Origin of the sequence: Rhizobium mayense, from assembly GCF_030272705.1 — a bacterium.
Taxonomy (GTDB): domain Bacteria; phylum Pseudomonadota; class Alphaproteobacteria; order Rhizobiales; family Rhizobiaceae; genus Rhizobium; species Rhizobium mayense.
This window is the reverse complement of sequence record NZ_JARFYM010000017.1, coordinates 1-54,788: the sequence shown is the minus strand read 5'-3', so window position 1 is coordinate 54,788 and position 54,788 is coordinate 1. Positions and strand designations below refer to the sequence as shown.

The 54,788-nt window shown below is 60.4% G+C and carries 58 protein-coding genes, 1 other RNA gene and 1 pseudogene; 25 read left to right on the top strand and 35 right to left on the bottom strand.

Annotation, left to right across the window (positions count from 1 at the left end):
* Nucleotides 1-287 precede the first annotated feature (287 nt).
* A complete protein-coding gene (gene ybgC, locus PY649_RS20125) occupies nt 288-740 on the bottom strand; it encodes a tol-pal system-associated acyl-CoA thioesterase (protein ID WP_285870403.1) in 453 nt (150 codons plus the stop codon).
* Between the two features lie 137 nt (nt 741-877).
* Here ybgC and PY649_RS20120 point away from each other — a divergent pair, with 137 nt between their 5' ends.
* Genes PY649_RS20120 through PY649_RS20110 form a run of 3 tightly spaced genes read left to right on the top strand, consistent with a single transcriptional unit; the run spans nt 878 to nt 3,890 of the window.
* Nucleotides 878-2,098, top strand: a complete 1,221-nt coding sequence (locus PY649_RS20120; protein ID WP_285870402.1) for an NAD-dependent epimerase/dehydratase family protein — start codon at nt 878-880, stop codon at nt 2,096-2,098.
* A complete protein-coding gene (locus PY649_RS20115) occupies nt 2,098-2,961 on the top strand; it encodes a glycosyltransferase (protein ID WP_432761383.1) in 864 nt (287 codons plus the stop codon). The genes PY649_RS20120 and PY649_RS20115 overlap by 1 nt, the downstream gene beginning before the upstream one ends.
* Complete coding sequence (locus PY649_RS20110; RefSeq protein ID WP_285870400.1) at nt 2,958-3,890, top strand: NAD-dependent epimerase/dehydratase family protein; 933 nt, start codon at nt 2,958-2,960, stop codon at nt 3,888-3,890. Before PY649_RS20115 ends, PY649_RS20110 begins: the two co-directional genes overlap by 4 nt.
* Here PY649_RS20110 and PY649_RS20105 read toward each other — a convergent pair.
* The 8 genes from PY649_RS20105 to ruvC form a co-directional block, all read right to left on the bottom strand.
* The gene (locus tag PY649_RS20105) at nt 3,859-4,422 is read right to left on the bottom strand and encodes a DinB family protein (RefSeq protein WP_285870399.1); all 564 of its coding nucleotides are present in this window, start codon (nt 4,420-4,422) and stop codon (nt 3,859-3,861) included. The genes PY649_RS20110 and PY649_RS20105 overlap by 32 nt on opposite strands.
* Nucleotides 4,423-4,516: 94 nt before the next feature.
* Nucleotides 4,517-5,419, bottom strand: coding sequence for a metallophosphoesterase (locus PY649_RS20100; protein ID WP_285870398.1), 903 nt, complete (start codon nt 5,417-5,419; stop codon nt 4,517-4,519).
* A complete protein-coding gene (ruvB, locus tag PY649_RS20095) occupies nt 5,416-6,459 on the bottom strand; it encodes a Holliday junction branch migration DNA helicase RuvB (RefSeq protein ID WP_120705298.1) in 1,044 nt (347 codons plus the stop codon). The genes PY649_RS20100 and ruvB overlap by 4 nt, the downstream gene beginning before the upstream one ends.
* The gene (locus PY649_RS20090; protein ID WP_285870397.1) at nt 6,456-6,632 is read right to left on the bottom strand and encodes a hypothetical protein; all 177 of its coding nucleotides are present in this window, start codon (nt 6,630-6,632) and stop codon (nt 6,456-6,458) included. Before PY649_RS20090 ends, ruvB begins: the two co-directional genes overlap by 4 nt.
* The gene (gene ruvA, locus PY649_RS20085) at nt 6,629-7,243 is read right to left on the bottom strand and encodes a Holliday junction branch migration protein RuvA (RefSeq protein ID WP_285870396.1); all 615 of its coding nucleotides are present in this window, start codon (nt 7,241-7,243) and stop codon (nt 6,629-6,631) included. The genes PY649_RS20090 and ruvA overlap by 4 nt, the downstream gene beginning before the upstream one ends.
* A gap of 12 nt (nt 7,244-7,255) precedes the next feature.
* Complete coding sequence (locus PY649_RS20080) at nt 7,256-7,675, bottom strand: type II toxin-antitoxin system VapC family toxin (protein ID WP_285870395.1); 420 nt, start codon at nt 7,673-7,675, stop codon at nt 7,256-7,258.
* Entirely contained in the window at nt 7,653-7,916 is a 264-nt protein-coding gene (locus tag PY649_RS20075; protein ID WP_285870394.1) for an AbrB/MazE/SpoVT family DNA-binding domain-containing protein, read from the bottom strand. Before PY649_RS20075 ends, PY649_RS20080 begins: the two co-directional genes overlap by 23 nt.
* 55 nt (nt 7,917-7,971) lie before the next feature.
* Nucleotides 7,972-8,484, bottom strand: coding sequence for a crossover junction endodeoxyribonuclease RuvC (gene ruvC / locus PY649_RS20070; RefSeq protein WP_120705302.1), 513 nt, complete (start codon nt 8,482-8,484; stop codon nt 7,972-7,974).
* Between the two features lie 183 nt (nt 8,485-8,667).
* Here ruvC and PY649_RS20065 point away from each other — a divergent pair, with 183 nt between their 5' ends.
* Nucleotides 8,668-9,666, top strand: a complete 999-nt coding sequence (locus PY649_RS20065; protein WP_285870393.1) for an LLM class flavin-dependent oxidoreductase — start codon at nt 8,668-8,670, stop codon at nt 9,664-9,666.
* Nucleotides 9,667-9,733: 67 nt separating this feature from the next.
* Here the strand turns inward: PY649_RS20065 and PY649_RS20060 are convergent, their stop codons facing one another.
* From PY649_RS20060 to PY649_RS20030, 7 genes are all read right to left on the bottom strand, one after another.
* On the bottom strand, nt 9,734-10,480 hold the full coding sequence (locus PY649_RS20060; RefSeq protein ID WP_285870392.1) for a YebC/PmpR family DNA-binding transcriptional regulator: 747 nt from the start codon (nt 10,478-10,480) through the stop codon (nt 9,734-9,736).
* A 172-nt stretch (nt 10,481-10,652) separates the two neighbouring features.
* A complete protein-coding gene (locus PY649_RS20055) occupies nt 10,653-11,495 on the bottom strand; it encodes an MBL fold metallo-hydrolase (RefSeq protein WP_285870391.1) in 843 nt (280 codons plus the stop codon).
* A gap of 125 nt (nt 11,496-11,620) precedes the next feature.
* A complete protein-coding gene (locus PY649_RS20050) occupies nt 11,621-12,445 on the bottom strand; it encodes a TIGR00282 family metallophosphoesterase (protein ID WP_285870390.1) in 825 nt (274 codons plus the stop codon).
* 3 nt (nt 12,446-12,448) lie between these two features.
* Nucleotides 12,449-13,036, bottom strand: coding sequence for a 5-formyltetrahydrofolate cyclo-ligase (locus PY649_RS20045; protein WP_285870389.1), 588 nt, complete (start codon nt 13,034-13,036; stop codon nt 12,449-12,451).
* Between the two features lie 105 nt (nt 13,037-13,141).
* Nucleotides 13,142-13,819: an HAD-IA family hydrolase gene (locus tag PY649_RS20040; RefSeq protein WP_285870388.1), complete on the bottom strand. Its 678-nt coding sequence runs from the start codon at nt 13,817-13,819 to the stop codon at nt 13,142-13,144.
* A 130-nt stretch (nt 13,820-13,949) separates the two neighbouring features.
* Nucleotides 13,950-14,327: a VOC family protein gene (locus PY649_RS20035; protein ID WP_285870387.1), complete on the bottom strand. Its 378-nt coding sequence runs from the start codon at nt 14,325-14,327 to the stop codon at nt 13,950-13,952.
* An 8-nt stretch (nt 14,328-14,335) separates the two neighbouring features.
* Nucleotides 14,336-15,049, bottom strand: a complete 714-nt coding sequence (locus PY649_RS20030; RefSeq protein ID WP_285870386.1) for an SDR family oxidoreductase — start codon at nt 15,047-15,049, stop codon at nt 14,336-14,338.
* A 173-nt stretch (nt 15,050-15,222) separates the two neighbouring features.
* On the opposite strand from PY649_RS20030, the gene PY649_RS20025 reads away from it, so the two are divergent.
* Entirely contained in the window at nt 15,223-16,125 is a 903-nt protein-coding gene (locus PY649_RS20025; RefSeq protein ID WP_285870385.1) for a LysR family transcriptional regulator, read from the top strand.
* Between the two features lie 47 nt (nt 16,126-16,172).
* On the opposite strand, the gene PY649_RS20020 is transcribed toward PY649_RS20025, so the two are convergent.
* The 3 genes from PY649_RS20020 to PY649_RS20010 all read right to left on the bottom strand — a co-directional run bounded on the left by PY649_RS20020 (nt 16,173) and on the right by PY649_RS20010 (nt 20,910).
* Nucleotides 16,173-17,570, bottom strand: a complete 1,398-nt coding sequence (locus tag PY649_RS20020; protein ID WP_285870384.1) for a virulence factor — start codon at nt 17,568-17,570, stop codon at nt 16,173-16,175.
* Nucleotides 17,567-20,176: a bifunctional lysylphosphatidylglycerol flippase/synthetase MprF gene (mprF, locus tag PY649_RS20015; protein ID WP_285870383.1), complete on the bottom strand. Its 2,610-nt coding sequence runs from the start codon at nt 20,174-20,176 to the stop codon at nt 17,567-17,569. Before mprF ends, PY649_RS20020 begins: the two co-directional genes overlap by 4 nt.
* Before the next feature lie 257 nt (nt 20,177-20,433).
* Complete coding sequence (locus PY649_RS20010; protein WP_285870382.1) at nt 20,434-20,910, bottom strand: winged helix-turn-helix transcriptional regulator; 477 nt, start codon at nt 20,908-20,910, stop codon at nt 20,434-20,436.
* 129 nt (nt 20,911-21,039) lie between these two features.
* Between PY649_RS20010 and PY649_RS20005 the strand changes: the two genes are divergently transcribed.
* Nucleotides 21,040-22,266: an MFS transporter gene (locus tag PY649_RS20005; RefSeq protein WP_285870500.1), complete on the top strand. Its 1,227-nt coding sequence runs from the start codon at nt 21,040-21,042 to the stop codon at nt 22,264-22,266.
* 15 nt (nt 22,267-22,281) lie between these two features.
* Here PY649_RS20005 and PY649_RS20000 read toward each other — a convergent pair whose 3' ends face one another.
* On the bottom strand, nt 22,282-22,764 hold the full coding sequence (locus tag PY649_RS20000; RefSeq protein ID WP_285870381.1) for an SRPBCC domain-containing protein: 483 nt from the start codon (nt 22,762-22,764) through the stop codon (nt 22,282-22,284).
* A 73-nt stretch (nt 22,765-22,837) separates the two neighbouring features.
* Between PY649_RS20000 and PY649_RS19995 the strand changes: the two genes are divergently transcribed.
* A complete protein-coding gene (locus PY649_RS19995) occupies nt 22,838-23,161 on the top strand; it encodes an ArsR/SmtB family transcription factor (RefSeq protein ID WP_107109117.1) in 324 nt (107 codons plus the stop codon).
* A 30-nt stretch (nt 23,162-23,191) separates the two neighbouring features.
* Here PY649_RS19995 and PY649_RS19990 read toward each other — a convergent pair whose 3' ends face one another.
* The gene (locus tag PY649_RS19990; protein WP_285870380.1) at nt 23,192-24,055 is read right to left on the bottom strand and encodes a helix-turn-helix transcriptional regulator; all 864 of its coding nucleotides are present in this window, start codon (nt 24,053-24,055) and stop codon (nt 23,192-23,194) included.
* 101 nt (nt 24,056-24,156) lie between these two features.
* Here PY649_RS19990 and PY649_RS19985 point away from each other — a divergent pair, with 101 nt between their 5' ends.
* Both PY649_RS19985 and PY649_RS19980 read left to right on the top strand, forming a co-directional pair.
* On the top strand, nt 24,157-24,975 hold the full coding sequence (locus tag PY649_RS19985; protein WP_285870379.1) for an SDR family NAD(P)-dependent oxidoreductase: 819 nt from the start codon (nt 24,157-24,159) through the stop codon (nt 24,973-24,975).
* Nucleotides 24,976-25,026: 51 nt separating this feature from the next.
* Nucleotides 25,027-25,743 (top strand): SDR family oxidoreductase, encoded by a 717-nt coding sequence (locus PY649_RS19980; RefSeq protein WP_285870377.1) that lies wholly within the window; start codon nt 25,027-25,029, stop codon nt 25,741-25,743.
* Nucleotides 25,744-25,783: 40 nt separating this feature from the next.
* Here PY649_RS19980 and PY649_RS19975 read toward each other — a convergent pair whose 3' ends face one another.
* A complete protein-coding gene (locus PY649_RS19975) occupies nt 25,784-26,221 on the bottom strand; it encodes a MarR family winged helix-turn-helix transcriptional regulator (RefSeq protein WP_432761382.1) in 438 nt (145 codons plus the stop codon).
* A gap of 130 nt (nt 26,222-26,351) precedes the next feature.
* Here PY649_RS19975 and PY649_RS19970 point away from each other — a divergent pair, with 130 nt between their 5' ends.
* Complete coding sequence (locus tag PY649_RS19970; protein ID WP_285870375.1) at nt 26,352-28,151, top strand: chloride channel protein; 1,800 nt, start codon at nt 26,352-26,354, stop codon at nt 28,149-28,151.
* Nucleotides 28,152-28,226: 75 nt separating this feature from the next.
* On the opposite strand, the gene ssrS is transcribed toward PY649_RS19970, so the two are convergent.
* The 3 genes from ssrS to PY649_RS19955 all read right to left on the bottom strand — a co-directional run bounded on the left by ssrS (nt 28,227) and on the right by PY649_RS19955 (nt 29,160).
* A non-coding RNA gene (gene ssrS / locus PY649_RS19965) (6S RNA) lies at nt 28,227-28,385 on the bottom strand.
* 72 nt (nt 28,386-28,457) lie between these two features.
* Nucleotides 28,458-28,835, bottom strand: coding sequence for a cell division protein ZapA (locus PY649_RS19960; RefSeq protein WP_285870374.1), 378 nt, complete (start codon nt 28,833-28,835; stop codon nt 28,458-28,460).
* Between the two features lie 49 nt (nt 28,836-28,884).
* Nucleotides 28,885-29,160: a DUF4164 domain-containing protein gene (locus PY649_RS19955; RefSeq protein ID WP_285870372.1), complete on the bottom strand. Its 276-nt coding sequence runs from the start codon at nt 29,158-29,160 to the stop codon at nt 28,885-28,887.
* A gap of 400 nt (nt 29,161-29,560) precedes the next feature.
* Between PY649_RS19955 and tkt the strand changes: the two genes are divergently transcribed.
* From tkt to PY649_RS19930, 5 genes are all read left to right on the top strand, one after another.
* Nucleotides 29,561-31,543 carry a transketolase gene (gene tkt, locus PY649_RS19950; RefSeq protein ID WP_285870370.1) on the top strand — a complete coding sequence of 661 codons (1,983 nt, stop codon included), beginning with the start codon at nt 29,561-29,563 and terminating at the stop codon, nt 31,541-31,543.
* Between the two features lie 63 nt (nt 31,544-31,606).
* Nucleotides 31,607-32,617, top strand: coding sequence for a type I glyceraldehyde-3-phosphate dehydrogenase (gene gap / locus PY649_RS19945; RefSeq protein WP_285870368.1), 1,011 nt, complete (start codon nt 31,607-31,609; stop codon nt 32,615-32,617).
* 605 nt (nt 32,618-33,222) lie between these two features.
* On the top strand, nt 33,223-35,073 hold the full coding sequence (locus tag PY649_RS19940; RefSeq protein ID WP_285870366.1) for a potassium/proton antiporter: 1,851 nt from the start codon (nt 33,223-33,225) through the stop codon (nt 35,071-35,073).
* Between the two features lie 72 nt (nt 35,074-35,145).
* Nucleotides 35,146-36,348 carry a phosphoglycerate kinase gene (locus PY649_RS19935; protein ID WP_285870365.1) on the top strand — a complete coding sequence of 401 codons (1,203 nt, stop codon included), beginning with the start codon at nt 35,146-35,148 and terminating at the stop codon, nt 36,346-36,348.
* 204 nt (nt 36,349-36,552) lie between these two features.
* Nucleotides 36,553-37,575 carry a class I fructose-bisphosphate aldolase gene (locus PY649_RS19930; protein ID WP_285870364.1) on the top strand — a complete coding sequence of 341 codons (1,023 nt, stop codon included), beginning with the start codon at nt 36,553-36,555 and terminating at the stop codon, nt 37,573-37,575.
* Between the two features lie 241 nt (nt 37,576-37,816).
* Here PY649_RS19930 and PY649_RS19925 read toward each other — a convergent pair whose 3' ends face one another.
* Nucleotides 37,817-38,449, bottom strand: coding sequence for a CatB-related O-acetyltransferase (locus PY649_RS19925; RefSeq protein WP_285870362.1), 633 nt, complete (start codon nt 38,447-38,449; stop codon nt 37,817-37,819).
* Between the two features lie 256 nt (nt 38,450-38,705).
* On the opposite strand from PY649_RS19925, the gene PY649_RS19920 reads away from it, so the two are divergent.
* Nucleotides 38,706-39,623, top strand: coding sequence for a PhzF family phenazine biosynthesis protein (locus tag PY649_RS19920; RefSeq protein ID WP_285870361.1), 918 nt, complete (start codon nt 38,706-38,708; stop codon nt 39,621-39,623).
* Between the two features lie 48 nt (nt 39,624-39,671).
* On the opposite strand, the gene PY649_RS19915 is transcribed toward PY649_RS19920, so the two are convergent.
* Nucleotides 39,672-39,833: a hypothetical protein gene (locus PY649_RS19915; RefSeq protein ID WP_285870360.1), complete on the bottom strand. Its 162-nt coding sequence runs from the start codon at nt 39,831-39,833 to the stop codon at nt 39,672-39,674.
* 226 nt (nt 39,834-40,059) lie between these two features.
* Here PY649_RS19915 and PY649_RS19910 point away from each other — a divergent pair, with 226 nt between their 5' ends.
* The 3 genes from PY649_RS19910 (at nt 40,060) to rcdA (ending at nt 42,453) form a co-directional block, all read left to right on the top strand.
* Nucleotides 40,060-41,325 (top strand): MFS transporter, encoded by a 1,266-nt coding sequence (locus tag PY649_RS19910; RefSeq protein ID WP_285870359.1) that lies wholly within the window; start codon nt 40,060-40,062, stop codon nt 41,323-41,325.
* 52 nt (nt 41,326-41,377) lie between these two features.
* Nucleotides 41,378-41,569: a DUF1192 domain-containing protein gene (locus PY649_RS19905; RefSeq protein ID WP_285870358.1), complete on the top strand. Its 192-nt coding sequence runs from the start codon at nt 41,378-41,380 to the stop codon at nt 41,567-41,569.
* 368 nt (nt 41,570-41,937) lie between these two features.
* Nucleotides 41,938-42,453 (top strand): protease adaptor protein RcdA, encoded by a 516-nt coding sequence (gene rcdA / locus PY649_RS19900; protein WP_285870357.1) that lies wholly within the window; start codon nt 41,938-41,940, stop codon nt 42,451-42,453.
* Between the two features lie 171 nt (nt 42,454-42,624).
* On the opposite strand, the gene rpmE is transcribed toward rcdA, so the two are convergent.
* Entirely contained in the window at nt 42,625-42,846 is a 222-nt protein-coding gene (gene rpmE, locus PY649_RS19895; RefSeq protein ID WP_104824196.1) for a 50S ribosomal protein L31, read from the bottom strand.
* A gap of 175 nt (nt 42,847-43,021) precedes the next feature.
* Here rpmE and PY649_RS19890 point away from each other — a divergent pair, with 175 nt between their 5' ends.
* The 4 genes from PY649_RS19890 to PY649_RS19875 all read left to right on the top strand — a co-directional run bounded on the left by PY649_RS19890 (nt 43,022) and on the right by PY649_RS19875 (nt 46,983).
* A complete protein-coding gene (locus PY649_RS19890; RefSeq protein ID WP_432761381.1) occupies nt 43,022-44,842 on the top strand; it encodes an ABC transporter transmembrane domain-containing protein in 1,821 nt (606 codons plus the stop codon).
* A gap of 108 nt (nt 44,843-44,950) precedes the next feature.
* Nucleotides 44,951-45,139: a YegP family protein gene (locus PY649_RS19885; protein WP_285870355.1), complete on the top strand. Its 189-nt coding sequence runs from the start codon at nt 44,951-44,953 to the stop codon at nt 45,137-45,139.
* Nucleotides 45,140-45,389: 250 nt separating this feature from the next.
* Nucleotides 45,390-45,728: a YciI family protein gene (locus PY649_RS19880; protein ID WP_285870354.1), complete on the top strand. Its 339-nt coding sequence runs from the start codon at nt 45,390-45,392 to the stop codon at nt 45,726-45,728.
* A gap of 7 nt (nt 45,729-45,735) precedes the next feature.
* A complete protein-coding gene (locus tag PY649_RS19875) occupies nt 45,736-46,983 on the top strand; it encodes an RNA polymerase sigma factor (protein ID WP_285870353.1) in 1,248 nt (415 codons plus the stop codon).
* Between the two features lie 3 nt (nt 46,984-46,986).
* On the opposite strand, the gene PY649_RS19870 is transcribed toward PY649_RS19875, so the two are convergent.
* The 3 genes from PY649_RS19870 to PY649_RS19860 all read right to left on the bottom strand — a co-directional run bounded on the left by PY649_RS19870 (nt 46,987) and on the right by PY649_RS19860 (nt 50,003).
* Entirely contained in the window at nt 46,987-48,018 is a 1,032-nt protein-coding gene (locus PY649_RS19870; protein WP_285870352.1) for a peptidoglycan -binding protein, read from the bottom strand.
* 3 nt (nt 48,019-48,021) lie between these two features.
* Nucleotides 48,022-49,068, bottom strand: a complete 1,047-nt coding sequence (locus PY649_RS19865; RefSeq protein ID WP_285870351.1) for a flagellar motor protein MotA — start codon at nt 49,066-49,068, stop codon at nt 48,022-48,024.
* Nucleotides 49,069-49,202: 134 nt separating this feature from the next.
* Nucleotides 49,203-50,003 (bottom strand): inositol monophosphatase family protein, encoded by an 801-nt coding sequence (locus tag PY649_RS19860; RefSeq protein ID WP_285870350.1) that lies wholly within the window; start codon nt 50,001-50,003, stop codon nt 49,203-49,205.
* A 420-nt stretch (nt 50,004-50,423) separates the two neighbouring features.
* Between PY649_RS19860 and PY649_RS19855 the strand changes: the two genes are divergently transcribed.
* Nucleotides 50,424-51,002, top strand: coding sequence for a TetR/AcrR family transcriptional regulator (locus PY649_RS19855; RefSeq protein WP_285870349.1), 579 nt, complete (start codon nt 50,424-50,426; stop codon nt 51,000-51,002).
* Between the two features lie 74 nt (nt 51,003-51,076).
* A complete protein-coding gene (locus PY649_RS19850; protein ID WP_285870348.1) occupies nt 51,077-51,811 on the top strand; it encodes a 3-oxoacyl-ACP reductase family protein in 735 nt (244 codons plus the stop codon).
* On the opposite strand, the gene PY649_RS19845 is transcribed toward PY649_RS19850, so the two are convergent.
* The 4 genes and pseudogenes from PY649_RS19845 to PY649_RS19830 all read right to left on the bottom strand — a co-directional run.
* A complete protein-coding gene (locus tag PY649_RS19845) occupies nt 51,808-52,899 on the bottom strand; it encodes a protein-glutamate methylesterase/protein-glutamine glutaminase (RefSeq protein WP_285870347.1) in 1,092 nt (363 codons plus the stop codon). The genes PY649_RS19850 and PY649_RS19845 overlap by 4 nt on opposite strands.
* 11 nt (nt 52,900-52,910) lie before the next feature.
* On the bottom strand, nt 52,911-53,765 hold the full coding sequence (locus PY649_RS19840) for a CheR family methyltransferase (protein ID WP_285870346.1): 855 nt from the start codon (nt 53,763-53,765) through the stop codon (nt 52,911-52,913).
* Between the two features lie 21 nt (nt 53,766-53,786).
* A complete protein-coding gene (locus tag PY649_RS19835; RefSeq protein WP_285870345.1) occupies nt 53,787-54,284 on the bottom strand; it encodes a chemotaxis protein CheW in 498 nt (165 codons plus the stop codon).
* Nucleotides 54,281-54,788 (bottom strand): annotated as a pseudogene (locus PY649_RS19830) (methyl-accepting chemotaxis protein); the annotation flags it as partial. The gene PY649_RS19835 and the pseudogene PY649_RS19830, both read right to left, overlap by 4 nt.

The window sequence follows — 54,788 nt, the reverse complement described above, 5'->3', positions numbered from 1 at the left end:
AAGACACTATTATGGTTAAAAGAATGTTAGTGCCAGAGCATAAGAGATTTGACAGTGAGGAAACCTATTCTGTCTCCCGGGAAGAATTGGCCGGACAAAACCGGCGGCGGGCACAAAACGAATCTTGCGCGTAAATTCCTTCTCACAAAACTCAAGTTTTAGCAAGCAGGCTTTTGTGCGGGCGAAACATCGTCTCCCAGGACCGCAAGCAATCACGAACGCGAGATGGGATATCTTACCTTCAGGCCGAGCCACAGCAGCGGATAAGACGCCGCAAATTCGCAGAACTAGGGCGCTGTCGACGCCACCAACATCTGGGCTGCCAATTTCTCCGGCAACCGCCGCGGTTTTCCCTTGGCATTGATCACGGCAATGATGACCTTGGCCGCGATCAGCAGCGTGTCGTCGCGCCTGATTTCCTGGGAAAGCACCATCTTGGCGCCGCCGGCCTTCTCGGTCGTCGTACGAATCGTCAGCACGTCGTCCATCCGCGCCGGTCCCTTGAAATCGATCTCCATGCGGTGAACGACAAAGACCAGCCCTTCCTCGTCGGCATTCAGCAGTTCGCGCTGTTCCACACCGAGGCAACGCAGATAGTCCGTACGACCGCGTTCGAGGAAGTGGAGGTAGCGCGCATGATAGACGAGGCCGGAAAAATCCGTATCCTCGTAATAGACTCGCTGCACCAGCCGGTGGCCACCGGCTTCCAGTTCCCCGGCAATCAGAAAGGGACTGTTCATCTTCGCCGCATCTCCAAAAAATCTGGGGACCTCTTTGGCCGAAGTTCCGCCATCAAGCAAGCTTTTGAACAATTGTCATAAATACTGACTATCCGGAATGGTGCCGGATAGCGATCGACGCAGAAGGATTTGATTTCATGAAAATAGCGGTTATGGGCGGCGACGGTTTCATTGGTTGGCCAACCTCGCTGCATCTCTCCGATGCCGGTCATGAGGTCCATATCCTCGACAATCTCTCACGCCGATGGATCGACACCGAACTCGGCGTGCAATCGCTGACACCGATGGATTCGATCCAGGAACGCACGCGCATCTGGCACGCCGAAACCGGTCGCCGCATCCATTTCAACCTCATCGATCTCGCAAAAGACTATGAGCTTCTGAAGAAGTGGCTCGCCGAGCATCGCCCGGACGCCATCGTACACTTCGCCGAACAGCGCGCCGCCCCCTATTCGATGAAGAGCGACCGTCACAAGAACTACACGGTCAACAACAACGTCAGCGCCACGCATAATCTCCTGAACGCGCTGGTTGAGCTCAATCTCGATGCTCATCTCGTGCATCTCGGCACCATGGGTGTCTATGGCTATTCGACCGTCGGCGCGGCCATTCCGGAAGGCTATCTGGCTGTCGGCATCGAGACCGCCGACGGGCAAACCGTCAGCCAGGATATCCTCTATCCGGCCAATCCGGGCTCGATCTACCATATGACCAAGTGCCTGGATCAGCTTCTCTTCCAGTTCTACGCCAAGAACGACGGCCTCAGGATCACCGACCTGCACCAGGGCATCGTCTGGGGCACGCATACCGAACAGACCCGCCGTCACGAACAATTGATCAACCGTTTCGACTATGACGGCGATTACGGCACCGTGCTCAACCGCTTCCTCATCCAGGCGGCGATCGGCTATCCCCTGACCGTGCACGGCACCGGCGGCCAGACCCGCGCCTTCATTCACATCCAGGATTCGGTGCGCTGCATCGAGTTGGCCTTGAAGAACCCTCCGCCGCGCAATGCTCGTGTCGAGATCTTCAACCAGATGACCGAGACGCATCGTATCCGCGATCTTGCCGAGATGATCGCCAAGTTGAGTGGTGCGGAAATCGTTCGGCTGCCCAACCCGCGCAAGGAAGCGCCGGAAAACGACCTGATCGTCAAGAACGACAAGTTCCTCAATCTCGGCCTGGAGCCGATCACGCTCCAAGCGGGTCTCCTGAGCGAAATCGTCGATGTCGCCAAGAAATATGCCTACCGCGTCGACCGCTCGCGCGTCCCGGCCATTTCCGCTTGGACCAAGGATCTCGCAGCGACGGTGAATCATGATCCGGAAGGCAAGCGATTGAAGTCGGTCTCATGATGTTCGGAAGCGAAATTCTGCAGGGGGTGCGACCGCGCTCCAGCCCGCGGGCGCGGCAAGCCTTTGTCACGCTGGTCACCAACGCCGACTACGCCATGGGCGCGGTGGCGTTGGCGCGTTCGATTTCGCGCAGCGGCACCAAGGCGGATACGGTCGTGCTGCATACCGCAGGCGTTGACGAAAGCGATCTTGTACCGCTGGAAGCGCTCGGTTGCCGGCTGGTGGCCGTGGAGCATCTGACCCTTTCCGATGAATTCAACGAGCGGCATGCGCGCGGCAATCTCCACGCCAACGCTCCCTTCACCAAAGGCCGCAAGCCGTCCTTTCACTCGCCGCTCGACAATTTCTGCAAGCTCAGGCTCTGGCAGCTCATCGACTACGAAACCTGCGTGTTCATCGATGCCGATGCCCTGGTGCTGAGGAATGTCGACAAGCTATTCGACTATCCGGAATTTTCCGCCGCACCCAACGTCTACGAAAGTCTGGCGGATTTTCATCGAATGAATTCGGGTGTCTTCGTTGCCCACCCGTCACTTGCGACCTTCAAGGACATGTTGAAGCGGCTAGATCGTCCGGGCGTTTTCTGGCGGCGCACCGACCAGACCTTTCTCGAGACATTCTTCCCGGATTGGCACGGCCTGCCCGTCTATATGAATATGCTGCAATATGTATGGTTCACGATGCCCGAGCTTTGGGACTGGAACAGCATTTCGATCCTGCATTACCAATACGAAAAGCCTTGGGAGAAGAATCATCCCAAGGCCAGCGAACTGAAACCGCTGATCGATCTGTGGCACCGTTTCCACGATGGGCGTGACGTGCCTGAGATTGCCGCGTTCGCCAATCCGAAAGTGGCAGCATGAAAGTCCTGGTATCGGGCGGTACGGGTCTCGTCGGCCGCTATATCGTCGAGGAACTGCTGTCTGCCGGATATCAAGTTGCCGTCGGCGGTCGCAACGCACCGCTGCCCGGCCTCTTCTCGCAACCTATCACTTTCGTGCCATGTCGCCTCGACCCCTCCGAAGACCAGAGCGACGCCTTCGACGACGCCTATTTCTTCGTGCACGCGGCTTTCGCGCATATCCCCGGAAAATATCGCGGCGGCGAAGGCGATGATCCTCAGAGCTTTCGCCGGCTCAATGTGGATGGCACCGTAAAGCTGTTCGAGACTGCGAAACGTGCCGGCATCCGCCGCTGCATCTTTCTCTCGTCGCGCGCCGTCTATGGCGACCGGCTGGCCGGCGAGACGCTGACGGAAAAGACGACGCCGACGCCGAATACGCTCTATGGCGAGGTGAAGCGCGATGCCGAACACGCCCTCTTCTCCCTTTCCGCGCCCGGTTTCGCAACGGCGAGCCTACGAGCTACTGGCGTCTACGGCGATCTCTGTCCGAACAAATGGGAAGAAGTTTTCGCGGATTACCTTGCCGGCAAGCCGGTTCTCGCGCGCGCCGGAACCGAGGTCCATGGCCGCGACGTCGGCCGCGCCGTCCGGCTGATTCTGGAGACCGAGACAAGCCGCATCAGCGGCGAGGCGTTCAATCTCTCCGATGTGCTCACCGACACCCATGATATCCTTGAGCACCTGCAGCGGGTAACCGGCTGCCCACATCCCCTGCCCTCACCCGTCCCGCAAGGCATGGTCAGCGCGATGGATACGTCGAAAATTCGTGCTCTCGGTTGGCACGGCGGCGGCGCGGTGTTGTTGGAAGAGACTATCGTGAGATTGGCGAAAACGATGCCGAAGCCGCCTGCAGCCTTCAGCGCATCAGCATCGTCTCGTCCCAACTGAGCGCCGCCAATTCCTCGCCTCGGAACCGGGCATCGTCGGCAACGATGAATTCGTCCAGCTGCGGCGGCGCAACGCTGCTGCCGGAGAGCATGGCATGCACCTGCCCCCGATGATGGGTCTGGTGCTGGAAAAGATGGCTTAACACATCCTCCGCCCGTTCCCTCTGGATGCGATTGCCGCGGTGAAGATCGATCACCCGCACCAGGGCCTCAGGATTCAAGTTTTCACATAGGGTTACGAGCCGTCGATCGACTTTGTTTTGCTCCACCGACAATGCATCCAGCGCGTCGAACGGCTCCTCGATGTCGAAAGCCTTGAGACCGAGCGCACCGCCTTCCAGCGCGTCGACGTAGAACCAGTCGACGGTCAGGATATGATTGAGCGTCGATTTGATCGACGGAAAGAAACACACGCGCCTAGCCTCGAACTCGCCGGGCTCTAATGCCGCACAGGCCCGATGCAATCGGGTATTCGCCAAGGCGTTATTGTAAGCGAGCTTGCGAAACACGCGGATTGGATCAAAAGCGGACATGTCGCATTCCCCTCCTCTAGGCTTTATCGAAATCGCCGTCCCGCCAAACCAGATGGCGCGCTGTAGCCGCAGGCTTTCGACCTTCGGCATCGCCTTACCCCAGATCGATTACCACGATTTCCGGCGGTACACCGACACGAACGGGAGCGACCGAACAGCCGAGGCCACCGGAGACTATGATATGACGATCCTCTTCAATGATATGGCCATACACATACCGGTCGCCATAGCGCGAGGGCAGATAGGGCGACCAGCCGAGGACTCTGATCTGCCCGCCATGCGTATGACCGGACAATGTTAGCGACACACGCGACGGCACGGTAGGAAAGATATCGGGCTCATGGGCAAGCAGGATGATTGGCGCATCGTCATTCACCTGCGCCAGTGTACCCTCGAGATCATCGAGGCCCTCCGCGAACTGACGCTTCCAACGGATGCTGCTGCGCAAAGCGAGCTGATCCTCGACGCCCGCCAGCCAAAAGCCGTGTCCATCCTTTTCCAGGCGAGACGATCGGTTCGAATAAACCGGAATTCCGACATCGGCCAATGCCTTATGACTGAATGTCGGACCGCGGCCGCTCTTTTGTGCAGCCGCATCGTGCCACCAGTCATGATTACCGATGATCGCGTGGACACCGAGCGGCGCCTTCAGGGCTGCAAGTTCCGCCGCCCACACTCGATGGTCGACAAGACCGGTCACGTAATCCGTTCCCGACGTGTAGTCGCCGAGCAGAACGATGATATCGCCACCAAGATCGTTGGCACGGGTGCAGATGGATGCGATCCGATCGGCCGTCATCCACGGCCTGCACGCATGAAAATCGGCAAGCGCGACGATCCTCAGCTTCAACCCCGGCGTCCAGCCCGGGGGTGTCAACCGGTAACGGGCTATCCTCAATCGCATGACCGGCTCGTACCCAAAGGCATAGCCGCCGAGTGCCATCAACCCGACGATGCTACTGCCGAAAAGCTTCAGCAAACCGCGACGGCCGATCACTCATCTTCCTCCTGGAACAGCCTGAACTGTGCTGCCTCCAGGTCCTTCGGCGGCTGCATTCCAAGATGCCTCCAGGCCGTGGCCGTCAGCACGCGGCCGCGCGGCGTGCGCTGGATGAAACCCTGCTGGATCATATAGGGCTCGATAATATCCTCGATCGCGTCGCGCGGTTCGGAGAGACCTGCAGCGATGGTTTCGATACCAACCGGGCCGCCGCCAAAATTGACGGCAATCATGTTGAGATAGCGCTTGTCGAGTTGATCGAAACCGACATTGTCCACCAGCAGCCGCGTCAATGCCTCGTCGGCGATCTCGCGGGTTACCGCTTCGGCCTTTGCGACCTCTGCAAAATCGCGCACTCGGCGCAGCAGGCGGCCGGCGATGCGCGGCGTGCCGCGGGCGCGCCTGGCAATCTCGCGTGCGCCCTCTTCGGTTATACCAAGCCCCATCAGCCGCGCGCCGCGCCGGACGATCAGCTCCAATTCCTCGACCGTATAGAAGCTCAGGCGAACCGGAATACCGAAACGGTCGCGCAGCGGCGTCGTCAACAGGCCGAGACGGGTGGTGGCGGCAACAAGCGTAAATTTGGCGAGGTCGATCTTCACCGAACGCGCCGCCGGGCCTTCGCCGATGATCAGATCGAGCTGAAAATCCTCCATGGCCGGATAGAGGATTTCTTCCACGGCCGGATTGAGGCGATGGATTTCGTCGATGAAGAGCACATCGCGCTCTTCAAGATTGGTGAGCAGCGCGGCGAGATCGCCGGCCTTGGCAATGACCGGGCCAGACGTCGAGCGGAAGTTGACGCCGAGCTCCTTCGCCATGATCTGTGCCAGCGTCGTCTTGCCAAGACCAGGCGGACCGACGAACAGCACGTGGTCGAGCGCCTCCCCTCGCCCCTTCGCGGCTTCGATAAACACTTTGAGATTGGCGCGTGCCTCCGCCTGGCCAGTGAACTCGTCCAGTGACTGCGGCCGAAGCGTCACATCCAGGTCTTCGCCCCGCTTTTCCGGCGATATCAGGCGTGCAGCCTCGCTCATGTCAGAAGTTCCATTCTCGGTATGCGTTTCGCGGTTTTTTCATTGAGGGTTACGGTATCGACGCCGCCATTACGAGCTGCAACATGGGCCACAACATGATCCGACAGGTCGAAATTCAACGGCGCATCTTCCGCTATTAGCTCATCAAAGCAAGGAAGAAAGACAGGGATCACCGCGCTAGCTCCTTCAAGCCCAGTCGGATCAGCTTGGCGCTATCAGCCCCATCTCCGGCCGATTTCATCGCAGCTGCAACCGCGTTTGCAGCCTGGTCGCGGGAATAGCCGAGATTTGTGAGCGCGGAAACGGCATCCGCGACCGGAGCGGAGGCGACGCCCTCGCCCAATTCCTGCTTTAGGCCGATATTGATCGCCTCGCCCGCAAAAGCCGGCGCCTTGTTCTTCAACTCGGTGACAATGCGCATCGCCACCTTCGGCCCGACGCCCGGCGCTCGCGACACCGCGCTGCGATCCTGTAGCGCGATCGCGTTGGCAAGCTCGGCCGGCGTTAATGTCGACAACAGCGCCAGCGCCACCTTCGCGCCGACACCCTGCACGGTCTGCAGAAGATTGAACCATTCCCGCTCAAGCACCGTCGTAAAGCCGAAAAGGCGGATCTGGTCCTCACGGACATAGGTTTCGATGAAGAGAATACAGGCTTCGCCGACGGAGCCGAGCTTCGACAGCGTGCGCGCCGAGCAATAGGCGACATAACAGACACCATGCACATCCACGAGCGCATAGTCCTCGCCGATCTCTTCGATAGTGCCTTTTAACTTGCCGATCATAGCTGATGTCCGTCAGGGATGGGTTTCGGGGGAGATGAGGTCAAGTGAAGGAAAGTAGGAGCGATAGCGAGATGCATCCCGTGTCAGCAATCTGTGCCTCCTCCATTCGGCATGGGCACCGATCAGAAAATCCGGAAGCGTCCTTTCCCGCTGACCACCGGCAAGCCGATACAGGCGGTGGGCTTTGCCGGCTCGAAACGCAGCCTCAAACGGTATGGCTTCGCGCTTCATGTCGAGCCAGGAAAGAGCGACCGTCAATTCTTCTTCGCCTAAGGGCGAAGCAGCGAGTTCCGACCAGACCACCGGGCTTATGACGAGATCGCCTTCGCCGATACATTGCTTCAGAGATTTTGCGGACCATTGCCGATGGGCCGAAGCCGGACCGAGGATATCGATGAAGATGTTGGTGTCAATGAGGGTCGACGTCGTCACGTGGACCTCTCAAAAACTCCATAAATTCGTCGGTTGTCATGCCGCCGAGGTCCATCGTGCCCCTGACGCGCTCCAGCCAGTCATCGAAATCGCGAATGGCCGGATCCGACGCCTCGGCGATCTTGACCAGCATCGCACCCCTGCCGGAGGCGATGAAATCGACCTCCGAACCGGGGCCGATGCCCAGCCTGTCGCGAATTTCCTTCGGGATGGTCACCTGACCTTTTTCCGTCACACGCATGGTAATACCTCTTCAGTAATACTTAGCGACGGAACCAGAACAAGTCAAGAACAAACTATCCCGCCAGCGCCGCCTGACGCATACGGCTGGCGCCTCGGTTATGGGCATGGCAAATGGCGATAGCGAGCGCGTCGGCGGCGTCGTTGCCTTTGAACTCCACCTTCGGCATCAGGATCTTCAGCATCATGTGGATCTGCTGCTTTTCGCCGTGACCCACCCCAATCACAGCCTTCTTGACAGCGTTTGGCGCATATTCGGCAACCTGCAGCCCGGCGCGCGCCGGAACCAGCATGGCAATGCCGCGCGCCTGGCCGAGTTTCAGTGTCGCGACCGCATCCTTGTTGACGAAAGTCTGTTCGACCGCCGCTTCGTCCGGCTGGTAGCTGTGGACGATATCGGCAAGCCCATCATGGAGCTGGCAGAGACGCGATGCGAGATCCATCTCACCGTCCGATGTCACCGTTCCCGAGGCGACGAAACGCAGGGAGTTGCCTGACGTTTCGATGATGCCCCAGCCGGTGCGGCGCAGGCCCGGATCGATGCCGATGATGCGAATCGTGTTTTGCATGGGTCAACCTATCTTTCGCGCCGCAGATGTGCCAGCAAAATGTGAACAAAACAAAAACAGGTCGCCCTTTGTGCCGTCGCGAAATCGCGATGAGGAATTTACCGGAACGGGTTTGGAATAGTGCATCCGCGCTCCTACATGGGGAGGATTGCTCCTCCCTCTTCACCACGCAGGTCTCTTGCCATGGTCCCTTTTTCCATCCTCGATCTTTCGCCCGTTGCCGAGGGCAGCACCGTCAGCCAATCCTTTGAAGGTTCCAAGCGCATGGCGCAGAAGGCGGAGGAGCTCGGCTATACGAGATTCTGGCTGGCGGAGCATCACGGCATGCCTGGCGTCGCCAGCGCTGCGACTGCGGTCGTGATCGGCCATGTCGGAGCGGCGACCTCGCGCATCCGCATCGGCTCGGGCGGCGTCATGCTGCCGAACCATTCGCCTCTGGTGATCGCCGAGCAGTTCGGCACGCTCGAGGCCCTGTTTCCCGGCCGCGTCGACCTCGGCCTCGGCCGTGCGCCCGGCACAGATATGCGCACCGCCCAGGCACTGCGCCGTAACCTTGATGCCGGCGCCCAGAGCTTTCCCAATGATATCGTCGAGCTGCAACACCTGTTTAGCCCGGCCGATGCGAACCAATCGATCCTTGCCGTGCCCGGCAACGGCGCCAAGGTGCCGATCTGGCTGCTCGGTTCAAGCCTCTACAGCGCCCATCTCGCCGCCATGCTCGGCCTGCCCTATGCTTTCGCCTCGCACTTCGCTCCGGAAGCTCTGCTCGATGCGATCGCCATCTATCGTGATCGGTTCACGGCGTCGGCAACGCTCGACAAGCCCTATGTCATGGTCGGCGTCATGGGCTCGATGGCGGATACGGACGAAGAAGCGCAATATCACTTCACCTCGGCACAGCAGCAATTCGTCAATCTGCGCCGCAATGTCCGCGGTCCCTTCCCGCGCCCCTTAAAGGACATGGACGATTTCTGGACGCCGATGGAAAAGCTGAACGTCGAACACACGCTGCGTTACGCGGTCGTCGGCTCGCCCGCGACCGCAGAGGCCAAGCTTTCGCAGTTCATCAAGGACACGGACGCCGACGAAGTGATCATTTCGATGCCAATCCACGACATCGTGGCGCGGCTGAGATCCGTGGAGCTATTTGCCCAATTGCCGTCGTTCAAGAAAGCGGCCTGATAACAGAAAACCCCATCCTCCCTTCGGCAAGCCTTGGGAAAATGGGGTTTATTTTTAGAGGAAAGAATCAGGCCGAAAGCTTGGCCAGGATCTCTTCCGAAACCTCGAAGTTCGAGTAGACGTTCTGCACGTCGTCGTCATCTTCCAGGCTGTCGATGAGCTTCATCAGCGACTGGGCCTTTTCTTCATCGACCGGCACATTGTTCTGGGCTCGCCAGATCGCCTTGACGGTCTCGGCTTCGCCAAGGGTTGCTTCCAGCGCCTTGGCGACTTCGTTCATCGCTTCGAAACCGCAGATGATGATATGGCCCTCTTCGTCGCTCTCGACATCGTCGGCGCCGGCTTCGATCGCAGCTTCCATCACCTTGTCGGCATCGCCAACCTCAGGCTTGTAGGTGATTTCGCCGACATGGTCGAAGGAGAAGGAGACGGAGCCGGTTTCGCCAAGCGCGCCGCCGGCCTTCGTGAAGATCGAACGCACGTTCGATGCGGTGCGGTTGCGGTTATCGGTCAGCGCCTCGACGATGATCGCCGTGCCGCCAGGACCGTAGCCTTCGTAGCGGACCGCATCGTAATTCTCGGTATCAGCGCCGGAAGCCTTCTTGATGGCGCGATCGATATTGTCCTTCGGCATCGACTGCGCCTTGGCGTTCTGAATCGCCAGACGCAGGCTCGCGTTCATGCTTGGGTCGGGCAGACCCACCTTGGCGGCAACGGTGATTTCGCGCGCCAACTTGGAGAACATTTTCGAACGCACCGAGTCCTGACGACCCTTGCGGTGCATGATGTTTTTAAACTGTGAATGGCCAGCCATGGCACCCCTGTTCACGTCTTTTGTTGGGAATGGGCCGCCTTATAAGAGCGAAGTGGCTTTCATTCAAGCAAAAAGCCCGTAAAGAGGCCTGCGGCGAGACGCCCGGCGGCAATTCCCTCAAGGGGGTGCCCGGGCGGAGGGAGAGGGCCGCCCGGGCATCGTACTGAACGGCTCAAAGCCCCTTCAGCACGTATATCAGCGGCTTCCGCGGCAGGGTTTTCAGCGAAACCGTAGTGCTCGCGGTCGGCGCATAGGCGACGTCGAAATCCGGGCCGAACATCGCCAGGAATTGCTGTATCGGCGGTCCCCAGCGGTGCATGGGCAGAATGAGCGATGAACGCAGCCGCTTCACCACCCGGCTCATGCTGTCCGCGCCCATGGTCAGGCCGCCATCGACCGGTACCATGACGACATCCAGCCGGCCGATCTCGGCATATTGCTTGTCGTTGAGCTCGAAATGCAGGTGACCAAGATGGCCGATGCAGAGGCCCGCCACCTCGAAGATGAAGATCGAATTGCCGTTGGCCTCGATGCCGCCACCCCAGGCGCGAATATCGGTTACGACATTGCGGATCAACGTATCGCCGACAGTCAAATGAATTTTCGCCGGCTCGCCGGGCGTATCGCTCCAGCCATGCAACACATATTTGATCGCCGGGTCCGGCGTCAGCGTATAGTGGCTCGGGTGCGCCTTATTCATCGTAACGACGGTCGGCGTATAAGGCGGTGGAAAGGCGCCGCTGAAATCAGTCGCGATCGACACGCCGGCGGGCGTCTCGATGAACAAGGTAGCATGACCGAGGAAGGTGATTTTCACGTCACCGCCGACGGGATCGTTGGCAAGTGTCGGGCCGGAACCGGAAAAGCTGGCGAACGTCGCCTTCGGAAGTGATTGGGCGATGGCCTGACATTGGCTCACCTGCGGTCGGGAAGGCATCTCCTGAGCATCTGCGACATCCCACCCTGCCAAGGCCAGCAGGAAGATCACAGCGAAGACGGGAAATCGCAGCATCATGCCATCCCTTCAGCTCCACAGAGGGCTAAAAGATGCGGCATGGCCTGAGGTACGTCCAGCGACAATCCGATCGGATTGCTCACAATCACGTCATCGCAGACGAGTGATTAACAGCTGGGCAAAATCTAGCGCCAGAATTCCGGAATGGTTTCGGCGAGCCGCGGTCCGATGCGGAGCGGGGCGATCTTTTCGGCAAGCCCCGTGGCATCCGATATCTCGACGCCGACGCCGCAGATGGTGGCCGGACCGGAGGCAGCCTCGAAACGGCCCTTCGGCATCTTCGAGATGAAACGGTTGAGCGGCTCTTCCTTGTCCATCCCGAGCGACGAATCGTAGTCGCCGCACATGCCGGCATCGGACATGTAGGCGGTGCCGCCGTTCAGGATCTGCGCGTCGGCGGTCGGCACATGCGTGTGCGTGCCGACGACGAAGCTGGCGCGGCCGTCGACGAAATGGCCGAAACACTGCTTTTCGCTGGTCGCCTCCGCGTGGAAATCGAAGACGATGGCGTCCGCCTGCTCCTTCAGCGGGCAGGCATCGAGGATGGCTTCCGCTGCTTTAAACGGATCGTCCAGCTCCGGATGCATGAAGACCCGGCCCATAATGTTGGCGACAAGCACGCGGGCGCCGTTACGGGCATAGTAGATGCTGGAACCGCGACCGGGGGTGCCGGCAGGATAATTGGCCGGGCGCAGGAACTGATCGTGGCGCTCGCAAAACACCACCGCTTCCTTCTGGTCCCAGACGTGATTGCCCGTCGTCACCACATCGGCGCCGGCATTGATCGTTTCCAGAAAAATATCCTCGGTAATGCCGAAGCCGCCGGCGGCGTTTTCACCGTTGACGATGACGAAATCGAGCTTCAGATCGGAAATGAGGCCCGGCAGGCGATCCCATACCGCAACCCGCCCGGTCTTACCGACCATGTCACCCAAGAAAAGCAGCCGCATTCCCTATCCAATCACTTCCGAAACGAAATTGAGTCCGCTCTCGGTCAAAATCGCGTCAAGACGGACATCATGCGGCTCTGCCGGTACTGATGGCACTTCTTGGCAATCGAATGCAATGCCGATCAGCCGCGGATTCAGCCCTTTTTGCTGCAACCGCTCGATGGCGCGGTCATAATAGCCGGCGCCGTAGCCGATACGATGGCCGGTGCTATCGAAAGCCGAAAGCGGGACCAGCATAATCTGCGGGTCCAACACGGTGGCCTCGGGCCCCGGCCCCGCCGTCCCGAAACCGCTGGAAACCAGCGCCGCGCCGGGAACGAGTTCGCGAAAGACGATGGTACTTTTGTCGAGAATGACGGGCACGCAGAGCCGCGCGCCCCGCTCGCGCAGCCGCGCCATCAGCGGCCTTATATCCACTTCGGAGCGGATCGGCAGGAAGCCGGACACGATCTCCCCCGGCTGAAGATCGATCGCATCGCCGGCATGTGCAAGCATCGCCAGTGCCTTTTCGATACGCTCATCGGGGCGAATGGCGTCGCGCGCCGCCAGGCGTTCGTTGCGATATTGGGCTTTCAGCTTTTTGGGGGTCATCAGGCTTTCGTGGATTTCGACAAATATCACGAAAAGATAATGAGCCGGCGGCCTATTGCAATGCGTGAAAGCGACATGCGGTGATTGTATGTTGGCCGACAGCCGTCAGCCAGCCTTGCGTACCACCGAAATCAGCCCGTCCCCATCGATGTGCGCCCGAACATTCTTATAGTTCCCGAGCGTGGAATGACCCGTCTCGATCGGATGGGAATGCGTCGCCGTAATCACCATGACGTCGGCGCCGGCGGCTTCGCCGGCCTTGATGCCGGCCATCACGTCTTCGAAAACCAGACAATCGGATGGCCGCATGCCGAGACGCTCGGCGCCGAGGATGTAGCATTGCGGATCGGGCTTTCCGATCTTGACGTCCTCGGCGGTGACGATAAAGCGAGGGACCGGAATGCCGGCGGCCGCTAGGCGCGCCTGGGCAAGCCGGTACGGCGAGGAGGTTACGATCGCCCAACGCTCCGGCGGCAGAGAGGCCAGGAATTCGATGGCGCCCGGGAGCGGCACCACGCCTTCCACATCGGCGATTTCCGCTTCCGTGATCATCAGCGATTCCGCTACCGGATCGACACCCGGCAGGTTCAGCCGGCCGATCGTATCGACGCCGCGCGAACCGTGCATGGTCGGCATGAAAGCCGCGACATCCAGTCCCTTGCTGCGCGCCCAATCACCCCAGACGCGCTCGGCGGCAGCGATCGAGTTGATGATCGTGCCATCCATGTCGAACAGGAATCCGGAATAGTTTTTATCGAAGGCGGAAGACGATGCGACGGACAAGGTACAGTCCCTTTCGGTTGACGGGATCAGTCGGCGCGAGCCGAGGCTGACTCGCAATATCTTCCCCCCACTACCGATTGAGACGGCAAGAAGCAAATGAATGCTGGACGGCAGGCAAGGAAGAACGCCGTTATGCCCCGCCGAAGTTCTCCCCTTCCCGGAACACCAGCTCCAGCAAAATGCCGGTCGGCGTATGCAGAAAGAGCCGCCGCTCGCCGAGTTCCGGCAGATCCATCGTCGTATAGGGAATGCCCAGCGCATCGAGCTTACGCCGATGTCCCTGATAGTCGGCCAGCCGGAAACCGGCATGGTCAATGGTTTCACCATGACGGTCGACGGGGCCGGCATGGCCGGGAATGAGATGCACGATCGGCTCCTTGCCGGCATAGAGCCAATATCCGGGAAAACCGAACGCGGGTCTGTAACCCGGCTTAAGATCGAGAACGGTCTCGAAAAAGGCGCGCGTCCCCTCCAGATCGGCTGTTCTCAGTGTCACATGGTCCAACATAGCCGGCCTCACGCGATCGCGCCGCCGCCATCGACGCGCACGGTCGATCCGGTGGCAAAAGGTGTCGTCATCAAGAACAGCGCCGCATTGGCGATATCTTCCGGCGTCCCGACCATACGGGCCGGCAGGTTTGCCGCAGCGCGGGTAAACATCCCCTGGCGGGTCTCTTCAGCCATCTTCGACCAAAGCGGTGTATCGATCAGGCCGGGCGAGACTGCGTTGACACGTACCGGCGCCAATTCCAGCGCAAGGCCGCGCGACAAAGCCTCCAAGGCCGCATTGATGGCTCCTTGCAGCACCGATGTTGCGGAAGGCCGCACCGCGAGATAACCGGTGATAAAAGTCAACGTCGCCCGCTCGTTGAATTTGGCGGCACGCGCGATACGGTAGGCGCCCCAGAACTTGCTTTCCATCGCCTGCTTGGCGTCAGGCAACGGCAGGGAGCGGACCGGCCCGCTCGCCGTCTGCGCGGCGGAGATGACGATATGATCCCAAGGCGCTTCCCCGGCAAAGAACCGATCGATCGCCGCTTCATCGCCAGTGTCGAGCACCACGGTCCGCGCCGTGGCGGCGAGGCCCTTCAGCGCTTCATCGAGTTTTGCCTGCGAACGGGACGCGATCGTGACCCTGGCGCCGGCCTCCGCTGCCGCCTTCGCCGTTGCAAGCCCGATACCCGAGCTGCCGCCGAGCACTAGAACGCGTTGATCTATCAAAGATGTCATGGGGCATACTCCTCTTGTGAAAACCGCTTGACATCGAGCAAGGGTCGGCGTCACGCCGCCATCAATGCTCTGTTCCAGACTGCAGCGCGACTGTTGTAAAAAGGTGTAGACCTTCTTGACGTTTGCAAGAATAGACTTTGCCGGAGATGGTTCCTTGCTATATCAGCAAGAATATGGCCGATAACCTCTTTGACATGCTGGTGTTCGTACGCGTTGTCGAGGCAGGCAGCCTCTCCGGCGCAGCACGCGATTTACGCCTATCGCTTGCCGTCGTCAGCCGCAAATTGGCGCGGCTGGAAGAACGCCTCGGCGTCCGCCTGGTCAACCGCACAACGCGGACCTTGGCGTTGACCGAGGAAGGCACGACCTTCCACGCGCGCTGCGTCCGCATTCTCTCTGAAATCGATGAAGCCGAGTTGGAGGTGACGCGTGGTCGCGACGTCGCAACTGGCGTTTTGAGGGTCACGTCGACCTATGCTTTCGGCCGCCGGCGGCTCGCGCCGCTGCTCAGCGAATTCCGGTCCCATCATCCGGGATTGCATATCCAGCTCGATACGTCTGATTCCATCGCCAACATCGTCGAAGGCGGCTACGATCTCGCGGTGCGCTTCGGCGCTCTGGCAGATTCCAGCCTGATTGCTCGACAACTCGCGCCCAATATTCGCGTCATCTGCGGCGCACCGGCCTATCTCGACCGGCATGGGCGGCCCGAGAAACCAGAAGACCTACTGGGCCATGATTGCATCGTGTTCGGCCATCCGCCGCTGGACGACTGGGTCTTTGCCGACGGCACGACCGTGCATGTCCGCGGGTCGCTCGCGACCAATGACGGCGAACTGGCGCATGCCTGGGCTCTCGGCGGCGTCGGCCTCATCATGAAATCGATATGGGACGTCCGAGACGATATCGATTCCGGACGGCTGGAGGTCGTGCTCGCGAAGCAGCGGCTGCCGGCCGCGCCGATCCACGCGGTCTATCCGCACAATCGTCACACTGCTGCAAAGGTGCGCCTCTGCGTCGATTTCCTGGCGGACAGGCTGAAACGCCAATCAGCGTCCATGTTGCCGGCCATCTGACTGCCGGAATAGCCGCGGCAGAGCAAACCGCCGCGGGTGCCGGCCCATTACTCGCCGAGCCGGCCCTTCAACCCGTTGATGACATGATTGGCCAGCGCTTCATAATCGTCGTCGAAATGGTGACCGCCATCCATGGCAATGACTTCGGCACCGGTGTCTTTCAGCGCCGGGCAGGCGACATCCTCATCGTCATCCTTGCCGTAGATGCATTGCACCATCTTCGGGTTGATCGACTTGAGGTCATTGATGGGATCGCCGCCTTTGCCTTCGCTTTTGGCGCCGAGCCAACCCATGACGGAGATCACATAGTCGACCTTGCGCGACAGCGACAGCAGCGACATCTGCACGATCTTGTCCTTGTCCGGCTGCTTCAGCCGGTTGTAGCTTGCCGGCAGCACATCGGCGCCGAAGGAATAGCCGATCAGCACCACGTGCTTCACCTTGAAGCGCTTGGTATAGTACTGGATGATACGAGCGAGATCGTCGGCGGTCTGCTGCGGATCGCGCTCCGACCAGAAGTAATGCAGGGAGTCGACACCGACGACGGGAATACCCTGGTCCTGCAGAAAGCTGCCGACTTCCTTGTCGATATCGCGCCAACCGCCATCACCGGAATAGACGATCGCCAGCGTGTCTTGCGTCGGTTTCGTGCTCATGACGTCGAGCGGCAGGCCCAGCGGCGACTTTTCGCTATCGATCGTCTTCATCAGACCCACGAGCCCATCGCTTAGTGCGACATAGGTGTCATCGCCGTCGGCATCGGTAACCTGAACATCGGGATGTTCCTTCTGGATCTCCACGACGTGATCGCGTCCATCCTTGGGGGCCTTGGAAGTGAAGGTCGCGACGATCGGGTTCGGCAGCGCGCCGTCCTGGAGACCGAAGGACACCATATCGCCATCGGTCTTCTTTTCGGCGGGCGTGCAAAGCTCCTGCTTCAGCGCGATGCCGAAAGTCGGATCGATTGCGAGCGTGCCGGCAACGGTGGCGTCAGGGGTCTGCGCGGCGATGGTCAGCGCCATTGCGCCGCCGGCACCGACGCCGGCAATGATGGGCAGTTGATAGGTACTGTCGGCGAAGGAGCGCTGCACCTGCTGGCTCAGCGACTCCAGGTCCGAGACCATGTAGATGCAACCATCATTCTGGCTGACGTCATACTTGTTGAGCGACGCCAGAAAGGACGGGTAATCGATGCCGATGACCAGAGTGCCCTTGGCGACGAGCTTGTCGGCAACGCCTTTTTCCTTGTCGCTCCAGCCGGCCGCGTCGGAGATCAGAACGACCTCGCTCGTCACCTTGCCCTGTGGACGCATGATGTGCGGCGGCGAGATCATGCCGAGATCGTATTTGGTACCGTCCTCGTCCGCTCTCGCCGCGCCGGATACCAACAGACCCGTAGCCAATATGAATGCGGACGCCCATGACACTGCGTATTTCAAGATCATTTCCTCACGACCCCTTTAAGTCCGCCCCCGATGAGGAATGTGGCATCCATCAACGCGATCATTGGACTGACACCTCCCGAGACAGCCAGGTATCGCGGCTGCCATTCGGGATGAAACTTGGATTTGAAGGCACGAAGCCCTTTGAAGTTGTAGTAGCGCTCGCCGTGTTCGAAGACAGTTCCGCCGACCCTGTCCCAAACCGGCGCCGATTCCCGTCTCGACATGCCCGACAGCGGCGCCATGCCAAGATTGAAGCGCTGGAAACCCTGCTCTTTCAGATGCACCAGAATCTGCACGAATAGAAAATCCATCGATCCCTTCGGCGCGTCAGGCGAAAAGCGCATCAGATCGACGGAACCCTCTTCCTTGGTCTCCGTCATCAGGATGTTAGCGAAAGCAACGATCTTGCCATCCTTTTTCAACACGCCCACGGGCTGCGAAACCACATAATCGGGATCGAAGGCGCCCAGCGAAAAACCCTTTTCCTTGGCGTTGTGATCGGCAAGCCATGAGTCTGAAACCTGAGCGAGCTGATCGATTACTTCGGGCACAAGATGGGGTTCGATAACGGCAAATTCTAGTCCGTCGCGTACGGCACGGCTCGCGGTCTGGCGAAGATTGGCCCATTTCCCGCCCTTCAGCTCGAAATTGGCGAGATTGACGACCGCCAGCTCGCCGAGTTTGAAGGCACGCAGACCAGCGTCGGCGCAATAGGACAGAAGCGCCGGCGATATCTGGTAGAAGACAGAACGGCAGCCGGCCGAGCGGGCAGCTTCGACAAATCGCCAGACAAGGTCCGGCAGCGCCTGTCGCGGTCCGATCGGATCGAAGAGCGCAATCCAGGAACGACCCTGCTTGCCATACATGATGAAGGCATCGCCCTTTTCGGAAAACATGATGCTTTTATCGCCCATTCGCACGAGATTGGCGTCGGCAACCCCTTGCTTGCGTACGATTTCGACGGCCCGCTCCACCGCATGGTCGGAAACCGGCTCAAGCCGCGCCGTTGCCGGCCGCAGCAGGCTGAAGATCGCGATCGCCGACGAGACAATGGAAATGCCGAGCACGGCGCGAAGCCCGCGTGGCGCTTCCTCGGTAAATTCGAACTGCCACCAGAGTTGGTTACTGTATTCGACGTCACGATAGACGAAAAACAGGATGACGACGGCGCCGATGCAGATGACCGCGATTGCCGTCAACCACCCCCCCGTCAGGGTTTGATTGAGCAGCGATGCCGGGCGAGTGAACAGTCGGCGGCTAACGACGAGGCCGAAAACGTGGAAGCCGAGCAGCGCGGCCTCGACAATGGCGATGGCCTTCAGCAGCGAGAACAGCAACGCGAAAATCGCCGAGGCAATCGAAACCCACCAGGCGCCATCCAGACGTTGGCCGAGTCCACGGGCAGCAACGATCATCGCCAGGCCGAGAAGACTGGAGAGAAAATGCGCCCCTTCGATGAGGGGCAGAGGCAGATAGTCGGACAGGAATTCGAGGTTCCTGTCCGGCGTCGGCGTCACACTCGAGAACACCAGCATCATGCCAAGCAGCAGCGCGAAGGTCGACAGCAACTGTGGCATCAGACGACCGCCGATACGCCGCATGCTGGAGGCGGCCGGATGGTCGACGAAACGACGCAGCTCCGCCACCGAGATCGCGAGGATCGCGATCGCCAGCGGGATGACGTTATAGATGACACGGTAAAGAACCAGCGAACCGAGAACCGCGTCGGCATTCACCGAGCTACCGAGCCACGCGATGATGATCGTCTCGAAGACGCCGAAACCGGCCGGCACGTGGCTGAGCACGCCGAGACCGACAGCGATGGCGTAGATGGCGAAGAAGCCCGGCCAGCCGATGGCCGAATCCGGCAGCAGCACATAGAGTACCGATGCCGAGGCGGCGATGTCGAGCGCGGTTACCAGGAATTGCCGCGACCATGTGCGCGAATCCGGCAGGCGAATGGCGATCGGCCCGATCCGGACCTCGCGGCCGTTGCGGCCGATGACAATTACGATGGCCAGGGCCGCGAGAATGGCGCCCGCTACCAGACGCAGCCACAGGCCGTCGACCTCGATCAGCGGGCCGATCTCATCGGCAATGATCATCAGCGCAATGGAGCCGACGGCGGCAAGGCCAAGACCGAAAGCAAGCGTTACGAAGGCGATGACGCGGGTAATGTCGTCCGGCGACAAGCCGAGTCGGGTATAGGCGCGATAGCGGATGGCGCCGGCACTGAGCGCGCCAAAGCCGGCCGTATTGCCGACCGCATAGGCGCTGAAGGAGGTCAACGCCACATGCGGAAACGGTACGCGCTTGCCGATATATTCCAGCGCGTTCTGATCGTAGAAGATCAGTGAGAAGAAGCTGAGACCCGTGAAAAACAGGGCGAGCAGGATTGACGAGATTTTCGTCGTCGCCAGCGCGTGCACGACATCGTCATAGCGCACTTCGTTCGTCAGATCGAAGATCGCATAGGCGGCGATACAGAAGACCGCGACGGTGAGGATAGCGACGATCAGCGTGCGATTGCGGTTCAGGAAACCGCTTATACCGCCGCGCGCCTCCAGGTCCTCATCGGCTTTTTTCAGATCGATTGGAGTCGACATGCTCTACCTGTTTTGAATTGGCTTTCGCCGGTCCCGTTAAGTCGGATGTGCAGTAACGCGAATCTTGCATCTCTGTGTTACCGCCAGCACTTCTTTCGACGGGCTCTTTTCTCGAGCGCTCCCATCATTCTGAATTTGGGCAATTTTGGCGCAGGACTCGTTCCGCCAGCAATGAATCTGTTATTATTTAAAGGAATTTGTCATTCATCCCGAATTTGAGCTTATCCACACAGAAAAGTGAACAGTGTGGCCTGCCATCAACGCAGTTCTCCGTCAGGATGTACCTTTTGAACGATCGTATCTTCCCAAGCGAGTAAACGTCCCTTTCCCGAACGCAGTTCGAGTTTTTCGACAGGTTCCCGATTGTCGATGTCCACCAGTTCCGAGTGGGCTTCTTCGAGCGAAAACAGGTGTGCCTCCCCCCATTGCCGTAGCCCCACCACGACATGAAAAAGGCCGCGCCCTTTCTCGGTCAACCGGTATTCCTGATAGGCACTTCCGTCCGACGCCGGAACGAGTTCCAGCACGCCGACATCCACCAAACTATGCAGGCGGGCCGACAAGATGCCCTTGGCCACGCCCAGGCTCTTCTGAAACTCCCCGAAACGCCGCATGCCGTCGAGGGCGTCACGGACAATCAGAAGCGACCACCAGTCGCCGATCGCATCCAACGCCCGCGCAACCGGACAATCCGCCGCCTTCAAACTGGTCCGTTTGACCAAGGGTTCCTCCATCTCGCTTCCGATCCACTTCTAGTTCGAACATAGGACTAGACAAGCGCCTCCGCAACTGGTCCTATTGTAGAACCAGAATAGGTGATGGGGCGCCGCATGGGCGAAAATGGCAGCACTAACAAGGACAGGATGGTCCCGGAGACGGAGATCAACACAAGCACCGAAAAGGGGCTGACACCGGCCATCACACTGCTTTTTTCCATCGCCTGCGGTCTCAGCGTCGCGAGCGTCTACGTCGCTCAGCCATTGCTGGATGCCATGGCCAGCGATTTCGGTGTCGATGCCGGATCGATCGGTATCGTCGTGACGGTGACGCAGATCGGCTATGCACTCGGCCTCATTTTCCTTGTTCCGCTGGGCGACAGCATCGATCGCCGCCGTCTGATCCTTGGTCAGTCAGCGCTCTCTGCAATAGCCTTGGCAATCGTTGCATCTGCGTCAGACTTTGTAGTCCTGCTCATGGGGATGGCGGCTGTCGGCCTGCTGGCCGTCGTCGTGCAAAGTCTGGTCGCCCTGACCGCGACGCTGGCTGATCCCGCCCACCGCGGAAGGACCGTGGGCACCGTGACGAGCGGCGTAGTGATCGGCATCTTGCTCGCGCGCTTCGTTTCTGGTGTGCTTGCCGATATCGGCGGCTGGCGGCTGGTCTATTTGACCTTGGCAGCTTTGACGCTATCGATGACGGCATTGCTTGCCTGGTCGCTGCCGCGACATTCCCGCGAGGAGGCGCCGCATTCCTATGCAAAGCTGTTATGGTCGATACCGCTGCTGTTTGTCCGCGAGCCGCTTCTTCGCGTACGCGCTGTTCTGGCGCTCTTGATCTTCATGACTTTCAGCATCTTCTGGACCGCCATGGTTCTGCCGTTGAGCGCCGCGCCTCTTTCTCTCAGTCACACGGAAATCGGGCTTTTCGGCCTTGCAGGCATGGCCGGGGCTATCGCGGCAAGCGGCGCGGGGCGGCTCGCCGACCGCGGGCTTGGCGAGCGCATCAGCGGCCTGGCCCTTGCTTTGATGCTGGTCGCGTGGCTGCCGATCGCCCTAATGCAGTGGTCGATCTGGCCGGCGATCATCGGCATCGTGGCTTTGGATCTGGCAATCCAGGCGGTTCACGTCACCAATCAGAGCATGATTTTTGCGCAGCGCCCGGAAGCGCGCAGCCGGCTCGTCGCGGGCTACATGGTGTTCTATTCGGCCGGAAGTGCGACAGGCGCAATCGCCTCGACGACCGTCTATGGTTATGCAGGATGGCCCGGCGTCTGCATGCTCGGCGCCGGCGTCAGCGCGCTGGCATTGATCTTCTGGGCGGCAACGCGCCGCCGAGAAGAATGTCCGACCGTCGTGACCGGCGGCGCATGAGCACAGCCTGTCCTGTCACTGGTCCGGTGCTTCCGCGGGCACGCCGCGCATTTCGCTAAGGTAGAATCCCTCGCGCAAATTGATGCCGTATTCGACGAATGCCTTCATGCAGCAGAGCATCTGCATCCAGCCCTCGCAATTGAGATAGGTGCCGCGGCGGCCGGCCGCGTCCTCGCGCCAGCCGGTTTCCTCGATCGTCACCATGGTGCCGCCGTCGTCCAGCGCTTCAAACGTCATCTCCACCTTCGTCCTGTAGCGCGTACCGTCTTCGCCGGTGCCTCCGTCCCAATGAAAGACGATGCGCCGGTCGGTTTCCACCTCATTGACCTCGACTGGCGCATTCTTCCACCAGGTCACGGTCGTCCCCGCCACCAGCGGCGCGCTGGCGCCGCCGACGGTGGTGAAATAGCTCGATAGCTTCTTCGGATTGACGACGGCGTCGAAGACCTCAGCCACCTTGCGGCCGATGCGTCCCGAAATGCGAACATTCAACGTCATGACTACTCCTCCGCTTTCCGATTGCGGTTGCATTTCCATTGCGACCGAAAGAATTATGTTATAAAAACATAACATGTCAAGCGAATCGGATAGCGACCTCATTTTCAAAGCCCTGGCGCATCGCCGCCGGCGCGAAATCCTCGACATGCTCAAGGAAGCCCCGAGAACGACCGGCATGCTCTGCGAGACCTTTGCGGATATGGACCGTTGCACGGTGATGCAGCATCTGAAGGTGCTGGAGGAGGCCGACCTGGTGATCGCCAAGAAAGAAGGCCGGGAGCGCTGGAACCATCTCAACAGCCTGCCGATCAAGCAGATTCACGACCGCTGGATCAGCGCATACGCCGGCCATGCATTGTCGATCCTTGACCGACTGAAGAGCGATCTCGAAGGCTGAAGTTGCAGGAGCAGTCCGATGACCGCGCGACTAGCTTTTCGCGCTCTGGCTCAACAGTGCTTTCAGTTTCTCGCCGGTTCCGTCCTCCTCCAGGGGCGTATAGACGACCAGCTTCATATCCGGCCGGTCGATGACCGCAAGCGCGGTATATTCGAACGTCATCAGACCGCCTTGGGGATGGCGCAAGCGCTTGTAGCCGGCGAGCGGCCGCAGCACTTCCTGTCTCGGCCACCAGGCCCGAAATTCCGGACTTGCCTGCGTCAACGTCGCGATCAGCCGCTCGAAATCGGGATCGCCGGCATAGCGGGCGCTATCGGCACGGAACATGGCGAGCGAATTCGCCGCCACGATCTCCCAATCGACCAATAACTCGCGATGAGCGGGATCGGTGAAGACCCGATGGACGGTGTTGCGCGCATCGCCCTGGAGCAAGCCGTAATCGCCGAAAAGAGCCACCGCCGCCGAATTCCAGGCAAGCACATCCCAGCGCCGGCCGAGCACATAGGCGGGTTGGCCGGTGAGGCTCGCAAGCATCCGTCTGAGCGATTCCGGCACCTCTTCCGGCCCGCGCGACGGGATTTCCGTCGATGGCCGATCGCTCAGGGTGAAGAGATGCCGTCGTTCGGCGGGATCGAGCCGCAACGCGTCCGCCAGCGCCGACAGCACCTCCGCCGAAGCACGCACATCCCGCCCCTGCTCGAGCCAGGTGTACCAGGTAGCCCCGACACCAGCGAGAAGTGCCACTTCCTCGCGCCGCAAGCCGGGCGTCCGCCGCCGAAATCCTTCCGGCAGTCCCACGCTTGCCGGCGTCAGCTTCTCGCGGCGAGACCGCAGGAAAGCGCCGAACTCTCGGCGCCTGGCTTCGAGAATGGTTTGATTCTGATTGATGGTCATCGCTTATCATAGCAGGATCAATACTAGGATAAAGCCGGAACTGTTTGTCGTTTTCTGAAACTGCCAAATATCCTTCCATGGACCAAATGGAGGTGATTGCCATGGACATGAGCGAGAAGACGATCCTGATCACCGGCTCGACCGATGGCGTCGGCCGCCGGGTTGCCGAAAGGCTCGCCGCATGGGGTGCGACGGTGCTGGTGCACGGGCGCGACCACGCGCGCGCCGAGAGCCTGCTGTCCGGCATTTATGACGCGGGCGGGAAGGCGATCTTTTATCCCGCCGATCTTTCATCGCTCGACGAGGTCGGTGCGCTCGCCGATACGATCGAGCGAGATCATGATCGCCTCGACATTCTGATCAACAATGCCGGCATCGGCACCGGCGGTCGTGACGCCGGGCGCCAGGTCAGCCGCGACGGGCATGAACTGCGCTTTGCGGTGAACTATCTTGCCGGCTTCCTGCTCACCCGCCGCCTGCTGCCGCTGTTGAAAGCGAGCAGTCCCGCCCGTATCATCAACGTTTCCTCTGTCGGTCAGCAACCGATCGACTTCTCCGATGTCATGTTGACCCACGGCTATAGCGGCGTAGGCGCCTATTGCCAGAGCAAGCTGGCACAGATCATGTTCACGTTCGATCTCGCCGAGGAACTGGCTGATACCGGCGTTACCGTCAACTGCCTGCACCCTGCAACCTACATGGACACCACTATGGTGCGCCAGGCAGGCGTGGCACCCATGAGCACCGTCGACGAGGGCGCAGACGCCATCCTCAACCTGGCTGTAAGCGCCAAGCTCGAAGGACAGACCGGCCTCTATTACGACGGGCAGCGCCCTTCCCGCGCCAATACCCAGGCCTATGACACGGCCGCGCGCAAGCGGCTGCGCGTCCTCAGCCATGACCTCGCCGGCCTCGCCTGAACGCGGACTGGTATCCCCTCATCAACCATCCAACAAAAATGGAGACAAATCATGTCGTCCCAACACGTCGTCATCATTGGCGGCTCGTCAGGCATTGGCCTTGCGAGTGCTGCTCATCTTCTCGAAAAAGGATATCGGGTAACGATCACAGGTCGCGATGAGGCAAAGCTGAAGGCGGCGGCACAAAGCCTTACCGGCGAAGTCGCCACGATCGCCATGGACGCCGCCAACCTCACCGGCCTTGCCAAAGCTTTCGAGACGATCGGCCCATTCGATCATCTCGTTCTGGCACTGGGCGGCGGCAATGGCGGCGGCCCCTTCGCTTCCGTCGATCTCACCGATGTCAAGAAAGGCTTCGAGCAGAAGACGATGGCCCATTTTGGCTGCGCCCAGGCCAGTCTTCCCTATCTCTCGAAGGAGGGCAGCATCACTTTCGTCTCCGCCGTTTCGGCACAGGCCGCCTTGCCGGGAACAGCGGGACTTGGAGCCGTCAACGCCGCAATAGCAGCGCTTGCGCCTATCCTTGCCGTGGAACTCAAGCCCGTCCGCGTGAACTGCGTTTCGCCCGGCGTCGTCGACACGCCGTGGTGGGATTTCCTCGGCGAAGAACAGAAGGCGCCGGCCTTTGCCAGCCTCGCCGCCCGCACCCCGATCGGACGGATCGGCCGCCCGGAAGAGATTGCCGATGCGATCGGCTTCCTGATTGGCAACAGCTTCACCAGCGGCCATACGCTGATCTGTGACGGCGGCATTCGGCTCGGCCTATAACCCGCAACGCGCCATTGCCGGTCAGCCCCGGTAATGGCCTTCACTTGCCGCCAACGTCAGCCTGCAGATGCGTCAGGATATCGATCAACTCCGGCGCCATATCCCGGATCTCCCGGAGATGGATCGCACTGAGCCGGCGCAGAATATCCTCGGATTTTTCCGTCAGACGCAGCGTTTGGCGGCGCTTGTCGGCCGGATCGGGATGACGGGTGACATAGTCGGCGTCGATCAAGCGGCCGACCAGTTCGGTTGCCGTATGCGGCGCGATCAGCAGGCGTTCCGCCAGCATGCCGATGGTTATCGCCTCGCCTTGCGGATTACCCTTGATCGCCAGCAGCGCCTGATGCTGCTGCGGCGGCAATCCCTCGTTATGGGCAGCGGAGGTGCTGAAATCCATGAATTTCCGGAGCGTGTAGCGCAGTGTCGCCAAAGCCTCGTAGTCCGCCTGCGATAGCGTTTTATCCAAATCTCGCGCCACTCTCATCGTCCTCATAAACACATTTTGTTTTCGTTGTTTTTGGCCGTTGATTTATATCGCATTACGATATAATTGCCAGTGCAACGCGATCCCGGCCACTTGCCCCGCGCTTTAGCACAGAAAGCACTCCATGCAGGATATGAATGCACATCATCGGCACGCCCATGATTTCTCAGGCGGCGCTTCACGGAAAGACAACGGAGATTTTACCACCGACAAGCGCGTTCTGGTGCTTGCGGCCATGGCCCTGGTCGTCGGCACCGGTGGCGCCCTGTCCGCGTGGATGCTGATCAACCTCATCGCACTGGTCACCAACGCCGTCTGGTTGTTCAAGATCAGCGTCGAGCCGCTGTCGCTGGGCACCGTTGCGCGCTCGCCGTGGATGGTCGCCGCTCCCATCATCGGCGGCATCGTGATCGGCCTCATGGCACGCTACGGTTCGGAAAAGATCCGCGGCCACGGCATTCCGGAGGCGATCGAAGCGATCCTGATCGGCGGCAGCCGCATGTCGCCGAAAGTGGCAGTCCTGAAGCCGCTCTCCTCCGCCATCTCGATCGGGACCGGCGGCCCGTTCGGTGCGGAAGGACCGATCATCATGACCGGCGGCGCCATCGGCTCGCTGTTCGCCCAATTCTTCCATCTCAGTGCCGCCGAGCGCAAAACCCTGCTGGTCGCGGGCGCTGCCGCCGGCATGACCGCGATCTTCGGCTCGCCCATCGCCGCCGTCATGCTGGCGGTCGAACTGCTGCTGTTCGAATGGAAGCCGCGCAGCTTCATTCCGGTCGTGATCGCTTCTTGCGTCTCGATTACTTGGCGACCGTTCCTGATCGGCAGCGGGCCGCTCTTCCCGGCGCATTTCGACATGCAGCTGAGCTGGTGGAGCATCCTGCTGGCAGCCGGCCTCGGCATCGTGTCCGGCCTGCAATCCGGCCTCTTGACGACGCTGCTTTACCGCATCGAAGACGCCTTCGAGAAACTGCCTGTTCATTGGATGTGGTGGCCCGCCCTCGGCGGCCTCGTCGTCGGTCTCGGCGGATTGATCGAGCCACGCGCGCTCGGCGTCGGCTATGACATCATCGCCGACCTGCTGAACAACCATATCGTCGCAGGTGCCGTACTCGCAATACTCCTGGTCAAGGCCGGCATCTGGCTGGTTGCACTGTCATCGGGAACGTCGGGCGGCGTACTTGCACCGCTTCTCATCCTCGGCGGCACGCTCGGCTGGCTTATCGGCCTCGTTCTGCCCGGAGATCCCGGCTTCTGGGCGCTGCTCGGCATGGCCGCGATGATGGGCGGCACGATGCGCGCGCCGCTGACCGGCACCTTCTTCGCCATCGAATTGACAGGCGACATGCATGCGCTCGTGCCGCTGCTTGCCGCCACCGTGGCAGCCTACGCGGTTACCGTGTTGCTGTTGAAGCGCTCGATCCTGACGGAAAAGATCGCCCGCCGCGGTCAGCACATCACCCGCGAATACGGCATCGATCCGTTCGAATTGACCCGCGCCGCCGATATCATGATCGCGAAGGTGGACACGCTGCCCGCCGCCATGCCGGTCACAGAGGCATTGGCGCAATTGACCGAGCGGCCGGATGCCCATCGCTACTATCCCGTTATCGAGACTGATGGCCGTTTGGTCGGCATGATCTCACGCGCGGATGCGCTGCGTTGGCAGAAGGACCCCGATCTCGCCGGCCAGACGCTCTATGATTTGGCCTCGGACACCTCGATCCCGCTCGCCCATCCGGAAGATACGGTCGGCCGCGTCGCCGATATCATGATCCAGGCCGATACCGGACGCATCCCCGTCGTCGATGAGCGGACCAGCGTTCTCGTCGGCCTCATCGCCCGTAAGGATCTCCTGCGCCTGCGCAGCGCCGCCAATCGCTCCGAATTCGAGCGTGGCGCGTATCTGGGAGCAAAGCGTTAAGAGGAGGCGGAACGGCGTTAGCGGGGCAATCAGAATCCCGCGACGCTGCCTTTCTTTCCAAGATCGAGAAAGGAAGAGCGATCCACGACGACCGATGGATGTTTACGATCCTGGGCGCCTACAAACGTAGGTGGGCACCGTGTGTCCAGGCCCACGAGCCTGGTCAGGGACAGCTCCCTTTGGATCGAGTATGGCCCCAGGGATTGTGGTTCCTGTCGGGAAGCGCAGACCGCGCCTTCTATATAAAGGGGATTTTCAGCCAGCACCAGAGGGTGCCAAGTCCACTCCGAGAAATAAAAGAACGCCTCAGTTCGGCTCGCCGCTCGGACGAATGGTCAGCTTCTCGGTAATGCCGCGTATGCGCATCGTCACTTCGTCGATGACGGTGGCCAGCGTTTCTTCGCTGCGGGCGTTGGCAGCGGCCACGGTGTCATGGTTGCTGCGCAAGTTTTCGAGTTCGGCTTCCAGCCCCGAGACACGACGCGTCAGCTCCGCCACCTCGTCCATGATCATGATGCCGGCCATAACGGTGACGCGCAGATCACCGATTTCGCCGAACTGACCCTTTAGATGCGCGACATAGCGATCAAAGCGGGTGGCGAGATCCGTCAGATGGGCCTCCTGCCCCTCTTCGCAGGCCATGCGATAGGCTTTGCCGTCGATCGTTACCGTTACCTGTGCCATCAGACTTTCCGATCATTGCCGCTAATCGCGACGGCTGCGTCCCAAAGGGTCAGCGGTCGAGCACGGCTCTTATGGTTTCCATCGCCGTCACAAGCCGACGCGACACTTCGCGATTGACTTCTTCGAGCCGGTTCGCACGAAACTCGGCCTGATCGAGCTCCTGAGCGAGCCGCGAGCGATCGGCATGCACCCGGCGAACCTCGCCTTCGACATCGCTTTGCGCCCGTTCACGTTCGAACCGCCCGTCGACAGCACTCTCCAAAGTCGAAAGCGCCTGGCGCAACTGAGAGAGCGCCACATCCACCGTTTTGCCTGAAGGTGTCATGCCTTTCGATTCCCCGCGCAAGGCCCGAATCAAAACATCCGGCCACTTGTCTGATTTCGCAACAATATTCAACTCAGCAACTGCACGTCAATAAAGGCTGTCATGCGACAGGGGGCCTAATCTGTGGATGAAGGTCGCCTTTGCGGTTTATCCAAGCTTTGTCTTGCCATTGTCGTCTTTTGTACAAGTCAGCAGGCAAATGTTAAAAAATTGCCGCACCACCCCCTGATCGGCCTGCGGATTTATTGACTTGCTCGCCCCAACTGCTATGTCTCAGCCGCCTGAGGCAGCGCTAAAACGGAGTTATAAGGACTTCTCCGTTTCGGTCGCCTTTCAACCGGTGGTCCTGCCTCCCAAGCGTGCGGCCATCCCCCGAACCCGGAACATTGCGGAAAAACCCATGATCTCTCGCGAACAACACGACCGGATGGCGAATGCGATCCGTTTCCTTGCCATGGATGCTGTCGAGAAGGCCAATTCCGGTCACCCCGGTCTGCCGATGGGGATGGCGGATGTCGCCACTGTTCTCTTTAGCAAATATCTGCGCTTCGACCCGAAGAACCCCCATTGGCCGAACCGCGACCGCTTCGTGCTGTCGGCCGGCCATGGCTCCATGCTGCTCTATTCGGTGCTGTATTTGACCGGCTATCCCGACATGACGGCCGATGACCTCGCGCATTTCCGTCAGCTCGGCTCCAAGACTGCCGGGCACCCGGAATATGGTCATGCTACCGGCATCGAAACCACCACCGGCCCGCTGGGCCAGGGCATTGCCAACTCGGTCGGCATGGCGATCGCCGAGCGCAAGCTGCGTGAAGAATTCGGCGCTGATTTGATGGATCACTATACTTACGTCATGTGCGGCGACGGCTGCCTGATGGAAGGCATCAGCCACGAAGCGATCGCCCTCGCCGGCCATCTCAAGCTCAACAAGCTGATCCTCTTCTGGGACAACAACTCGATCACCATCGACGGTGCCATCTCGCTCTCGGATTCAACCGACCAGGTCGCCCGCTTCAAGGCCGTTCACTGGAACACGATCGAAGTCGACGGTCACGACCAGGCCGCCATCGCCGACGCCATCGAGGCCGCGCAAAAGTCCGACCGCCCGACCCTGATCGCCTGCAAGACCATCATCGGCTTCGGCGCTCCGAACAAGCAGGGCACCCACAAGGTTCACGGCTCGCCGCTCGGCGCCGAGGAAATCGCCGCAACCCGTGTCGCCCTGAACTGGCCCTACGAGCCCTTCGTCGTCCCGAACGATATCCTCGGCGAATGGCGTGCCGCCGGTGAGCGCTCGGTCTCTATCCGAACCGATTGGGAAGGCCGCCTCGCTGCTGCCGAGCCCGTCAAGAAGGCCGAGTTCAATCGGCGCTTCTCCGGCGAACTGCCGGCCGGCTTCGACGCCGCGATCAGCGAATACAAGAAGAAGCTCGCCGAAACCAAGCCGACGGTCGCAACCCGCAAGGCTTCGGAAGACGCGCTCGAGGTCATCAACGGCTTCGTGCCGGAAATCGTCGGCGGCTCGGCCGACCTGACGCCGTCGAACAACACCAAGACTAGCCAGATGAAGTCGATCACCCCGACCGATTTCTCCGGCCGTTACGTCCATTGGGGCATTCGCGAGCATGGCATGGCCTCGGCCATGAACGGCATCGCGCTGCACGGCGGTCTAATCCCCTATTCCGGCGGCTTCCTGATCTTCACGGATTATTGCCGTCCGCCGCTCCGTCTCGCTGCATTGATGGGCATCCGCGCCATCCATGTTCTGACGCACGATTCTATCGGCGTCGGCGAAGACGGCCCGACGCACCAGCCCGTCGAGCAGATCGCGGGCCTGCGCGCCATTCCGAACTTCCAGTTGTTCCGTCCGGCTGACGCCACGGAAACCGCGGAATGCTGGCAGATCGCGGTCAAAACGCACAATCGTCCGTCCGGCCTCGCGCTGACCCGCCAGAACCTGACTGCCGCGCGCACCGAATACAGCGAGAAGAACCTGTGCGAACAGGGCGCCTACACGCTCGCCGGCAACGCCGACGCCAAGGTGACGATCTTCGCTTCGGGTTCCGAAGTTGAAATCGCCGTCGCCGCCCGCGCGGCGCTGGAAGGCAAGGGCATTTCCACCCGCGTTGTCTCCGTTCCCTGCACCGAACTCTTCTTCGAGCAGCCGGAAGCCTATCGCAAGGAAGTCATTGGCAACTCCCCGGTCAAGATCGCCGTCGAAGCTGCCGTTCGCGAAGGCTGGGATGCCTTCATCGGACCAGAGGGCGCCTTCATCGGCATGAAGGGCTTCGGCGCTTCCGCTCCGTACAAGGACGTCTACAAGCACTTCGGCATTACGGCTGACGCCGTTGTTGCCGCCGCTGAGGCAAAGCTTTCCTGAGGGCGCTGACAAGCGCTCTCAAATCCAATAGATAAAGACCCTGAGTGAAAGGGAGTGAACACCATGACTGTAAAAGTAGCCATCAACGGTTTTGGCCGCATCGGCCGCAACGTTCTGCGCGCGATCGTCGAATCCGGCCGCACCGACATCGAAGTCGTCGCCATCAATGACCTCGGCCCGGTCGAGACCAATGCCCACCTGCTGCGTTACGATTCGATCCACGGCAAGTTCCCGGCGGAAGTGAAGGTCGAAGGCGACACGATCATCGTCGGCGGCGGCAAGCCGATCAAGGTCACGGCGATCAAGGATCCGGCAACGCTGCCGCACCGGGAACTCGGTGTCGACATCGCCATGGAATGCACAGGCATCTTCACGGCCCGCGACAAGGCCGCCGCTCACCTGACGGCCGGTGCCAAGCGCGTCATCGTTTCGGCTCCTGCTGACGGTGCCGACCTGACCGTCGTTTTCGGCGTCAACCACGACCAGCTCACCAGGGAGCACATGGTCATCTCCAACGCTTCCTGCACCACGAACTGCCTGGTGCCGGTCGTCAAGGTTCTCGACGACGCCGTCGGCATCGACCACGGCTTCATGACGACCATCCACTCCTACACCGGCGACCAGCCGACGCTCGACACCATGCACAAGGACCTGTACCGCGCCCGCGCCGCAGCCCTGTCCATGATCCCGACCTCGACGGGCGCAGCAAAGGCCGTTGGTCTCGTTCTGCCGCACCTGAAGGGCAAGCTCGACGGCACGTCGATCCGCGTTCCGACCCCGAACGTCTCGGTTGTCGACTTCAAGTTCGTGTCCAAGAAGGCAACGACGGTCGGCGAAATCAACGAAGCCATCAAGGCTGCATCGAACGGTAAGCTGAAGGGTATCCTCGGCTACACCGACGAGCCGCTGGTTTCCCGCGACTTCAACCATGACAGCCACTCGTCGATCTTCGCAACCGACCAGACCAAGGTCATGGAAGGCAACTTCGTGCGCGTGCTGTCCTGGTACGACAACGAATGGGGCTTCTCCAGCCGTATGGCCGACACGGCCGTCGCTTTCGCGAAGCTGATCTGATCACGGCTTCCGCCCGCTCCTTCCGACCACGGTTCGCTGGCGTCCATGGAAGGAGACGGGCTGGAGCTTTTGACGATCGCTCCATCGAAATTGCCACAGGCGCGGCCATTCGCGCCAGTGGCATCGCCATCGCTGACCGCGGCGGCTCGCCCTAGGGCGCCTTCTACCGCATCGACTGCGCGGCCGACCGGGTCCGGTTCTCTCCTTCTCGATCGAAACCACCGATGGCCGCGCCTTGCGTCGCTTTCTGACGGCAAGGCACATTTGGCGTTCCGCCGGCTTGAACCAACGGACGGCGCACAGCCCGAATTATTCCGCCGCTCCGCCAGAATCTTTCCTCTTCCTGCCCTGCTATCGTCCAGATTCACAAATAAATTTCTTATAGGAATTCTCCCAGGGCATTCGGGGGCCGTTTCGCCGTTCTGGCGAACGCATCACACTATGAAGTCGCATTCATCGGAGCGGGCATCAATTGCAACGCCCTCTCCGAACAATATTTGTATTTACTAATTTAATGCGCGCGGCAGCATGGTGAATGACAGGGGAATTGCGAAGGAACCAGGCTTTCGATCCGGGCAAAGATACGCGAGAAAGGGGAAGAAGGAGTGGAGGCATTTTACGTCGTTGTGCTGGTTTGCACGCTCCTGATTTTGATGGCGGCTTTCTCGAGCCTGCTGGCTTTCCGCTTCGGCGCACCACTCCTGCTGCTCTTTCTGATGATCGGGTTGATGGCCGGTACGGACGGGCTCGGCATCCAATTCAGCAACAATTATGTTGCCTATATTCTCGGCTCGCTCGCCCTCGCCATCATCCTTTTCGATTCCGGATACGGGACGCCAATTCAGGCCTTCAAACTGGCCGCCGCACCGGCTTTGGCGCTCGCGTCCACCGGCGTTCTTGTCACGGCAGCGCTCTTTGGCGTCGCCGCCGCCTGGCTCCTTGGCTTTACCTGGCTGCAGGGTCTGCTCCTCGGCTCGATCGTCGCGTCGACAGACGCGGCCGCCGTCTTCTTCCTGCTGCGCATTGGCGGCATCAACATCCGCGACAAGGTGCGTTCGACGCTGGAAGTCGAATCCGGCACCAATGATCCGATGGCGATCTTCCTGACGCTGGCGCTGGTCGAATTGCTGGCAAGCGGCGAAGGCTATCATGGCCTCAATCTCGTCATGCTCGCCGCCTTCCTCCAACAAATGGGCCTTGGCGTCATCTTCGGCCTGCTTGGCGGCATGATGATCGTGCTGATCGTCAGCCATCTGGAGACCGAACGCGGCCTGACGCCGATCTTCGTTCTGGCGCTCGCCCTCCTCGTGTTCTCCTTCACCGGCGCCGTTGGCGGCAGCGGCTTTCTTGCCGTTTATGTTGCCGGCATTTACGCTGGCAATCGCAAAATGCCGGCCGCGGCGAGCATCAAGCGCTTTCAGGACGGCATGACGTGGCTGGCGCAGATAATCATGTTCCTCGTCCTCGGCCTGCTCGCCACCCCGTCGCAATTTCCGGCGATCGCCATTCCCGCCGTGGCGCTGGCGCTGTTCTTGATCTTTATCGCCCGGCCGATCGCCGTCTGGCTCTGCCTTCTGCCTTTCGATTACACACAGCGGGAAACCGGTTTCGTCGCCTGGGTCGGCCTGCGTGGTGCGGTCTCCATCCTGCTCTCCATCATGCCGATCCTCGGCAATCTCGAGAGCAGCAAAACCTATTTCAATGTCGCCTTCATCGTCGTGCTGGTGTCGCTTCTCGTCCAAGGCTGGACGATCAAGCCGATGGCGCGTCGGCTCGGTCTCATCGTCCCGCCGCGCATGGGCGCGGTCGATAAGGTCGAGGTCGACCTGCCGGGCGCGGTCAACCATGAACTACTTTCCTATCGCGTCGCCAAGGATAGCCCGGTCCTGCGCGGCGAGCGCATTCCCCGCTGGGCGATGCCGTCGCTCGTCGTGCGTGATGGCAAGTCGATGCGCTACCAATATGCCGGCCGCCTGCGCGAAAACGATCTCGTCTATCTCTTCATCGTTCCCAGCTATTCACGGCTGCTCGACCGACTGTTCGCCAGCCGCGCGCCGGTCGATCCGGATGACGCCGATTTCTTTGGCGCCTTCTCGATCTCGCCACTGCGCCCCGCCGCCGACCTCGATGCGGCCTATGGGCCAGGACTTCTGAGCGAAGCCGAGAAAGGTATGACAATTGCCGAGTTGATGCGTCACCGCCTTGGAGGCAAGGCCGATTATGCCGACCGTGTGCGTCTCGGCGAGATCATCCTGATCGTACGCGATCTCGATGAAAACGACCATATTCAATCGGTCGGCATGTCGCTGGAAGCGCTGGAACCGGCAACCGTCCTACCGATTTTCATCAATCTCCACGACATTCTGAACGGCATCCGCGGCTTCTTGCGCAAGCGCCGCGAGCACGCCGAAGAGGCCGTTTCAACCGATTCAAATACCGGCAAAAACGACGCCTGACCGCCTTGCGTCTCGCATCATCCGTAGTATGGTCGGCGCACTTCGCGGCACCAACCATATTGGATCCTCCCCATGGCAACCTTCAAGACTCTCGACGATCTCACCGACATCACCGGCAAGCGCGTGCTCGTGCGCGTCGACCTTAATGTGCCGGTCAAGGACGGCAAGGTTACCGACACGACCCGTATCGAGCGCGTGGCGCCGACGATACTCGAATTGTCCGGCAAAGGCGCCAAGGTCATCCTGCTCGCCCATTTCGGCCGCCCGAAGGATGGCCCGTCGCCGGATCTGTCGCTCTCCCTCATCGTTCCGGCGATCGAAGAAGTGCTCGATCACGCCGTCCTCTTCGCGTCAGACTGCATCCATGCGCCCGCCGCCGACGCTATCGCCAAGATGAACAACGGCGATATCCTGCTGCTCGAAAACACCCGCTTCCATAAGGAAGAGGAGAAGAACGATGCAGCCTTCACCAAGGCGATGGCCGATCTCGGCGATATCTATGTCAACGACGCCTTCTCCGCCGCCCACCGCGCACACGCGTCGACCGAAGGCCTTGCAAAGCACCTCCCCGCTTATGCCGGCCGCACCATGCAGGCCGAGCTTGAGGCGCTGGAAAAGGGCCTCGGCAGCCCGGCTCGCCCGGTTGTCGCCATCGTGGGCGGCGCCAAGGTCTCGACCAAGATCGACCTTTTGATGAACCTGGTAAAGAAGGTCGACGCGCTGGTGATCGGCGGCGGCATGGCCAACACCTTCCTCGCCGCCCGTGGTACCAATGTCGGCAAGTCGCTGTGTGAACATGACCTCGCCGATACGGCCAAGCAGATCATGATCGAAGCCGCCACGTCAGGCTGCGCCATCGTACTGCCGGAAGACGGCGTTATCGCCCGCGAATTCAAGGCGGGTGCAGACAATGAAGTCGTTTCGATCGACTCGATTCCGGCCGATGCCATGGTTCTGGACGTCGGCCCGAAATCAGTCGAGGCCGTCAAGGCATGGATCGGCCGCGCCACGACGCTGGTCTGGAATGGCCCGCTCGGCGCCTTTGAAATCACGCCCTTCGATGCCGCCACCGTCGCAGCCGCCAAATATGCCGCCGAATGCACCAAGGCCGGCAAGCTTACGTCTGTTGCCGGCGGCGGCGACACCGTTTCCGCGTTGAACCATGCCGGCGTGGCCGACGAATTCAGCTATGTCTCGACGGCAGGCGGCGCCTTCCTCGAATGGATGGAAGGCAAGGTCCTGCCGGGCGTCGCCGTTCTCGAAGCCGAAAAGTAGGCATTCGACACAATGAGGAGAGCTGCGACAGCCGGACTTTCGCAGCTTTCCACAGGATGCTAAAATACCAGTCGGAATTTTCAAAAGGTTGAAATAAATTCAATTGTTTCAATAAATTAGCTGGCCATTTCCCTCTTTGTACACTTCTGTTATCGCCGACCCATATTTTCCTATCGCAGACCTAAATCGCCTTGGAGAACAAAAATGAGCGAACGACTTGAAGACATTGCCGCAAAGATGGTTGCCGATGGCAAGGGCCTGCTGGCAGCTGACGAGTCCACCGGGACGATCAAGAAGCGCTTCGACACGATTGGTCTTGTTTCCACCGAAGAGAGCCGGCGCGACTATCGCGAAATGCTCTTCCGTTCGGAGGACGCGATGAAGAAGTATATCTCCGGCACCATCCTTTATGAGGAAACCCTTTTCCAGAAGGCTGCCGACGGCACGCCACTCGTCGATATCATTCGCGCCGCCGGCGCTATTCCCGGCATCAAAGTCGATACGGGCGCCAAGCCGATGGCCGGCTTCCCGGCCGAAACCGTCACGGAGGGCCTTGACGGCCTCGCCGACCGCCTGGCGAAATATTACGATGCCGGCGCCCGCTTTGCGAAATGGCGTGGCGTAATCGCCGTTTCCGACAAGCTGCCGACCCATGGTTCGATCAAGGCCAATGCTCATGCGCTAGCCCGCTACGCCGCGCTCTGCCAGCAGGCGAAGATCGTACCGATCGTCGAGCCCGAAGTGCTTATGGATGGCGAACCCGGCACGCACGATCTCGCTCGCAGCGAGGAAGTTACCCGCTGGACCCTTCAGATCGTCTTCCAGGAGCTCGCCGAAGCTCGCATCAAGCTCGAAGGCATGGTGCTGAAGCCGAGCATGGTCATCGACGGCAAGAAGCTGCGCAAGGCATCGGTCGAACTGGTCGCCGAGGCCACGGTCAGGGTATTGAAGGAAACCGTTCCCTCCGCCGTTCCCGGCATCGCCTTCCTCTCCGGCGGCCAGACGCCGGAAGAAGCAACCGCGCATCTCTCCGCCATCAACGGCTATGACCTCCCCTGGCATGTTACCTTCTCCTACGGTCGCGCCCTGCAGGACGCTTCATTGAAGGCGTGGGGCGGCAAGGCAGAAAACGTCGCCGCCGGCCAGCGGGCCCTCGCTCACCGCGCCGAAATGAACTACCTCGCCGCCAAGGGTAGCTGGACCAAGGACAGCGAAAAGGCCGCTTGATTTAAGGCAATGTTTCGAACGGATGAAAGCCCTGATCGCGATGCGATCGGGGCTTTTTGCTTTTGTGCGGTAGGTGCACCTAGAGGGCCTTTATCCGGCTTTCTAATCTTGTCGATGCGTTGTCATCCTTTCCCAATAAAAACGGGCAGAACGCTCATAAGCTGGCTCTCATGTGGCAAATGCCACCTATGAAAACCTCCGACTCATTGCCGTTGTCGCAAAATATGGAGATGCGGTACGCTCAAGCTATTTTGAGCGCGGCAAGGTCACCACTACTAAGAGACGCTAAGTTGGCTTCGATTTTGTCTATCGGCCAATCCCACCAAGCAATATCAAGAAGTTCGTTGATGACATCACTTGGATAACGCATCCGAATGATAGTCGCCGGATTCCCGCCAACAACTGCATAAGGCGGTACATGATGTGAGACGACCGAAGCAGCGGCGACAATCGCACCCGCCCCAATCTGCACGCCCGGCATTATGGCCGCGTTATGACCGATCCAGACATCGTGACCGACGATTGTATCCTTCACCGGCAGGTCCGTGTAGCCGAAGGTCTCAGGCTTAAAGATGCGAAATGGATACGTGGTGAAGCCGGTCATCGGATGGTTAGCCGAACTGGTGATGAAGTAGCTTCCCCGAGCAATCTGGACAAACTTGCCGATTACCAGGCGCTCACGAACGTTACCACCGAGATAAGGCGCCAGTATCCGGGCAGTATCTTCCGGCCTTCCAGAATGGGTATAATAGCTGAACTCGCCAATTTCCATGCGCGGATGGTCGATTACGTTCTTCAAGTAGACGGTATCGCGATAGAGGGTGCCATCGGGCAGAGTAATTGGATGAATTGCATTAGGGTCAAGAAGAGGCATGGAAAGTCTTTTCAAATTGCCGGCAACTTCGCGGACCTAGATCCCGCTTCATCCCAGCTATGTGATTTTATACAGACAAAGCTAATCCCACATATCGATGGAATCCATCACGCCGCTCGAATGCCTTCATGAACAATTTAAATGATGGATGAGGCATGATCCGGCGGTGAACTTGTCACCGGCACAAGTTCCCTCTTTAAGCCATCGCCCGGCCGCGGCTAAATCCTTGCAGTTCTATCAAAGCTCCGGAGCCGCCATGAACACCGTCGCTTATGTCACCGTCGACGTCTTCACATCGGAACGTTTCGTCGGCAATCCGCTGGCCGTCATCCCCGATGCTCGCGGCCTAAACAGTGAAGCCATGCGGAAGATCGCAACCGAGTTCGGCTATTCGGAAACGACCTTCGTGCTGCCGCCGGAAAACCCGGATCATACCGCTCGCGTGCGCATCTTCACGCCCACAGCCGAAATCCCCTTTGCCGGCCATCCCAATGTCGGCACCGCGTTCGTACTCGGACAACAGCAGGAAATCTTTGGAAAGCCTGGAGGCGACAGGCTGATCTTCGAAGAGGATGCCGGGCTGGTTGAGGTGACGCTGTCGCGCAAGGGTGGTGACATCACAGGCGCCAGCATACGTGCGCCGGGAGAGCTGACTATCGGCGAAACGATCGCCCCCGAGCTGATTGCCGGCTGCGTGCAGATCGCTCCGCAATCGATCCGCACGACAACGCATGCCCCGACCTTCGCGTCCGTCGGCTTGCCCTTCGCCTTCGCGGAACTGGACAGCCTCGAAACGCTCGCAAAAGCGCGGCCGAATGCTGCGGTCTTTGCCGAAGCGGCCGAGCGGCACAAGGAAGACAAGACCGGCTTTTCGCTCTTTCTCTACGTGCGCTCCGCCGAAAATCCGTGGCATATCCGCGCCCGCATGTTTGCGCCTCTGGACAATGTGACGGAAGACCCGGCGACCGGCAGCGCCTCCGCCGCGCTTGGCGCCTATCTGACCTCCCTGTTGCCGGCGCAGGATGCGAAGCTGGAGATCACCATCGAGCAGGGCGTGGAGATGGGAAGACGCAGCGTCATCGGCGTCGAAGTCAGGAAATCTTCCGGAACGGTAAACGAAGTCTTGCTGTCGGGTAGCAGCATCCATGTCATGCGCGGCGAGATCCTGCTTTAAGACGCCGCCCACGATCGCCGGACAGCCACAATCCTGGCCTGCAACGCCTTAAATCGTCTCGTTTATGACCAGCGCGATCGTCCAGACTGCGAAGGCTATGATGGCGATCTTCCAGAAATCGGCACGTCTTTTCAGGCCGGGCAGCCCGAGCGGCTTGATGATTTGCACCGCCATGGCAAGCAACAGCAGCACCGCGATCACTTTTGTCACGGTATTTTTCTCCGTTTGCGCAAGTGTGAGCATGGCCTCATACAAAAACCACTGCGCAGCTTTCGCGATCATGCTCTAATCGTCATAGGACGGACATTTTTCCGCGCCAACAGACTGTTTCTACAGGCCGATAACGGCAATCCGGGGCACAATCAATAGCGAAAACTGGCAGGACTCGTTCCTGCCTTATCGGTTCCTTAAGCCGAACCGAATGAAAGTGGGGAACATGAAAAGAAATATCCTGCCCGTTCTCGCCCTGCTTTTCGGTACGCTCTTCCTCTTCACAGGCAATGGCCTGCACAGTCTGCTTCTACCGGTGCGTGGTACAGCCGAGGGCTATGCCACCACGACGCTCGGCCTGCTCGGCACAACCTGGGCGACAGGCTTCGTTCTCGGCTGCCTGACGGCGCCGAAGCTGGTCCGGCGCATCGGCCATGTGCGCGCCTTTTCCGGTTTCATCTCCGTGATCGCCGTCATCGCGCTTCTGACCGGCATCATCGTCAACCCCGTCTGGTGGGTGTTGCTGCGCGCCGTCACCGGATTCTGCACCGCCGGCACCTCGATGATCATCGAAAGCTGGCTCAACGAGCGTGCAACGAACGAAAGCCGCGGCGCGATTTTCTCGCTCTATATCGGCATTACGCTGATCGGCGCCGTCGCGGGCCAAATGATGGTCCCCTTCGCCGACATCCACACCCCCATTCTCTTCATGTGGTGCGGCATCTGCTATTGCATCGCCATGCTGCCGACGACGCTCTCGACCGCAGCTTCGCCGCAACCGCTGAAAGCCGTCAGCCTGGATCTAAAGGCGCTCTATCGCAATTCGCCGGTCGCTTCCATCGGCATCCTCCTGGTCGGCATCGCCAACGGCGCCTACGGCACACTTGGCGCGGTCTTCGGCGCCAATGCCGGCCTCTCGGACAGCAATATCGCGCTGATGATGAGTACGACCATCTTCGCCGGCGCCGTGATGCAGCTTCCGGCCGGCCGCCTTTCCGACCGCATCGACCGCCGCTATGTGCTAGCCGGCATGGCCGCCATCGCCGCTATCGACGGCCTTCTGATCTTTTTGTTGCAGCCTGGCCATCCTTATTTCCTGATCAGCATGGTGGTGATCTATGGCGCAGTCGCCAACACGCTCTATCCCATTGCGGTTGCCCATGCCAACGACTTCGCGGCACCTCAGGATTTCGTCAAGGTCTCGGGCGGCCTGTTGCTGCTCTATGGCATCGGCACGATCATAGGTCCGACGCTCGGCGGTCCGGTCATGACGTCCATCGGCCCCTATGCGTTGTTCTTCGTCACCGCGGTGGCCCATGTGCTGATCACGAGCTATGCGATCTTCCGCAGCCGTCAGCGCGCCGCCAAGCCCGCGGGCGACCGCGAAGCCTATACGACGATGCCGTCGGCGAATGCGCAGATGATCACGCCGGAAAGCCTGTCGCTGGCACGCAGCGACGCTTCTAAAAAGGAAGATACGACGGTAAATTAGCGCACTTGGGCGCCAGGGAGCGACAAGCCAGAAGTGACCAGGAGGAGACGAAATGAGCATTTTCGACGACGACCGACCCAAGAAGCCGTCTGCCCATGAGATCGGCAGCGACCTGTCACTGCTTTCCGTCGACGAACTCAAGGCGCGTATCGCCTTGATGCAGGCAGAGATCGCGCGGCTGGAAGCCGAGATCGCCACCAAGGCATCCGGCCGCAAGGCCGCCGAAAGCCTGTTCCGCTCCTGAGCCTGCCATCAGCGCTAAATTTGTGCGATCGAAGTACAGATCGGGACATGCTCAACGGAATATTAAGCTTTACGACATATTACTATGACCATCCAGATTCGCTCTGGACTCAGACAGTTCCTCCACTTGGCGAATTGGTCTGATTTTTCTCCCTGTTTTACCTTGAGAGCCGCTTCTGCGGCTCTTCTTTTTCGCCTCGATGCGGCGCTTCCGAGGAAACTGTGGAGATTAACCCTTTCTTAAGAATCGCCTTGCGAATTTCAGTTAAAACCACCATCTTGAAGTCATAAGAACGGGCGCCGAGAGTTCTTCTGGACTTGACCGGCTTTTCCTGAACAAAAGTGTTGCGTTAGGCAGGGATTTCTTCGATGTCGGAACTTGGGTTGAACACGATCAGCTTTGCTGGCCATGCAGCTTCATCAGCGCAGTTCAGGACGCTGTACTCCGAAGGCATGTCGCTGGTGGAGGAAACCGCTGCTTATCTCGATGGCCAGGGTCGCGCAGCTTCCAAGGTTCTACCGCGGATGGCCTCCGTGCTTTATGCCGCCGAATCCATGCGCCTGACCACCCGCCTCATGCAGATGGCCTCGTGGCTGCTGCTGCAGCGCGCCGTCAACAACGGCGAAATGTCGCGCGATCAGGTATTGGCCGAAAAGAACAAGGTCCGCCTCGACGGCTTCAACGTCGACCGCAATGCACCTGGCTGGAGCGACCTGCCGGAAGCCTTCCGTGACCTCGTCGAACGGTCCCTGCGTCTTCAGAATCGCGTCGCTTTGCTAGACCGGGAAATCTATCGCCCGGCCGAAGCCCCGATTGTCCCGGACAACCAGAACAGCGTCAAAGCGCAGCTCACCCTGCTGCAGACGGCTTTTGGAAATAACTAAGTTTCGACAGCTTACCGCTAACAAATAAAACCGGCCGTGTTTCGCACGGCCGGTTTTATTTGTTCAGTCTGAGATGCTCGACGAGACGCGCTCGAGAGAAGGCATCGCACGAAGACAACAAAAAAGCCCGGCAAAACCGGGCTCTTTTCAAAACACCAGATCGCGAAGCGATTAGATGCCGAGACCGCCGAAGCGCTTGTTGAACTTGGAAACGCGACCGCCGCGGTCCATGAGCTGCTGATTGCCGCCCGTCCAAGCCGGATGAGACTTGCTGTCGATTTCGAGGTTCATGACAGCGCCTTCCGAACCCCAGGTCGAGCGGGTTTCGTATTCGGTGCCGTCGGTCATGACCACCTTGATGGTGTGGTAGTCGGGATGGATGTTGGCCTTCATAACAATCTTCCTGTCATGCCAGGGTCCATTTGTCGCAAGCCATTGCGGCAACCGAACCGATTGAATAAATGAAGCCGCAGTCCGATTGAGGCCACGGCTTCCAATTAAGATGGCGTGCCTATACATGAAGGCAGCAAGGATAACAAGGGGCGAAAGCGCGAAGTCCCTTGCTGATATGGGGATTGGAGACGACTTGTCAGAGACGGGCCAGGCAGACGACAAAAAACGCAGATCCATTCGGCCGCTTCTGCGCCTGACACCCTATCTCAGGCGTTATCGCAGCATGGTGTTGGGCGCGCTTATCGCCTTGGTCGCTGCCGCCGTCACCTCTCTCGCCCTGCCGCTTGCCGTCCGGCGCATGATCGACCACGGCTTCGATCAGTCCGATCGCGGTCTCATCGACAGCTATTTCGCCGCGATCATGGTCATGGCCGTCATCCTCGCGCTCGCGAGTGCGCTGCGCTATTATTTTGTCATTACCATTGGCGAGCGCATCGTCTCGGATATGCGCCGCGAGGTCTTCGACCATGTGACGCGACTGTCGGCCTCCTTCTTCGATGTCAATCAATCCGGTGAAATCGTTTCGCGGCTGACGGCCGACACGACGCAGATCAAGTCCGCCGTCGGCTCAACGGCTTCGGTGGCGCTGCGCAATCTCATCCTCTGTCTCGGCGCCGTGGTCATGATGATCGTCACCAGCCCCAAGCTGTCGAGCATCGTGCTGATCGCCATTCCGATCATCGTGCTGCCGCTCGTCAGCTTCGGTCGCTCGGTGCGCAAGCGCTCGCGCGCCGCACAGGATACGCTGGCCAATGCGTCGGCCTATGCCAACGAAACCATCGCCGCCAGCCGCACCATACAAGCCTTTAACGGCGAAGCCGCCGCCGCGCAGCGTTATGGCGCGGCGGTCGAGGATGCCTATCAAGCTGCGCGTGCCGCGATCAAATCCCGCTCGCTGCTGACCGGCTTTGCCATCACCATGGTCTTCGGCAGCATCGTCGCCGTGCTCTGGGTCGGGGCACAGAATGTGCTCGCCGGTACGATGTCGGCAGGAACGCTCGGTCAGTTCCTCCTTTACTCCGTTATCGCCGGCTCGTCGCTCGGTTCACTGTCGGAAGTCTGGGGCGAGCTATCGCAAGCTGCCGGCGCAGCCGACCGGTTGGGCGAACTTCTGGCTGAAGTCTCGCCGATCGCTACCCCCTCCGATCCGCGGCCCCTCCCCCATCCGCCGCAGGGTCGGGTGGAATTCTCCGATGTGCATTTCTCCTATCCGTCGCGGCCTGAAAAGTCCGCGCTGCATGGCCTGTCGCTTTCCGTCAAGCCGGGCGAAACGGTGGCGATTGTCGGCCCTTCCGGTGCCGGTAAGAGCACGGTCTTTTCGCTGCTCCTGCGTTTCTACGATCCGCAGCAGGGTAGCGTCGCGGTCGACGGCGTCGATGTCAGCCGCGTCTCTCCCGATGCCTTGCGTGGCCGCATCGCCATCGTGCCGCAGGACACAACGATTTTTGCTGCCTCGATCCATGACAACATCGCGTTCGGTCGCCCCGGAGCCATGCGCGACGAGGTTCGCGCTGCCGCGATGGCTGCTCAGGCGGATGACTTCATCTCACGCCTGGACCAGGGTTACGACACGCAAGTGGGCGAGCGCGGCATAACCCTTTCCGGCGGCCAGCGTCAGCGTATCGCCATCGCCCGCGCCATCCTGAAGAATGCGCCGATCCTGCTGCTCGACGAAGCGACATCGGCACTCGACGCCGAGAGCGAGACGCTGGTTCAGAAGGCACTGGATGGTCTGATGGAAACGCGCACCACCCTCGTCATCGCCCACCGCCTGGCGACCGTGCTGAAGGCCGACCGTATCCTGGTCCTCGATCAAGGCCGCATCGTCGAAGAAGGCACGCATCAGAGCCTGATCCAGCACGGCGGCATCTACGCCAAGCTGGCGCGGTTGCAATTCGACGCCGGCATCGAAGGCCGCATGCTTGCCGTCAAATAGAGACGGATTGGCGAACGTAAGCCGAATACAACAGGTGGAAATAGCTTTAAAGTTGCGCTAGATTTTTCCCGTCATCTCGCGCTGATGCGATTCTAGGAGACGGGAACCATGTATAAATTTGAAGTCTACAAGGACAAGGCTGGCGAATTCCGCTTCCGGTTCAAGGCCTCGAACGGCGAAACCATGTTTGCCTCCGAAGGCTATAAGGCGAAGGCTTCGGCCCTCCATGCCATTGAATCGATCAAGGCCCACGTCGGCGGCGCTGCCATCGACGACCAGACCACCGCTACCGCCTAAGACTTCGCGTCGAGCGTCTGCTATGCAGCCTTCTACGGCCGGCCGCCTTCTGGCGTGCCGGCTGTTTTAATTTGACCCTAGAAATTTGAAAAAATCTGTGCCGGCCTGTCGAAATCGGCCCCGCTCGCGGCTCATTGTATCGGGACGGCATGAAGCCGTTTCGCCGACGGCGTTGCACATTTTAGCATTTGCTCCTTAGATGCAATGTCCCGTCCGGATTGTCGCCAACAAAGCCAGCAGGAGTTTTCCCATGCAGTATGCCTTGATCATCCGTGAATCGGCCGAGGATTTTAAGCGGCGCGAGGAGCCCACCTATAAGAACGGCTGGATCGCCTATACGCAGGCGCTCGTTCAGGCCGGCATCATGACCGGCGGCGCCGGGCTGACAGCCCCGGAAACCGCAACGGTCGTCCGCCGTCGCGGCGATGACCACGATGTGCAGGACGGCCCTTTTCCGGAAGGTAAAGAGCAGCTCGGCGGTTTCTATCTGATCGACGTACCGAATCTGGACGCAGCGCTGGAATGGGCCGTGCGCGTGCCGGTTTCCCAGCATGGCTCCGTCGAAGTGCGGCCACGCCTGCAGATGTGAGATGGCCATGAATCACGACGTTGGACGCGCCACCGAGCGGGTGGCGCGCCAATCCTACGGCAAGTTGATCGCCTTTCTCGCAGCCCGCTCGGGCGACGTCCCGGCAGCCGAGGATGCGCTGTCGGAGGCGCTTGCAACCGCGCTGAACGTTTGGCCAGAGCGCGGTATTCCCGACAATCCCGAGGCCTGGCTATTGGTCGCGGCGCGGCGAAATCTTTACGGCGCCGCGAGGCATGCAAGCGTCAAGGCCGCCGCCCGCGATACGATCGCCCTCGCTTTCGAGGAGGCGGAGGAGCGCATGAATGCGGGTGGGCCGACTTTCCCCGACGAACGGCTGAAGCTGCTGTTCACCTGCACCCATCCGGCCATCGACCAGTCCGTGCATACGCCGCTGATGCTGCAGACGGTTCTCGGCATCGACGCCAGGACCATATCGCAGGCCTTTATCGTCTCGCCGGAAACCATGAGCCAGCGGCTGGTTCGGGCAAAGACCAAGATCCGCGAAGCGCACATCCCCTTTATCGTTCCCGACCGTTCCGTGCTGCCGGAGCGCCTGACCAGCGTGCTCTCGGCAATCTATGCTGCCTATGGCCTCGGCTGGGACGGGCTGGATGGTGGAGATGGCAAGCGCAGTTCCCTGGCAGACGAAGCCATCTGGCTCGGTCGCGCCCTGCTTGCGACCATGCCGCAGGAGCCGGAAGCGATGGGATTGCTGTCCCTGATGCTTTACTGCGAAGCCCGCCGTGCCGCCCGCCGGGACGCAGATGGCCATTATGTGCCGCTCGACGGACAGAATACCACCCGCTGGAACGCCATCATGATCGCGGAAGCTGACGGCCTGCTGCAGCAGGCGGGCGCTTTCGATCGCTTCGGCCCATTTCAATGCCAGGCGGCGATCCAGTCCGTCCATACCGAGCGGCGACACTCCGGAATGACCGACTGGGCAGCGCTCGCAACGCTCTATGACGCGCTCGTGCTGATGAAACCGACCGTCGGCGCCCGCGTCAGCCAAGCCGCCGTGATCGGCCGGGCGCAGGGGGCGGCCGCTGGATTGCATCATCTGAATCAGATGGCTGAGCGCGATATCGTCAGCTATCAGCCCTATTGGGCGGTTCGCGCCCACCTGCTGGTGGAAGCCGGAGAAGCAGAGAGCGCCGTCATGGCCTATCGCACCGCGATTGGGCTCAGCGACAGCTCCGCCATCCGCAAATTCCTGCAGGAGCGCCTCGATACCGTTCTGGCCGATCGAAGCTGACGATTACTTCTCCGTCAGCTTCAACTCGATGCGGCGGTTCGTGGCGCGGGCTTCCGGCGTATCGCCGGGAGCGATCGGCTGGAACTCGCCGAAGCCGGCTGCGACGAGGCGATCCGCAGGAACGCCATGGGCAATCAGGAACTTGACGACGGCAATGGCGCGGGCCGACGACAGCGCCCAGTTGTCGGGATAGCGGCCGCTGCCGGAGAGCGGCACGTTGTCCGTATGACCGTCGACGCGCAGCACCCAGTTGATCTCGGGCGGAATTTCCTTGGAAAGATCGATCAGCGCGGCTGCAAGCTTGGTCATCTCCGCCTGACCTTCCGGATTGAGATCGGCAGAGCCGGAGGGGAACAGCACTTCCGACTGGAAGACGAAGCGGTCGCCGACGATGCGAATGTTATCGCGGTCGGAGAGGATTTCGCGCAAGCGCCCGAAGAAGTCGGAGCGATAACGGTTCAGTTCCTGCACGCGCTGCGCCAGCGCCACATTCAGTCGCCGGCCGAGATCGGCGATTTTCACCTGCGATGTCTGATCCTTCTGCTCCGACGCCTGCAACGCGGCCTCGACAGCAGCGATCTGGCTACGGAGCGCGGCAATCTGCTGGTTCAGAAGATCGACCTGGCTCAGCGCGCGGGCGCTCGCCTGCTTCTGCTCATCGAGCTGCTGCGTCAGCGTGCCGACCCGCTGTTGCGCGGCCTGATTACTGCCGGAACCGGCATCGAGCAGCGCCTGCAGGCGCGAGCGGTCTCCTTCCGCGGCCGAGAGCGAGGCCTGCAGATTGGCGACGGAATCCTCGAGATCCTGCTTGCCGCTCTTTTCAAGCGCCAATGCCTGCGTCAATTCGTTAATCTGGCTGTTGAGGCGATTCAGCACCTCGTCGCGGCCGGAAATTTCGCGGCTCAGGATGAATTGGCCGACGACAAACACCGTCAGCAGGAACATGATCGCCATCAACAGCGTGGAGAGCGCATCCACGAATCCCGGCCAATAGTCGACCGTTCTCTTATGGCGACTGTTTCGTGCGAGCGCCATGATTTACTTGCTCCCGGTCTTCTCGGTGTGGCTGATGCGGTCGGCGAGACGGTCGAGCGTCCGGCGCATCGACTTCGCCTCTTCCTGCTGTGCCTCGATCCAGTCGCGCAGCATCTGCTGTTCATTGCGCATGTTCTTGACCAGGCCCTGGATACCTTCGGCGAGGTTCGCCATTGCCGTCACCGAACGCTGGCCACCACCGCCCTCTTCCGCGATCTTGCGCAGATATTCCGAAAGCACCCGCACATCCTCGGAGGATGCGCCGCTAGTGCCTTCGATGACCGGAGTGATATCTGAGCCGACATCGGTGACTGAGGAAAGCCAGTTTTCCAGCTCTGTGTAGAAGCGGTTCTGCGCGCGGCCGGCCTGAAGGTCGAGAAAACCGAGGATCAGGGAGCCGGAAAGGCCGAGTAGCGAGGACGAAAAGGCCGTGCCCATGCCGACCAGCGGGCCTGACAGGCCAGTTTTGAGGGCGCCGAGAATGTCGCCGGTGTCGCCCGAACCGACATCGAGACTCTGGATGACGTCGTTGATCGAGCCGATCGTGCCGATCAGACCCCAGAAGGTGCCGAGCAGGCCAAGGAAGACGAGCAGGCCGATGAGATAGCGCGAAGTGTCGCGCGATTCATCCAGTCGGGTGGCGATGGAATCGAGGATCGAGCGTAGAGTCGCCGTCGACAACATGCCGCGACGATTGCCGATCAGCGCCCGCATCGGCGCCAGAAGCCGCGGATTGCGCCCGACCTTGTCGGCAACATTGCCCACCGCGCGGAAATGGTTGAACCACCGGACCTCCGGCCTGAGCATCAGGACGTGATTGAATACCAATAGAATGCCGACGGCCAACACACCAAGGATCAAGCCATTGAGGCCGGGATTGTGCAAGAAGGCGACTTGGGCCTGCCGAAACAGGATCGCTACGATAAACCCGACGATGACCAGGAAAAGGATCATCGTCCAAAAGAAGGCCATTGGGCTGGAGAGTTTGTAGGTGTAGTTGGCCGACACGTTGTCGGTCGAACCCAGATCCCCCAGATTTACATTTTCCATTGCACGCTTAGCCTCCGGATTTTCCGCAGCCGGAGACTAGAGCAACATTGTGCCGAATTGAAGAGACGGAAAACACAAAACCAGCCATTGGCAACAGCCTGTTTTGCCGCAGGGCAATTGGCGAAGGACGATCCTTATTTCGTCGGGATCGGTCGCTTGACGACCTCGGCCAGCGCCTTTTGTATATGCTCATTGCCGCAGATGATCGAGCTGGTGCCGAGCATGTCGGTGCCGCCGTTGAAATCGGAGACGAAGCCGCCGGCTTCGCGCACCAGCAGGATACCGGCCGCCATGTCCCAGGGCGACAGGCCTACTTCCCAGAAGCCGTCGAAACGGCCGGCGGCGACATAGGCGAGATCGAGCGCTGCAGAACCAATCCGACGGATCCCGGCGACTTCGCCCATGACGTGGCGCAGCTCGACCAGGAACTTGCCGTGGTTACCGCGGCCAAGATGCGGAACACCGCAGCCGATGACGCAGTCCGACAGCACGCGCCGTGAGGCGACGCGCAGACGGCGATCGTTGAGGAAGGCGCCACCGCCACGCTCGGCCGTATAGAGTTCGTCCGTTGCCGGATTGAAGACGACGGCGCCGACGATTTCGCCGTTGCGCTCCAATGCGATCGAAACGGAGAACATCGGAATGCCGTGCAGGAAGTTGGTCGTTCCGTCGAGAGGATCGACGATCCAGCGATGTGCGCCGTCGGTGCCCTTGATCTCTTCGCTCTCCTCGCCGAGGAAGCCATAGGTCGGCCGTGCTTTCAGCAGCTCGTCATGAATGATCTTCTGCGCCTTGAAATCGGCCTGGCTGACGAAATCGCCCGGTCCCTTCACCGAAACCTGCAGGTTCTGCACCTCGCCGAAATCGCGGCTGAGCGACTTGCCTGCCTTGAGGGCAGCCTGAACCATGACATTGAGAAGAGCAGAACGGGCCATCGGGCTTCCTTGGGTAAAATAGGAGGCGCTGACCGGACCCGAAAACAGGCCCCGGCGGAGCGGGATCGGCAGCGCATTAAAGATTGGCGGCCTCAAGACCACAAAATCGGGGGAATTTCAAGTGCCGAAGCGTGGTAGAGGGCCGCCCTCATGGTTCGAGGCTTCGCTCTATGGGCTGCGCACGTCACCATGAGGGCGGGGCCATCACCGCTTGGGACAGAGTTAGGACTGAGAGAATTCGAGGCACGGTACAAAAGATCAGCCCTCATGGCGAGGTGCATTTCGGAGCGCGGCGGAGAAATGCCTCGAACCACGAGGGCGGGTGGGGGCGAAATCCAGGCAGGGATCTGAAATCCACCCTCGCCGCACTTTCTCAAAAAATTTCTGGACTAATCAGTCTAGAATCGCTACAACGCCCATATGGCACGACACAAGGAATTCGATCGCGACGAGGCGCTCAGCGCCGCCATCCGGGTCTTCTCCGACCACGGATACGAAGGCACGTCGACGGACGACCTGCTGAAGGACATGAAGATCAGCCGGCAGAGCATGTATGACACCTTTGGCGACAAGAGGAGCCTCTATCTCGAAGCGCTCAAGCGATATAATGCCGACAGCCTCGCCCGCATCCTCGCGGACCTTAAGGGAGACCGTTCGGCGTTGGCGGGGATTGAGGCCGCGCTCGTTGCGTTTGCAGCACGTCCAGCGAGCGAAGCGAGCCGCTGTTGCCTCGGCGTCAGCGCCATCTGCGAATTCGGCCGGGCCGATGCCGAGGTCGCAACGCTGACCGACGAAGCTTCACGTATCCTTTCCTCCTCGCTCGAAAGCGTCATCAGGGCCGGCATCGCCAGCGGTGATTTTGCCGCAGATCTCGACGTCATGAGCGCCGTTCATTTTCTCGGCGCCACAATCTCAGGGATGAAAGTCAGCGCCCGTGGCGGCGCCTCCCCCGAAACGCTCACCGCCATCGCCCATATGGCCCTCAAAAGCTTGACCTGAAGCCTTCGCGGCTTGCTTCGTTTTGGCATGCGCAATTCTAGATTAAACAGTCCAAAATAACGAAAGGAAATATCATGTCCCAACCCCTCATCAACAAGGTTGCCCTCGTCACCGGCGGCTCTCGGAGCATCGGAGCAGGCATCGTCCGCCGGTTGAGCGCCGATGGCGTCAAGGTGGCTTTCACCTACTCGTCCTCGCCGGACAAGGCGGAAGCCCTGGTGCGTGATATCGAGGCAGCCGGCGGCGCGGCGATCGCCATGAGAGCCGACAGCGCCGATCCGGACGCCGTGCGCGCCGCGGTCATCCGCACCGTTGAGCGGTTCGGCGGCCTCGATATCCTGGTCAACAATGCCGGCATCCTGATCCGAGAGACGGTGGACAATTACGATCTCGCCGATTTCGACCGCATGTTCGCCGTCAATGTCCGGGCAGTCTTCGTTGCCGCGCAGGCCGCGATCAAACACATGAGCGAGGGCGGCCGCATCATCACCGTCGGCAGCGTCGCCGCGGAGCGCGCCGGTTTTCCGGGAGCTTCGGTCTATAGCGCCACCAAGGGCGCCGTTGCCGCCATGACTCGCGGCCTCGCCCGCGACTTGAGCCCGCGCGGCATCACCGTCAACACCATCCAACCCGGCCCGACGCTGAGCGGCATGACAGTGGATGCTGGCGAGATGTTGAAACCGCTCTTGCCTGTCGGTCGGCTTGGCAAGGACACGGAAATCGCCGCCCTTGTCGCCTATCTCTGCAGCCCCGAGGCCGCCTTCGTGACCGGTTCGGCGCTTACGATCGACGGCGGTTATCTGGCTTAGAATTTCTGCTGCGCCATCAGGATCTCTCGGGCGATCTGCTCTAGCGGCACGACACGATCGACGCCACCGCGGGCGATCGCCTCCTTCGGCATGCCGAAAACGACGGAGGTCGCCTCGTCCTGGGCAACCGTGAAGGCGCCGGCCTGTTTCATCTCGAACATGCCGCGCGCCCCGTCATCGCCCATGCCGGTCATGATGACCCCCATGGCATTCGATCCGGCCGACCGCGCCGCCGAGCGGAAAAGCACATCGACGGAAGGCCGGTGGCGCGACACCAGCGGCCCGGTCTTGACAGCTACATGGTAACGGGCTCCCTGCCGCTCCAGCAGCATATGATTGTCGCCTGGGGCGATCAGCACGTGGCCGCGCAGAACCGGATCGCCATCGGCCGCTTCCTTCACCTCCACTTCGCAGAGACTGTTCAGCCGCTTAGCGAAGGCGGCAGTAAACTTTTCCGGCATGTGCTGGACGATGACCATACCCGGTGCATTGGCAGGCAGCGCCTCCAGCATCTCGCGCAGCGCCTCGGTGCCGCCGGTCGAGGCGCCGACGCAGACCACCATCTCGGTCGTCTTCGCCATGGCGCGGCCGGTCGGCGGCGGCAGCATGGCGTCGGCCGTCAGCTTCTTGGCTGGTCCCGAAGCGGATGCCGAACGAGCCTCGGCCCGCCGGATACTCGGCAGCCTGGCATGCGACGCACTCTTGACCACCTCGCGAATACGCATCGCCTCGTCGGCCAGATAGTCGGCGGCGCCGATCCGGGGCTTCTGGATGATATCAACAGCACCGGCTTCCAATGCCTGCAGCAAAGTCTCCGAACCCGCCTCCGTCAGCGACGAGCACATGACGACCGGGATGGGCCGCTGCGACATCAGCTTGCGCAGGAACGTGATGCCGTCCATCCGCGGCATCTCGACATCCAGCGTGATGACGTCGGGGATCTCCTCCTGGATCTTGCGGGCGGCCATGAAGGGATCGGTCGCTACCCCCATCACCTCGATCTCAGGGTCCTCCGACAGCAGTGCCGCGAGCGTCTGACGCACGCTGGCGGAGTCATCGATGATCAGGACGCGGATTTTCTTTGGCATGGTTACCTGCCTTAGAGTCGCTGGAAGACGGTGTTGGAAACCTGTTTCAGAGGTAGGTCGAAGCCGGTGACCGATTCCGAGTGGCCGATGAACATATAGCCGCCGGGCACCAGACAATCGCACAGACGCGAGAGGACGCCGGCTTGCGTCTGCTTGTCGAAATAGATGAGGACGTTGCGGCAGAAGATGATGTGCATGGCATCGCCCACCTGATACTTCTCATCCATCAGGTTCAACCGGCCGAAGCCGATCTTCGAGCGCAGCCGCGGCGTAATGCGCACCTCGCGCTTGCCCGGCACTTTGGCGGTCATCACATATTTGCGCTTCAGTTCGGCTGGAACCGGCGACACCATCTCATCCGTATAAATGCCGCTCCTGGCCGATTGCAGCACGTCGGTGCTGAGGTCGGTCGCCAGGATCTTATAATCGACGCCACTGTCTTCGGAAAATTCCTCCATCACCATCGCCATCGTATAGGGCTCCGCTCCGGTCGAACAGGCGGCACTCCAGGCGCGCAGGCGGCGATGGCCGGCGCGCGTCAGCGCCGGCAAGGCCACAGCCTGCATGAATTCGAAGTGTCTGGCCTCGCGGAAGAAATCGGTCTTGTTGGTCGTCACCGCATCGATGAGGTAGACCGTTTCCTGTTCAAGGCCGCCGTGGTTGAAGAGAAAATCACAATAGTCGTCGAATGACGTGATGCTGGTGGCGCGCAGCCGGCGCCGCAGCCGCCCTTCCAGCATCGTCAGCTTTGTCGACGGCATCTTGATGCCGCTGTAATCATAGATGAAACGCGCCAGCTTCTCGAAATTCCGCTTGCTGATGCGGTCACCGATGCTTTGACTTTCCTGAACGGCGGCCATTCCCATTCATCCACTCCTTACGAATTCCTATGCAGCATGACCGGCGCGATGCGGATCGAGCGCGACGGTGTCTTCCCGCGACAGCAGGCGGGCGAGATCGACGATGACGACGAAGCCATTTTCCCGACGTACGACGCCGGCGATATAGTCGGAACGCCAGCGGACGCCGATGTCGGGCGCCGCTTCGATCTGGTCACGCCGGAAGGGCGTGACCTCGAAAACGCGGTCGGCGACGAGGCCAAGCGTCAGCACTTTGGCCTCGATCGGAATATCCAGCACCAGCACACGGGTGTGCGAGGTCGGCACGGTCTTGGAGAGACCGAGCTTCAGCCGGAGATCGATGGTGGGCACGCCCTGCCCGCGCACATCGCGCAGGCCGAGCAGATAATCCGGCCCGCTCGGGATCTTGAAAGCCTCGGCATAGTCGAGGATTTCGCGGACGACTTCGACGGGTACGGCGAAGACTTCCTCGCCGAGGCTGAAGGTGACGAATTGCGCTTCCAAAGCAGGTGTGGCCATGATCATGCGCTTTCCTTGAATTCGGCGTCGCCATCGTCCGGGCCGCCCATGGAGAGATCGAGAGCGAAGCCCTTGAGACGTGCCTGCTGCGCCTGAACCGTGGGTTTCGCCGCCTTCGGTTGACGAGCGGCCGCAGTCGAAGCCCGACCTGTCGCCTTGGCCGTACGGTTCTGGCGATTGGCCGATGTGTCGACCTTGAAGAAGGCGATCGAGGTCTGCAGCTCCTCGGCCTGGGCGGCCAGCTCTTCCGAAGTGGCCGACATCTGTTCCGAGGCGCCGGCATTCTGCTGTGTGACCTTGTCGAGCTGCTGGATCGCCTCGTTGATCTGGGCGGCACCCACATCCTGTTCGCGGCAGGCGGCGCTGATCTCGGAGACCAGTTCGGCGGTCTTGCGGATATCCGGAACCAGTCGGCCGAGCATTTCACCGGCTTCTGCAGCTGCCTTGACGGTATCGCTCGACATCGAGCTGATTTCGGCGGCAGCAGATTGAGAGCGTTCGGCAAGCTTG

What these genes read in the sequence shown, in the direction of transcription:
- ybgC (WP_285870403.1), bottom strand. Translation starts at nt 740, where the DNA reads ATGAACAGTCCCTTTCTGATTGCCGGGGAACTGGAAGCCGGTGGCCAC.
- PY649_RS20120 (WP_285870402.1), top strand. Translation starts at nt 878, where the DNA reads ATGAAAATAGCGGTTATGGGCGGCGACGGTTTCATTGGTTGGCCAACC.
- PY649_RS20115 (WP_432761383.1), top strand. Translation starts at nt 2,098, where the DNA reads ATGTTCGGAAGCGAAATTCTGCAGGGGGTGCGACCGCGCTCCAGCCCG.
- PY649_RS20110 (WP_285870400.1), top strand. Translation starts at nt 2,958, where the DNA reads ATGAAAGTCCTGGTATCGGGCGGTACGGGTCTCGTCGGCCGCTATATC.
- PY649_RS20105 (WP_285870399.1), bottom strand. Translation starts at nt 4,422, where the DNA reads ATGTCCGCTTTTGATCCAATCCGCGTGTTTCGCAAGCTCGCTTACAAT.
- ruvB (WP_120705298.1), bottom strand. Translation starts at nt 6,459, where the DNA reads ATGAGCGAGGCTGCACGCCTGATATCGCCGGAAAAGCGGGGCGAAGAC.
- ruvA (WP_285870396.1), bottom strand. Translation starts at nt 7,243, where the DNA reads ATGATCGGCAAGTTAAAAGGCACTATCGAAGAGATCGGCGAGGACTAT.
- PY649_RS20075 (WP_285870394.1), bottom strand. Translation starts at nt 7,916, where the DNA reads ATGCGTGTGACGGAAAAAGGTCAGGTGACCATCCCGAAGGAAATTCGC.
- ruvC (WP_120705302.1), bottom strand. Translation starts at nt 8,484, where the DNA reads ATGCAAAACACGATTCGCATCATCGGCATCGATCCGGGCCTGCGCCGC.
- PY649_RS20065 (WP_285870393.1), top strand. Translation starts at nt 8,668, where the DNA reads ATGGTCCCTTTTTCCATCCTCGATCTTTCGCCCGTTGCCGAGGGCAGC.
- PY649_RS20060 (WP_285870392.1), bottom strand. Translation starts at nt 10,480, where the DNA reads ATGGCTGGCCATTCACAGTTTAAAAACATCATGCACCGCAAGGGTCGT.
- PY649_RS20055 (WP_285870391.1), bottom strand. Translation starts at nt 11,495, where the DNA reads ATGATGCTGCGATTTCCCGTCTTCGCTGTGATCTTCCTGCTGGCCTTG.
- PY649_RS20050 (WP_285870390.1), bottom strand. Translation starts at nt 12,445, where the DNA reads ATGCGGCTGCTTTTCTTGGGTGACATGGTCGGTAAGACCGGGCGGGTT.
- PY649_RS20045 (WP_285870389.1), bottom strand. Translation starts at nt 13,036, where the DNA reads ATGACCCCCAAAAAGCTGAAAGCCCAATATCGCAACGAACGCCTGGCG.
- PY649_RS20035 (WP_285870387.1), bottom strand. Translation starts at nt 14,327, where the DNA reads ATGTTGGACCATGTGACACTGAGAACAGCCGATCTGGAGGGGACGCGC.
- PY649_RS20030 (WP_285870386.1), bottom strand. Translation starts at nt 15,049, where the DNA reads ATGACATCTTTGATAGATCAACGCGTTCTAGTGCTCGGCGGCAGCTCG.
- PY649_RS20025 (WP_285870385.1), top strand. Translation starts at nt 15,223, where the DNA reads ATGGCCGATAACCTCTTTGACATGCTGGTGTTCGTACGCGTTGTCGAG.
- PY649_RS20020 (WP_285870384.1), bottom strand. Translation starts at nt 17,570, where the DNA reads ATGATCTTGAAATACGCAGTGTCATGGGCGTCCGCATTCATATTGGCT.
- mprF (WP_285870383.1), bottom strand. Translation starts at nt 20,176, where the DNA reads ATGTCGACTCCAATCGATCTGAAAAAAGCCGATGAGGACCTGGAGGCG.
- PY649_RS20010 (WP_285870382.1), bottom strand. Translation starts at nt 20,910, where the DNA reads ATGGAGGAACCCTTGGTCAAACGGACCAGTTTGAAGGCGGCGGATTGT.
- PY649_RS20005 (WP_285870500.1), top strand. Translation starts at nt 21,040, where the DNA reads ATGGTCCCGGAGACGGAGATCAACACAAGCACCGAAAAGGGGCTGACA.
- PY649_RS20000 (WP_285870381.1), bottom strand. Translation starts at nt 22,764, where the DNA reads ATGACGTTGAATGTTCGCATTTCGGGACGCATCGGCCGCAAGGTGGCT.
- PY649_RS19995 (WP_107109117.1), top strand. Translation starts at nt 22,838, where the DNA reads ATGTCAAGCGAATCGGATAGCGACCTCATTTTCAAAGCCCTGGCGCAT.
- PY649_RS19990 (WP_285870380.1), bottom strand. Translation starts at nt 24,055, where the DNA reads ATGACCATCAATCAGAATCAAACCATTCTCGAAGCCAGGCGCCGAGAG.
- PY649_RS19985 (WP_285870379.1), top strand. Translation starts at nt 24,157, where the DNA reads ATGGACATGAGCGAGAAGACGATCCTGATCACCGGCTCGACCGATGGC.
- PY649_RS19980 (WP_285870377.1), top strand. Translation starts at nt 25,027, where the DNA reads ATGTCGTCCCAACACGTCGTCATCATTGGCGGCTCGTCAGGCATTGGC.
- PY649_RS19970 (WP_285870375.1), top strand. Translation starts at nt 26,352, where the DNA reads ATGCAGGATATGAATGCACATCATCGGCACGCCCATGATTTCTCAGGC.
- PY649_RS19960 (WP_285870374.1), bottom strand. Translation starts at nt 28,835, where the DNA reads ATGGCACAGGTAACGGTAACGATCGACGGCAAAGCCTATCGCATGGCC.
- PY649_RS19955 (WP_285870372.1), bottom strand. Translation starts at nt 29,160, where the DNA reads ATGACACCTTCAGGCAAAACGGTGGATGTGGCGCTCTCTCAGTTGCGC.
- tkt (WP_285870370.1), top strand. Translation starts at nt 29,561, where the DNA reads ATGATCTCTCGCGAACAACACGACCGGATGGCGAATGCGATCCGTTTC.
- gap (WP_285870368.1), top strand. Translation starts at nt 31,607, where the DNA reads ATGACTGTAAAAGTAGCCATCAACGGTTTTGGCCGCATCGGCCGCAAC.
- PY649_RS19935 (WP_285870365.1), top strand. Translation starts at nt 35,146, where the DNA reads ATGGCAACCTTCAAGACTCTCGACGATCTCACCGACATCACCGGCAAG.
- PY649_RS19930 (WP_285870364.1), top strand. Translation starts at nt 36,553, where the DNA reads ATGAGCGAACGACTTGAAGACATTGCCGCAAAGATGGTTGCCGATGGC.
- PY649_RS19925 (WP_285870362.1), bottom strand. Translation starts at nt 38,449, where the DNA reads ATGCCTCTTCTTGACCCTAATGCAATTCATCCAATTACTCTGCCCGAT.
- PY649_RS19920 (WP_285870361.1), top strand. Translation starts at nt 38,706, where the DNA reads ATGAACACCGTCGCTTATGTCACCGTCGACGTCTTCACATCGGAACGT.
- PY649_RS19910 (WP_285870359.1), top strand. Translation starts at nt 40,060, where the DNA reads ATGAAAAGAAATATCCTGCCCGTTCTCGCCCTGCTTTTCGGTACGCTC.
- PY649_RS19905 (WP_285870358.1), top strand. Translation starts at nt 41,378, where the DNA reads ATGAGCATTTTCGACGACGACCGACCCAAGAAGCCGTCTGCCCATGAG.
- rcdA (WP_285870357.1), top strand. Translation starts at nt 41,938, where the DNA reads ATGTCGGAACTTGGGTTGAACACGATCAGCTTTGCTGGCCATGCAGCT.
- rpmE (WP_104824196.1), bottom strand. Translation starts at nt 42,846, where the DNA reads ATGAAGGCCAACATCCATCCCGACTACCACACCATCAAGGTGGTCATG.
- PY649_RS19890 (WP_432761381.1), top strand. Translation starts at nt 43,022, where the DNA reads ATGGGGATTGGAGACGACTTGTCAGAGACGGGCCAGGCAGACGACAAA.
- PY649_RS19885 (WP_285870355.1), top strand. Translation starts at nt 44,951, where the DNA reads ATGTATAAATTTGAAGTCTACAAGGACAAGGCTGGCGAATTCCGCTTC.
- PY649_RS19880 (WP_285870354.1), top strand. Translation starts at nt 45,390, where the DNA reads ATGCAGTATGCCTTGATCATCCGTGAATCGGCCGAGGATTTTAAGCGG.
- PY649_RS19875 (WP_285870353.1), top strand. Translation starts at nt 45,736, where the DNA reads ATGAATCACGACGTTGGACGCGCCACCGAGCGGGTGGCGCGCCAATCC.
- PY649_RS19870 (WP_285870352.1), bottom strand. Translation starts at nt 48,018, where the DNA reads ATGGCGCTCGCACGAAACAGTCGCCATAAGAGAACGGTCGACTATTGG.
- PY649_RS19865 (WP_285870351.1), bottom strand. Translation starts at nt 49,068, where the DNA reads ATGGAAAATGTAAATCTGGGGGATCTGGGTTCGACCGACAACGTGTCG.
- PY649_RS19860 (WP_285870350.1), bottom strand. Translation starts at nt 50,003, where the DNA reads ATGGCCCGTTCTGCTCTTCTCAATGTCATGGTTCAGGCTGCCCTCAAG.
- PY649_RS19855 (WP_285870349.1), top strand. Translation starts at nt 50,424, where the DNA reads ATGGCACGACACAAGGAATTCGATCGCGACGAGGCGCTCAGCGCCGCC.
- PY649_RS19850 (WP_285870348.1), top strand. Translation starts at nt 51,077, where the DNA reads ATGTCCCAACCCCTCATCAACAAGGTTGCCCTCGTCACCGGCGGCTCT.
- PY649_RS19845 (WP_285870347.1), bottom strand. Translation starts at nt 52,899, where the DNA reads ATGCCAAAGAAAATCCGCGTCCTGATCATCGATGACTCCGCCAGCGTG.
- PY649_RS19840 (WP_285870346.1), bottom strand. Translation starts at nt 53,765, where the DNA reads ATGGGAATGGCCGCCGTTCAGGAAAGTCAAAGCATCGGTGACCGCATC.
- PY649_RS19835 (WP_285870345.1), bottom strand. Translation starts at nt 54,284, where the DNA reads ATGATCATGGCCACACCTGCTTTGGAAGCGCAATTCGTCACCTTCAGC.